Annotated in this window: 53 protein-coding genes and 1 tRNA gene (2 of these 54 running past the window's edge); 20 read left to right on the forward strand and 34 right to left on the reverse strand. The window is 62.3% G+C overall.

What is annotated here, in order from left to right; genetic code table 11:
- The 3 genes from mepA to EI983_RS17845 all read right to left on the reverse strand — a co-directional run.
- Positions 1–315, reverse strand: the 5' portion of a protein-coding gene (gene mepA / locus EI983_RS17835) for a penicillin-insensitive murein endopeptidase (RefSeq protein ID WP_425500908.1). Its footprint begins 492 nt before the window's first position; only the first 315 of its 807 coding nucleotides appear in the window; the start codon lies at positions 313–315; its stop codon lies beyond the left edge, outside the window.
- A 104-nt stretch (positions 316–419) separates the two neighbouring features.
- The gene (locus EI983_RS17840; RefSeq protein WP_157708693.1) at positions 420–1,814 is read right to left on the reverse strand and encodes an MFS transporter; all 1,395 of its coding nucleotides are present in this window, start codon (positions 1,812–1,814) and stop codon (positions 420–422) included.
- A gap of 51 nt (positions 1,815–1,865) precedes the next feature.
- Positions 1,866–2,402 carry an acyl-CoA thioesterase gene (locus EI983_RS17845; protein WP_157708694.1) on the reverse strand — a complete coding sequence of 179 codons (537 nt, stop codon included), beginning with the start codon at positions 2,400–2,402 and terminating at the stop codon, positions 1,866–1,868.
- A 129-nt stretch (positions 2,403–2,531) separates the two neighbouring features.
- Here EI983_RS17845 and EI983_RS17850 point away from each other — a divergent pair, with 129 nt between their 5' ends.
- From EI983_RS17850 to yaaA, 3 genes are all read left to right on the forward strand, one after another.
- Entirely contained in the window at positions 2,532–2,840 is a 309-nt protein-coding gene (locus EI983_RS17850; RefSeq protein ID WP_157708695.1) for a YggT family protein, read from the forward strand.
- Positions 2,841–2,934: 94 nt separating this feature from the next.
- Entirely contained in the window at positions 2,935–4,974 is a 2,040-nt protein-coding gene (gene recQ, locus EI983_RS17855) for a DNA helicase RecQ (protein ID WP_157708696.1), read from the forward strand.
- Positions 4,975–5,004: 30 nt separating this feature from the next.
- Positions 5,005–5,769, forward strand: coding sequence for a peroxide stress protein YaaA (gene yaaA / locus EI983_RS17860; RefSeq protein WP_157708697.1), 765 nt, complete (start codon positions 5,005–5,007; stop codon positions 5,767–5,769).
- Here yaaA and EI983_RS17865 read toward each other — a convergent pair.
- The gene (locus EI983_RS17865; protein WP_157708698.1) at positions 5,757–7,934 is read right to left on the reverse strand and encodes a response regulator; all 2,178 of its coding nucleotides are present in this window, start codon (positions 7,932–7,934) and stop codon (positions 5,757–5,759) included. The genes yaaA and EI983_RS17865 overlap by 13 nt on opposite strands.
- A 143-nt stretch (positions 7,935–8,077) precedes the next feature.
- Between EI983_RS17865 and EI983_RS17870 the strand changes: the two genes are divergently transcribed.
- The 3 genes from EI983_RS17870 to pbpC are packed head-to-tail and all read left to right on the forward strand — an operon-like array spanning position 8,078 to position 16,125.
- Entirely contained in the window at positions 8,078–13,516 is a 5,439-nt protein-coding gene (locus EI983_RS17870) for an alpha-2-macroglobulin family protein (protein ID WP_157708699.1), read from the forward strand.
- 4 nt (positions 13,517–13,520) lie between these two features.
- Positions 13,521–14,090 (forward strand): putative glycolipid-binding domain-containing protein, encoded by a 570-nt coding sequence (locus tag EI983_RS17875; protein WP_157708700.1) that lies wholly within the window; start codon positions 13,521–13,523, stop codon positions 14,088–14,090.
- The gene (gene pbpC / locus EI983_RS17880) at positions 14,080–16,125 is read left to right on the forward strand and encodes a penicillin-binding protein 1C (RefSeq protein ID WP_157708701.1); all 2,046 of its coding nucleotides are present in this window, start codon (positions 14,080–14,082) and stop codon (positions 16,123–16,125) included. Before EI983_RS17875 ends, pbpC begins: the two co-directional genes overlap by 11 nt.
- A 41-nt stretch (positions 16,126–16,166) precedes the next feature.
- Here pbpC and EI983_RS17885 read toward each other — a convergent pair whose 3' ends face one another.
- Both EI983_RS17885 and EI983_RS17890 read right to left on the reverse strand, forming a co-directional pair.
- Positions 16,167–17,342 (reverse strand): acetyl-CoA C-acyltransferase family protein, encoded by a 1,176-nt coding sequence (locus EI983_RS17885; protein ID WP_157708702.1) that lies wholly within the window; start codon positions 17,340–17,342, stop codon positions 16,167–16,169.
- 170 nt (positions 17,343–17,512) lie between these two features.
- Positions 17,513–18,247 (reverse strand): metallophosphoesterase family protein, encoded by a 735-nt coding sequence (locus EI983_RS17890; protein WP_157708703.1) that lies wholly within the window; start codon positions 18,245–18,247, stop codon positions 17,513–17,515.
- 95 nt (positions 18,248–18,342) lie between these two features.
- Between EI983_RS17890 and EI983_RS17895 the strand changes: the two genes are divergently transcribed.
- A complete protein-coding gene (locus EI983_RS17895) occupies positions 18,343–19,065 on the forward strand; it encodes an imm11 family protein (protein WP_157708704.1) in 723 nt (240 codons plus the stop codon).
- A gap of 55 nt (positions 19,066–19,120) precedes the next feature.
- A complete protein-coding gene (locus EI983_RS17900) occupies positions 19,121–19,525 on the forward strand; it encodes a hypothetical protein (RefSeq protein ID WP_157708705.1) in 405 nt (134 codons plus the stop codon).
- 144 nt (positions 19,526–19,669) lie between these two features.
- Here EI983_RS17900 and EI983_RS17905 read toward each other — a convergent pair.
- A tRNA-Pro gene (locus EI983_RS17905) sits at positions 19,670–19,746 on the reverse strand.
- 115 nt (positions 19,747–19,861) lie between these two features.
- On the opposite strand from EI983_RS17905, the gene EI983_RS17910 reads away from it, so the two are divergent.
- Positions 19,862–21,223 carry a glutamine synthetase family protein gene (locus EI983_RS17910; protein WP_157708706.1) on the forward strand — a complete coding sequence of 454 codons (1,362 nt, stop codon included), beginning with the start codon at positions 19,862–19,864 and terminating at the stop codon, positions 21,221–21,223.
- 3 nt (positions 21,224–21,226) lie between these two features.
- On the opposite strand, the gene EI983_RS17915 is transcribed toward EI983_RS17910, so the two are convergent.
- The 3 genes from EI983_RS17915 to EI983_RS17925 form a co-directional block, all read right to left on the reverse strand.
- Entirely contained in the window at positions 21,227–21,583 is a 357-nt protein-coding gene (locus EI983_RS17915) for a hypothetical protein (RefSeq protein WP_157708707.1), read from the reverse strand.
- Between the two features lie 102 nt (positions 21,584–21,685).
- Positions 21,686–22,792: a 3-isopropylmalate dehydrogenase gene (leuB, locus tag EI983_RS17920; protein WP_157708708.1), complete on the reverse strand. Its 1,107-nt coding sequence runs from the start codon at positions 22,790–22,792 to the stop codon at positions 21,686–21,688.
- Positions 22,793–22,852: 60 nt separating this feature from the next.
- Positions 22,853–23,749 carry a LysR family transcriptional regulator gene (locus EI983_RS17925; RefSeq protein ID WP_157708709.1) on the reverse strand — a complete coding sequence of 299 codons (897 nt, stop codon included), beginning with the start codon at positions 23,747–23,749 and terminating at the stop codon, positions 22,853–22,855.
- Positions 23,750–23,845: 96 nt separating this feature from the next.
- Here EI983_RS17925 and EI983_RS17930 point away from each other — a divergent pair, with 96 nt between their 5' ends.
- Both EI983_RS17930 and EI983_RS17935 read left to right on the forward strand, forming a co-directional pair.
- Positions 23,846–24,769, forward strand: coding sequence for a Rossmann-fold NAD(P)-binding domain-containing protein (locus EI983_RS17930; RefSeq protein ID WP_198389337.1), 924 nt, complete (start codon positions 23,846–23,848; stop codon positions 24,767–24,769).
- Positions 24,770–24,862: 93 nt separating this feature from the next.
- The gene (locus EI983_RS17935; protein WP_157708710.1) at positions 24,863–25,750 is read left to right on the forward strand and encodes a hypothetical protein; all 888 of its coding nucleotides are present in this window, start codon (positions 24,863–24,865) and stop codon (positions 25,748–25,750) included.
- 39 nt (positions 25,751–25,789) lie between these two features.
- Here the strand turns inward: EI983_RS17935 and EI983_RS17940 are convergent, their stop codons facing one another.
- From EI983_RS17940 to EI983_RS17975, 7 genes are all read right to left on the reverse strand, one after another.
- Positions 25,790–26,803, reverse strand: coding sequence for an endonuclease/exonuclease/phosphatase family protein (locus tag EI983_RS17940; protein ID WP_246162226.1), 1,014 nt, complete (start codon positions 26,801–26,803; stop codon positions 25,790–25,792).
- Positions 26,804–26,865: 62 nt separating this feature from the next.
- Positions 26,866–27,900: a hypothetical protein gene (locus tag EI983_RS17945; protein WP_343038615.1), complete on the reverse strand. Its 1,035-nt coding sequence runs from the start codon at positions 27,898–27,900 to the stop codon at positions 26,866–26,868.
- Positions 27,901–28,077: 177 nt separating this feature from the next.
- Positions 28,078–28,683, reverse strand: a complete 606-nt coding sequence (gene leuD / locus EI983_RS17950; protein WP_157708712.1) for a 3-isopropylmalate dehydratase small subunit — start codon at positions 28,681–28,683, stop codon at positions 28,078–28,080.
- The gene (gene leuC / locus EI983_RS17955; RefSeq protein WP_157708713.1) at positions 28,683–30,086 is read right to left on the reverse strand and encodes a 3-isopropylmalate dehydratase large subunit; all 1,404 of its coding nucleotides are present in this window, start codon (positions 30,084–30,086) and stop codon (positions 28,683–28,685) included. Before leuC ends, leuD begins: the two co-directional genes overlap by 1 nt.
- A gap of 178 nt (positions 30,087–30,264) precedes the next feature.
- Positions 30,265–30,777, reverse strand: a complete 513-nt coding sequence (locus EI983_RS17965; protein WP_157708714.1) for a hypothetical protein — start codon at positions 30,775–30,777, stop codon at positions 30,265–30,267.
- Between the two features lie 6 nt (positions 30,778–30,783).
- Positions 30,784–31,485: a response regulator gene (locus EI983_RS17970; protein ID WP_157708715.1), complete on the reverse strand. Its 702-nt coding sequence runs from the start codon at positions 31,483–31,485 to the stop codon at positions 30,784–30,786.
- The gene (locus tag EI983_RS17975; protein ID WP_157708716.1) at positions 31,482–31,979 is read right to left on the reverse strand and encodes a MarR family winged helix-turn-helix transcriptional regulator; all 498 of its coding nucleotides are present in this window, start codon (positions 31,977–31,979) and stop codon (positions 31,482–31,484) included. The genes EI983_RS17970 and EI983_RS17975 overlap by 4 nt, the downstream gene beginning before the upstream one ends.
- A 168-nt stretch (positions 31,980–32,147) precedes the next feature.
- Between EI983_RS17975 and EI983_RS17980 the strand changes: the two genes are divergently transcribed.
- Entirely contained in the window at positions 32,148–33,014 is an 867-nt protein-coding gene (locus tag EI983_RS17980) for a branched-chain amino acid aminotransferase (RefSeq protein ID WP_157708717.1), read from the forward strand.
- 2 nt (positions 33,015–33,016) lie between these two features.
- On the opposite strand, the gene EI983_RS17985 is transcribed toward EI983_RS17980, so the two are convergent.
- Entirely contained in the window at positions 33,017–33,604 is a 588-nt protein-coding gene (locus EI983_RS17985; protein WP_198389338.1) for a TetR/AcrR family transcriptional regulator, read from the reverse strand.
- Positions 33,605–33,703: 99 nt separating this feature from the next.
- Between EI983_RS17985 and EI983_RS17990 the strand changes: the two genes are divergently transcribed.
- Positions 33,704–34,072, forward strand: a complete 369-nt coding sequence (locus EI983_RS17990; RefSeq protein WP_157708719.1) for a hypothetical protein — start codon at positions 33,704–33,706, stop codon at positions 34,070–34,072.
- 63 nt (positions 34,073–34,135) lie between these two features.
- Here EI983_RS17990 and EI983_RS17995 read toward each other — a convergent pair whose 3' ends face one another.
- The 7 genes from EI983_RS17995 to EI983_RS18025 all read right to left on the reverse strand — a co-directional run bounded on the left by EI983_RS17995 (position 34,136) and on the right by EI983_RS18025 (position 41,940).
- Positions 34,136–35,359, reverse strand: a complete 1,224-nt coding sequence (locus EI983_RS17995) for an ABC transporter permease (RefSeq protein ID WP_157708720.1) — start codon at positions 35,357–35,359, stop codon at positions 34,136–34,138.
- A gap of 5 nt (positions 35,360–35,364) precedes the next feature.
- Positions 35,365–36,636 carry an ABC transporter permease gene (locus EI983_RS18000; protein WP_157708721.1) on the reverse strand — a complete coding sequence of 424 codons (1,272 nt, stop codon included), beginning with the start codon at positions 36,634–36,636 and terminating at the stop codon, positions 35,365–35,367.
- Between the two features lie 98 nt (positions 36,637–36,734).
- Positions 36,735–37,826, reverse strand: coding sequence for an extracellular solute-binding protein (locus EI983_RS18005; RefSeq protein WP_157708722.1), 1,092 nt, complete (start codon positions 37,824–37,826; stop codon positions 36,735–36,737).
- 116 nt (positions 37,827–37,942) lie between these two features.
- Positions 37,943–39,043: an ABC transporter ATP-binding protein gene (locus tag EI983_RS18010; protein ID WP_157708723.1), complete on the reverse strand. Its 1,101-nt coding sequence runs from the start codon at positions 39,041–39,043 to the stop codon at positions 37,943–37,945.
- A 179-nt stretch (positions 39,044–39,222) separates the two neighbouring features.
- The gene (locus EI983_RS18015; RefSeq protein WP_157708724.1) at positions 39,223–40,593 is read right to left on the reverse strand and encodes an aspartate aminotransferase family protein; all 1,371 of its coding nucleotides are present in this window, start codon (positions 40,591–40,593) and stop codon (positions 39,223–39,225) included.
- Positions 40,594–40,701: 108 nt separating this feature from the next.
- Positions 40,702–41,175 (reverse strand): Lrp/AsnC family transcriptional regulator, encoded by a 474-nt coding sequence (locus tag EI983_RS18020; RefSeq protein WP_157708725.1) that lies wholly within the window; start codon positions 41,173–41,175, stop codon positions 40,702–40,704.
- A gap of 3 nt (positions 41,176–41,178) precedes the next feature.
- On the reverse strand, positions 41,179–41,940 hold the full coding sequence (locus EI983_RS18025) for a carbon-nitrogen hydrolase family protein (RefSeq protein ID WP_157708726.1): 762 nt from the start codon (positions 41,938–41,940) through the stop codon (positions 41,179–41,181).
- A gap of 147 nt (positions 41,941–42,087) precedes the next feature.
- Between EI983_RS18025 and EI983_RS18030 the strand changes: the two genes are divergently transcribed.
- Positions 42,088–43,272, forward strand: coding sequence for a M24 family metallopeptidase (locus EI983_RS18030; RefSeq protein WP_157708727.1), 1,185 nt, complete (start codon positions 42,088–42,090; stop codon positions 43,270–43,272).
- 188 nt (positions 43,273–43,460) lie between these two features.
- Here EI983_RS18030 and EI983_RS18035 read toward each other — a convergent pair whose 3' ends face one another.
- On the reverse strand, positions 43,461–44,858 hold the full coding sequence (locus tag EI983_RS18035; protein ID WP_157708728.1) for an aspartate aminotransferase family protein: 1,398 nt from the start codon (positions 44,856–44,858) through the stop codon (positions 43,461–43,463).
- Positions 44,859–44,962: 104 nt separating this feature from the next.
- Positions 44,963–45,643, reverse strand: a complete 681-nt coding sequence (locus tag EI983_RS18040; protein WP_157708729.1) for a GntR family transcriptional regulator — start codon at positions 45,641–45,643, stop codon at positions 44,963–44,965.
- 149 nt (positions 45,644–45,792) lie between these two features.
- On the opposite strand from EI983_RS18040, the gene EI983_RS18045 reads away from it, so the two are divergent.
- From EI983_RS18045 to EI983_RS18065, 5 genes are all read left to right on the forward strand, one after another.
- Positions 45,793–46,878, forward strand: a complete 1,086-nt coding sequence (locus EI983_RS18045) for a polyamine ABC transporter substrate-binding protein (RefSeq protein ID WP_157708730.1) — start codon at positions 45,793–45,795, stop codon at positions 46,876–46,878.
- An 87-nt stretch (positions 46,879–46,965) separates the two neighbouring features.
- Positions 46,966–48,090, forward strand: coding sequence for an ABC transporter ATP-binding protein (locus tag EI983_RS18050; protein ID WP_157708731.1), 1,125 nt, complete (start codon positions 46,966–46,968; stop codon positions 48,088–48,090).
- Positions 48,091–48,093: 3 nt separating this feature from the next.
- The gene (locus tag EI983_RS18055) at positions 48,094–48,984 is read left to right on the forward strand and encodes an ABC transporter permease subunit (protein WP_157708732.1); all 891 of its coding nucleotides are present in this window, start codon (positions 48,094–48,096) and stop codon (positions 48,982–48,984) included.
- 79 nt (positions 48,985–49,063) lie between these two features.
- Positions 49,064–49,879, forward strand: coding sequence for an ABC transporter permease (locus tag EI983_RS18060; protein ID WP_157708733.1), 816 nt, complete (start codon positions 49,064–49,066; stop codon positions 49,877–49,879).
- Positions 49,876–51,201 (forward strand): NAD(P)/FAD-dependent oxidoreductase, encoded by a 1,326-nt coding sequence (locus EI983_RS18065; RefSeq protein WP_157708734.1) that lies wholly within the window; start codon positions 49,876–49,878, stop codon positions 51,199–51,201. The genes EI983_RS18060 and EI983_RS18065 overlap by 4 nt, the downstream gene beginning before the upstream one ends.
- Positions 51,202–51,233: 32 nt before the next feature.
- Here EI983_RS18065 and EI983_RS18070 read toward each other — a convergent pair whose 3' ends face one another.
- The 5 genes from EI983_RS18070 to msrB all read right to left on the reverse strand — a co-directional run bounded on the left by EI983_RS18070 (position 51,234) and on the right by msrB (position 55,040).
- Complete coding sequence (locus EI983_RS18070) at positions 51,234–52,100, reverse strand: DMT family transporter (RefSeq protein WP_157709150.1); 867 nt, start codon at positions 52,098–52,100, stop codon at positions 51,234–51,236.
- Between the two features lie 95 nt (positions 52,101–52,195).
- Positions 52,196–52,783: a (R)-1-hydroxy-2-trimethylaminoethylphosphonate oxygenase gene (gene tmpB / locus EI983_RS18075; protein ID WP_157708735.1), complete on the reverse strand. Its 588-nt coding sequence runs from the start codon at positions 52,781–52,783 to the stop codon at positions 52,196–52,198.
- A gap of 4 nt (positions 52,784–52,787) precedes the next feature.
- The gene (tmpA, locus tag EI983_RS18080; RefSeq protein ID WP_157708736.1) at positions 52,788–53,915 is read right to left on the reverse strand and encodes a 2-trimethylaminoethylphosphonate dioxygenase; all 1,128 of its coding nucleotides are present in this window, start codon (positions 53,913–53,915) and stop codon (positions 52,788–52,790) included.
- 172 nt (positions 53,916–54,087) lie between these two features.
- Complete coding sequence (gene msrA, locus EI983_RS18085) at positions 54,088–54,594, reverse strand: peptide-methionine (S)-S-oxide reductase MsrA (RefSeq protein ID WP_157708737.1); 507 nt, start codon at positions 54,592–54,594, stop codon at positions 54,088–54,090.
- The gene (gene msrB, locus EI983_RS18090) at positions 54,591–55,040 is read right to left on the reverse strand and encodes a peptide-methionine (R)-S-oxide reductase MsrB (protein ID WP_157708738.1); all 450 of its coding nucleotides are present in this window, start codon (positions 55,038–55,040) and stop codon (positions 54,591–54,593) included. The genes msrA and msrB overlap by 4 nt, the downstream gene beginning before the upstream one ends.
- 143 nt (positions 55,041–55,183) lie before the next feature.
- Here msrB and EI983_RS18095 point away from each other — a divergent pair, with 143 nt between their 5' ends.
- Positions 55,184–55,702: a glutathione peroxidase gene (locus tag EI983_RS18095; protein WP_246162227.1), complete on the forward strand. Its 519-nt coding sequence runs from the start codon at positions 55,184–55,186 to the stop codon at positions 55,700–55,702.
- Positions 55,703–55,733: 31 nt separating this feature from the next.
- Here EI983_RS18095 and EI983_RS18100 read toward each other — a convergent pair whose 3' ends face one another.
- The gene (locus tag EI983_RS18100) at positions 55,734–56,711 is read right to left on the reverse strand and encodes a GlxA family transcriptional regulator (protein WP_157708739.1); all 978 of its coding nucleotides are present in this window, start codon (positions 56,709–56,711) and stop codon (positions 55,734–55,736) included.
- A gap of 53 nt (positions 56,712–56,764) precedes the next feature.
- Positions 56,765–56,985, reverse strand: the 3' end of a protein-coding gene (locus EI983_RS18105; protein ID WP_157708740.1) for a GcvT family protein. The gene runs 2,245 nt beyond the window's last position; the window shows 221 of its 2,466 coding nt (coding positions 2,246–2,466); the start codon falls outside the window, past its right edge; its stop codon occupies positions 56,765–56,767.

A 56,985-nucleotide genomic window follows, 5' to 3' on the forward strand; every position in this document is an offset into this window, starting at 1 on the left:
CAGCCCGCTCTGATGGCTGCGATGCCCGGTCAGCATCGGCCCGCCGCGCGGCTGGCTCATATCGCCCACATAAAGCCCGGCCCAACCCGGCTGCGTCGCAGCGAAGGCCGAGAGTTTCTTGACATAATCGATGGTTGTCGGATGCGCCCAGTTGCGGTTCCGGCTCAGGCGCATGGCCTGCCAGGTGGGCCCGGTTTCGGGCAATTGTTCCGCACCGGCGATGCAGCCTTTGGAATACCCCCCAAAGGGCTCTGCACTTTGCGAGGATGCCGATGCCTTCGCCCCGAAAAGGGTCTTGGCCATAACACCCTGCATCGACGCGGGCACGCTCAGCGAAGAAATCACGGTCTTGGGGGCGGTGCTGACATTCTTCTTGCGCTCGGGGGTGGCGTCGCCACAGCTCGCCAGAGCAAGGACGGTCAGGATGAGTGCGAGCTTGCGGACCATGTCTCTTTATCTCCCTCTGCCTGAACCCAGCGTAGCAGGATCAGCCCAAGGAGGAAAAGCACAATTACCGGCGACACGCCCAGCCGGGCGCTTCCGGTTGCGGCCGTGACAATCCCGATCAGCGCGGGCGCGATAAACGCGGTGGCGCGGCCGGAAAGGCCATAAAGACCAAAGCTTTCCGTGGGGGCCTCGGGGTCCGTGTGCCGCACCATGAGCGAGCGGCTTGCCGCCTGAAGCACGCCGCCCAAGCCACCGATCAGCACGCCACAGCCGAAAAACACCTTGTCCGGCAGGGTCGAGCCTTCGGCCAGCGCAATGCCGAAGATCTGTTCGCGGTCCATGCCCACAATGGTGACACAGACCAGCATCAGCCCGAGGATCGACACGATGATCACCGGCTTCGGCCCGAACCGCCGGTCGAGCTTGCCCCCAACCCAGGAAAACACCGCCGCCGCAAGCCCGCCCATGATTCCGAATATCCCGATCGACACGATATCCCAGTTGAGCACGAGCCGTGCATATGTCCCACCAAAGCCATAAAGCCCGTTCAGCCCGTCGCGGTAGAACATCGAACTGCCCAGATAGGCCGACAGGCTGAGCCGGTTCTTGAGGTTCTTCACCGAGGTGCCCAGCAGGCGCAGCGCATCGCCCATGCCGCGCCCCTTGCGGGCAGGCCCGGTGTCACGCACCCAGAGGAAATAGGGGATCATGAACAATGCGAACCACGCGGCGGTGAACGGGCCGACAAAGCGGGTGCCTTCCATGGCCTCGGCATTCATCAGGCCGAACCCCGGATCAAGCCCGACCAGCGTCTTGCCCGAGGGTTGCTCGACAAACAGCGCCAGCATGATCGCCAGCGACAACAGCCCGCCGATATAGCCAAAGGCAAAACCCGAGCCGGAAATGGCACCGACCTCTTCCTGAGTGCCCAGCGTGGGCAGCTGTGAGTTGATGAAAATCAGCGCATATTCCGCCCCGATGAAACCGATGCCGAAAAACACCAGCGCCCACCACAGGTTGGACCCGTCCGGGTTGGTCCACCACAGCCCGGTGGCCCCGACAAGCACCAGCGCCGAAAAGGCCACGATCCACGGCATGCGCCGCCCGGCGGTATCGGCCAGCGCCCCCATGATCGGCGCGCCCAGGCCGATGGTCAGACCCGTGATCGTGAGGCAGAGCGACCACATGCTTTGCGCTCGCGCATCCGCTGCCTCTTCGCTGAGGCCCGAGGACATGAAGAACTCTGCCGCGATCCCGGCAAAGAACGGACCAAAGACAAACGTCACCAGCAGGGTGTGATAGGGCTGGCTCGCCCAATCGAAGAAATACCAGCCCCAGATGCGCTTGCGTGGTGAAATTTCCGCCATCATGTCCCCCTGTTCCGGGCGATATGACAAGGCTTTGCCGAAAGGAGCAAGCTATTCCTGCATCGGTGGCCAGGGCCGTGTCGCATCCGCCGCGATCCAGGCCGCGACCCATTTGGGCATCAGCGGGGGATCGGCACTCAGTCCAAGCTGCTTCAGCGCCTCGGTGGGCCGCACGATCCCGTTTTTGTCGGTGATGGCCGAGCGATAGAGCGCGTGATTGGCACAGTCTCCGTTCTTCTTCCACATCGACTGTTCCAGATACATGAACTTCTCATCCCAGCAGATCAGCCTGGAACGCATCTCGATCTTCTCGAACGCATGAATGCGGCGGCGATAGCGCACAGACACGCCCGCCATGGTCAGCCCCCAGCGATTGCGCCTGAGAAGCCCCACCAGCCCCGTCCGATGCGCCAGCGGAATGCGCCCCAGGTCATAGAGCGTCAGCGTGCGGCCGTTATTGAGCTCCATCCACAGGTCGATATCCCAGGGCAGGCAGTAATGTTGTGACACATGCGTGCCGGTGGGCGGTAAAGGCTCTGATTTGCGGTGCTTGTAGAGCTGCCACAGCATGCGAATGACCGGATACATCGGCGGTCTCCTTTCAGCGCCCAAGTTGACCTTTGCCGCACCCGCGTCAACCACGACCTCGCGTCAACGCTTGCGCTGGGACGGAGGGCAGACTACCTAGAGCACGCAACAGAAGCGGGAGCGCCAGACATGCAAGCGATTGCCGGGCCGATTGGCCTGATCCTCGACGTGATGTTCTTCGTGATGATAATCCATATCATCATGAGCTGGCTGATCAGCTTTCAGGTGCTCAACCTGCATCAGCAGTTCGTCGCACAGATCTGGTACGGGCTGAACCGCCTGCTGGAGCCGATCTATGCCCCGATCCGGCGCATCCTGCCCAACACGCATCCGCTGGACCTGGCCCCGCTGGTGGCCTTCATCGCCCTGATCAGCCTGCGGGATTACATCCTGCCGACGCTGCTGTGTGGTGGCGCGCCTCTGGGGTATTGCCGGTAAGCGCGAGGCGCGGGCCGAATTCAGCCCTTGTTCAGGATTCCTTCACCCTGCTAGACTACCTGTAAGAGCAGATAGATAAACTTTTACAGGTCCCATGACAGGCGCTGCCACGCTATTGAAAGACGTGTTCGGCTTCGACGCCTTCCGCCCCGGGCAGGAGGAGATCGTGAGTGCCGTCACCGCAGGCGAGAACGTGCTCGCCATCATGCCGACGGGTGGCGGTAAATCGCTGTGCTTCCAGCTTCCGGCATTGATGCGCGAAGGGGTCACTGTTGTCATCTCGCCGCTCATTGCCCTGATGCGCGACCAGGTGCGCGCACTCAAAGCGGCGGGCGTGGAGGCGGGCGCGCTGACTTCGGGCAATACCGAGGACGAGACCAATGCGGTCTGGCAGGCGCTGGACGACGGTCGGCTGAAGCTGCTCTATATCGCGCCCGAGCGGCTCGCCGCCGGATCGGCCCTCAATATGCTGCGACGCATCGGTGTCAGCCTGATTGCCGTGGACGAGGCGCATTGCGTCAGCCAGTGGGGCCATGATTTTCGCCCCGACTACCTGCGTATCGGCGAGCTGCGCCGTGCTCTCGATGTGCCGCTTGCCGCCTTCACTGCCACCGCCGATGCGGAGACGCGCGAAGAGATCGTCGCCAAGCTCTTTGACGGCCACGCCCCGCAAAGCTTCCTGCACGGGTTCGACCGCCCCAACCTGCACCTCGCCTTTGCCGCCAAGGACAGCCCGCGCAAGCAGATCCTCAGCTTTGCCGCCGCCCGCAAGGGGCAGTCGGGCATCGTCTATTGCGGCACCCGCGCCAAGACCGAAACCCTGGCCCAGGCTTTGCGCGAGACGGGCCATGTGGCCGCGGCCTATCATGGCGGGATGCTGCCCGAGGACCGGCGCGAGGTCGAGGCGCGGTTCAATGTCGAGGACGGGCTGATCGTGGTGGCGACGGTCGCCTTTGGCATGGGCGTGGACAAGCCCGATATCCGTTGGGTCGCCCATGCCGATCTGCCCAAATCCATCGAAGCCTATTACCAGGAGATCGGCCGCGCCGGACGCGATGGCGCCCCGGCCGAGACGCTCACATTGTTCGGCGCCGATGACATCCGCCTGCGCCGGGCCCAGATCGACGAGGGCCTCGCCCCGCCCGAACGCCGGATGGCCGATCATGCGCGGCTCAACGCCCTTCTCGGGCTTGCCGAAGCGCATGAATGCCGCCGCGCCAAGCTGCTGCAATACTTCGGCGAAGAGGCGGATGGTTGCGGCAATTGCGATCTGTGCGATACGCCGCCCGAGACCTTCGACGGCACCGAAGCGGTGCGCAAGGCGCTCTCGGCCATCCTGCGCACCGATGAATGGTTTGGTGCGGGCCACCTCATCGACATCCTGACCGGCACCCTGACCGACAAGATCCGCGCGCGCCGCCATGACGAGCTGCCGACCTTTGGCGTCGGACAGGATGTATCGCGACACGCCTGGCAAGGCATTTTCCGGCAGATGATGGGCCATGACCTGATCCGCCCCGACCCCGAACGCCACGGCGCCTTGCGCATGACCGAAGCCGCCCGCCCGATCCTGCGCGGGGAGGAAAGCATCATCCTGCGCCGCGACACGCTGATCACAAAAACCCGGCGCGCCGCGCCCAAGGCGCTCGTTTCTGATGAGGATGCGCCGCTTCTCTCCGCGCTCAAGGCCAAGCGCCGGGCATTGGCCGAGGCGGCCAAGGTGCCCGCCTATGTGGTGTTCAACGACCGGACGCTGATCGAGATGGCCGAGACGCGGCCGCAGACCCTGGACGAGATGGCCGGCATCACAGGCGTGGGCGCCAAGAAACTGGAACGCTATGGTGACGATTTCCTGAACGTGATCACTGGCGAAGCGGCCAGGCTGCACCCCTCCCGGCGCAAGCTTGCCGGGCGCATGGCAGGCTCGCTCTATGATCAACTTTTGCAGGTGCAGTCCGATCTGGTGCGGGGGCAGGACGGGCATGAAAAGCCGCTGAGCTGTTCGGCGTCGCTGCTGGCCAAGGTCGCCTCGCACCGCCCGTCCAGCGCCGAAGACCTCGCGCGTCTCCTGGGCGAGAAACGCGCCGAAAGATTTGGCCCAGCCTTTCTGGACGTTCTGGCCACGGCGGACTAGATCAGGGGAAATCCTGAGGGAGAGTACTGAATGCTGATCGTCGTTTCACCTGCCAAGAAGCTCGATATGGAGCCGGTCGAGGGCGTTGCGCCCACCGCGCCCGCCTTTCAGGAGGATGCCGAAACACTGGCACGCAAGGCCGCGCGGATGAGCGTCTCAGAACTGCAAAAGCTGATGCACATCTCCGAACCCCTGGCCAAGCTCAACGCCCAGCGGTTCAAGGACTTTGGCGGGATGGAGACGAAACCCGCCGCTCTCGCCTTTGCGGGCGATACGTACCAGGGTCTTGAGGCGGGCACGTTAGAGCCCGATGAAATGGCCTTTGCCCAAGAGCATCTGCGCATCCTGTCGGGGCTCTACGGGGTGTTGCGCCCACTGGATGCGATGCAGCCCTACCGGCTGGAAATGGGCAGTCGCCTTGCGACGCGGCGGGGCAAATCACTCTATGATTACTGGGGCGACCGGATCGCCAAGGCGCTCAACGACCAGGGCGAGGCCACGGGTAGCGACGTGCTGGTCAACTGTGCCAGCCAGGAATATTTCGGCGCGGTCGATCTCAAGGCGCTCAAGCTGCGGGTGATCACGCCCGTCTTCATGGAAGACAAGCCCGGCGGGCCAAAGATCGTCAGCTTTTTCGCCAAGAAGGCGCGCGGGGCGATGGCCCGCTACATCATCCAGCGCCGCCTGACCGACCCCGAGGCGCTTCTGGAATTCGACACCGGCGGTTATGCCTATCAGGCCGATATGTCCGAGCCTGACAAGCCCGTCTTCCTTCGCGCGGATCAGTCCGCCTGATCCTCCCCCAGCGGCGGGCGCATTCCGTCGCGACACGCCCCGAGGATATGTTCGATGACCGCCTTTCGGCGCAGCGGTTTGGTCAGGTAATAGTCGATCCCCGCCGCCAGAATCTCGGCGTCGTCCCCATCCATTGCATGCGCCGTCATCGCGATTACCGGAACATGCGCGCCGGTGCCCGCCTCCCTCTCGCGGATTTTGCGTGTGGCCTCCTTGCCGTCCACCTCGGGCATGGAAATGTCGGTGAAAACAATGTCAGGCGCGAAGCTGTCGAAAAGCTCCACCGCCTCGCGCCCGTTTTCGGCAAATTCCAACTCGATATCGAGCGATTTGAGCATCTTGGAAAAGACCAGGCGGTTGGTCTTGTTGTCCTCGGCCGCCAGGACACGCATCGCGCGCGGCGCGTCCACCTGCGGCACGGGCGGGGCGGCCTCCTTCCAGTCCTGCTGCAAAGAGGACAGCGCCCTGAAAAACGCCTGCCTGGGATAGGGTTTCTGCAAGACCGTATGCATATAGCGGCGGGCCGGATCCTGCTCGGCAGCCCCGATAGTGGTGGTGAGCAGGATGATCGGCACCTGATGACCCGCCTCCCGCAATGCCTGAGCCAGCTCCATCCCGTCCATGTCATGCATATTGTGATCGGTGATCACCACACCGGCATCGTCCGGCAGAGCGGCAAGCGCGTCACCGGCACTGGTGAAGCACACCGTTTCGATACCCATCGCACCAAGTTGTCGCTGCACAATCATCCGTGACGCCTCATGCGGCTCCACGATCACGGCCGAGCGCAGTGGCGGCGGCAACCGGAAGGCATCCGCCGTCAACTCCTCAGCCACGGGCAGGCGAAGCGAAAAGCCGAAACAGGAGCCATGACCCTCCTCCGAGGTGACCCAGATCTCGCCTTTCATCAGCCGGATCAATTTTTGGGAAATGGCGAGCCCCAGGCCGGTGCCCTCGTATTTGCGGTTATGTTCGTCATCGACCTGGTTGAACTCTCCAAAGATATGCTCAACCTTTTCCTTCGGAATGCCGATGCCGGTATCCTCGACGGTGACATGCAGCGTCGCATGCCCCTCTTCTTCGCGCGACATGCCAACCACCCGCACGGTGACCGAGCCTTGTTCGGTGAACTTCACCGCGTTGCCCATCAGATTGGTGATCACCTGCCGGATGCGCCCCCGGTCCCCGACAAAGAGCGTCGGCAGAAACATGTCATAATCGACCAGAAGCTCGATCCTCTTGTCACGGGCGTTGGGCTGCATCAGCATGATGATCTCATGAATGGTGCGCTCAAGATCAAACTCGTCCTCATGCAGGACAAGCTTCTGCGCCTCGATCTTGGAATAGTCGAGCACGTCGTTGATGATCACCAGAAGCGCGTCGCCCGAATTCTTGATCGTCTCGGCATATAGCTGCTGCTCGTCGGTCAGATCCGTATCCTGCAACAGCTCGGCCATGCCCACCACACCATTCATCGGCGTGCGGATCTCATGGCTCATATTGGCAAGAAAGGCGGCCTTGGCGCGCGCCGCCGTCTCGGCCTTGGCACGGGCCTCTTTCAAGCGCAGTTCATACCGGACCGTGTCGGTGATGTTCATGGCCAGCGACACGACGTCGCCGCCATAGCCGCGCTGGTCGATCACCTTGATATAGGCCCCGTTCCACAGGCGGATGATTTCCGGCTCGGGCGTCGCTGATTGCCAGCGGTCAAGCATCGCCTCACGCCACTCCGCCGGGTGCATCTCACCGATATCGACGATCCCCTCCTCGGTGGCGAATTGCAGCATCTCCACATAGCTCAGCCCCGGCTTGATCGCTTCCAGCCCGTCAAAGATGGAAATCCATGCCGCATTCGCCGCAATCAGCCGACTGTCGGAATTGAAAAAGGCGATACCGTCCTGAATCGTTTCGATCGAGTGCCACAACCGCCGCTCCAGCTGCTCGACCTTCACATTCGCAGCATGCAGGTCCGATTTGACACGCGCGTTTTCGTGGCGGAACGTCTCGACCTGTGCACGGGTCTCAACGATCTCGTCATTCAGTGCCTGCGCATGCTGGCCCAGTTTGCGGTTGGCGGCCTGAAGTTCCGCCTTTTTCTGCTCCAGAAGCCGCTCTGCCGCCAGCCGCGCGCGCCGCTCTTCCGAAAGTTTATTGGCAAGGCTCATTGAGGCCCTCCAGCCCGCCATCGACCCGATGCCGCCCAACATGCGCCAACATGGTGAAGATCGGCTTAAGACCCGCCCGGGGGAATCGTTGCCAACCCCGGGTCGGGCATGGCACGATATGCCCCATAGAAAGGGAGGGTTTCATGCTCCGTCATTTGATTTCCGTTTTGTTCATTGCCACCTTCGCTGCGCCCCTGGCCGCACAGTCCACCGCCGAAGCGCCCGTTCCCGACCGGCGCCAGATTGTGACCCAGGATGTGGATTTTTACGGCTCGGACCTGCAGGCCCTGTTCGACACCACAAGGCAAGCCTGTCGCACCGCCTGTTTTTCCAACCCCGCCTGCAAGGCGTATACGTTCAATACAAAATCAAATGCCTGCTTCCCCAAATCCGAAATCTCCGACCGGGTGCCGTTTGAAGGGGCCATTTCCGCCCAGATGATCGACACCGATGCCGGTGTACTTGCCCGCGCCTCACAGCGCCGGGAAGACCTGTCTTTCCTTTCCGGGCGCGATATCTCCCAGGCGCGGGCGCTTGCCAACGATATCGGATCGCGTCATCCCGGCGGGCAGTATGACGTGCCCTTCATGCTCAACGCCGCACAGGAGCGGATCGCGCAGAATGATTACCTCAATGCCATGCGCTGGACCGGGGCCGTTGTCGCCGCGACAGACGCGCCCGATCAATGGGCCGAATACGCCCGCCTTTCCAGCCTGATCCAGACCAACGACTCGAGCAAAAAGCGCCGGTATCAGGCGCAGGCTTTCGAAGGCGCGGTCAATGCGTATCTGCGCGCAAATGCCGATCCGATCCGCATCAACGCGCTGATGCTGATGGCGGACGCTTTGGAAGACAACCGGCGCGGCCGCGACATGATCCGCGCCCTGCGCCTGGCCGAGACGATCCAGCCGCGTCAGGACATCATTGCCGAACTCGACAGCGCCATCGCAAAGTATGGCTTCCGCATCACCGAACACCGCGCGGATAACGAAACCGCCAGCCCCCGTCTCTGCGCCGAGTTCTCCGAGCCGCTGGTGCGCAGCGGCGTCGATTACACACCTTTTGTGAAATTGCCCGATGCCGGGATGGTGGTGCAGGCGACCGGCAACCAGATCTGCGTCGATGGTGCGCAGCATGGCCAGCGCTACACGGTGACATTCCGCGAGGGGCTGCCCGCGGCCAGCGGTGAGGCGCTGATCAAAGATGTGGAGATCAGCCTTTATATCCGTGACCGCTCTCCCTCGGTGAATTTCCCCGGTCGGGCCTTCGTCCTGCCCAAGACGGACGATGCGGCCCTGCCGATCGAAACGGTCAATCTGGACGAGGTCGAACTGACCCTGCGCCGCGTCAGCGACCGCAACCTGTTGCGCGCCATCCAGGAGGATTACTTTGGCCGCCCCCTGGGCGAATACGACCTCTACGGCTTTCGCGACAACGTGGCCGAGGATGTCTGGACCGGTGTCGGCGAAGTGGGCAACGAACTGAACCAGACCATGACCACCCGCCTGCCCATGGGCGAGGCTCTGGCCGGGCAGGACCCGGGAATGTTTGCCCTGACCGCAAGCATCGATGGCGTACCGCTTTACGAAGATCCCGGCGCCACGCAGTGGTTCGTGCTGACCGATCTGGGGCTGACCTCTCTCAAGGGCAATGATGGCCTGCACATGATGGTACGCGGCCTGTCGGATGCCGCGGCCGAGGAGGGCGTGAAGCTGACCCTGCTCTCGCGCTCCAACCGCGAGCTGGGCGAGGCGATGACCGATGCCGAGGGTCATGCGCTCTTTGCTCCCGGCCTGACCCGTGGGAGCGGCGGGGCCGCGCCCGCACTGGTGATCGCCGAGGCGGCGAATGGCGACACGGCGTTCCTGAACCTCACCGACCCCGCTTTTGATCTGTCCGACCGGGGTGTCGAGGGCCGCGAGCCCGCGCCGCCGGTCGATGTGTTCCTGGCCACCGACCGGGGTGCCTATCGCGCGGGCGAGGTGATCCATGCCACCGTTCTGGCCCGCGACGAAGTAGCCGATGCCATCCCCGGCCTGCCGATGACCGCGATCCTCAAGCGCCCCGATGGGGTGGAATATTCGCGCATCGTATCGACGGAGGATGCTGCCGGCGGGCATGTCTTTACCCTGCCCATCGGGGCCACCGCCCCGCGCGGCACCTGGACGCTCGATATCAAGGCCGATGTGGACGCGCCCGCGCTGGCCACCCGGCAGCTTCTGGTCGAGGATTTCCTGCCCGAGCGCATCGACTTTGATCTCAGCCTGCCCGAGGGCCAGATCCGCCCCGGCGATGTGACCGACCTGACGATTTCCGCGCGCTATCTTTTCGGCGCGCCGGGAGCCGGGCTTAAGGCGGGCGGCACCGCCAAGCTCCGCGCCCTGCGCACGCTTGAGGCCTTCCCCGGCTACCGCTTCGGGCAGCACGATGTGCGCGCGCCCTCACCCACCGCCTATCTCGACAGCGGCGAGACCGATGCGACCGGCACACTGATCCTGCCGGTCGAACTGCCCCAGGCAGAGGTGGCCGACCGGCCCTATGAGGTGCGCATGACGATCAGCGTACAGGAAGGTTCCGGCCGCCCGGTGGAACGTAACCTGACACGCATGCTCGCCCCCGCCGGTCCGATGATCGGGATCAAACCCGGCTTTGACGATGTGGTGCCCGAAGGCGATGAGGCCACATTCCAGGTCATCGGGATCGGGCCAGACCTGTCGCCCGCGCCGATGCAGGTCCGCTGGACGCTCAACCGCGTCTCCACCCGCTACCAGTGGTATCAGCAATATGGCAGCTGGAACTGGGAGCCGATCACCACCCGCAAACAGATCGCGACCGGCGAAGGCGCGTTGGGGGATGGCCCGTTGTCGGTCACGGCCCCGGTCGAATGGGGGCAATACGAGCTTCTGGTCGAGCGCAGCGATGGCGTCTATGTGGCCGCCTCGTACAGCTTCTATGCCGGGTGGTATGCGCCGTCTGACGCCTCCAGCACCCCCGACACGCTGGAGCTTTCACTGGATCGGCCGGATTACACACAGGGCGATACCGCGACCCTGCGTATCGTGCCGCGCTATGACGGTGTGGCGATGGTCACGGTGATGTCCAACCGCGTGATCGCGCGGCAGGCGGTCGATGTCAGCGCGGGCGAAAACCTGATCCCGCTCTCGGTCACCGAAGATTGGGGCGCCGGGGCCTATGTCACGGCTCAGGTGATCCGGCCGATGGATGTCAGCGCGGGCCAGAACCCGGCGCGCGCGCTGGGGCTGGCCTATGCCAGGATCGATCCGGGCGAGAAACAGCTCAGCGTGCGCATTGACGCGCCGGAGCTGTCAAACCCCCGTGGCCCGTTGCCCGCCACCGTCACCGTCGAAGGCCTCGGCGCTGGTGACACCGGTTATGTTACCCTCGCCGCCGTGGATCTCGGCATTCTCAACCTCACCGGCTTTGAAAGCCCAGACCCTTCCGGTCATTACTTTGGTCAGCGCCGCCTTGGCGTCGAAATCCGTGATGTGTACGGTCGCCTGATCGATGGGCTGAACGGGGCGCAGGGACAGATCCGTTCGGGCGGCGATGCAGGCGGCGGTATGCAGCGCCAATCGCCCCCGCCCACCGAAGAGCTGGTCGCCTATTTCTCGGGCCCCGTGACCGTGGGCGCGGATGGCACGGCTGAGATCGCTTTCGACATTCCCGACTTCAATGGCACCGTGCGGCTGATGGCCGTGGCGTGGTCCGGCAAAGCCGTGGGCCAGGCCGAGCGCGACGTGATCGTGCGCGACCCAGTCGTTGTGACCGCCACGCTGCCGCGGTTCCTGGCACCGGGCGACACCAGCCAGCTTCTGCTGGAGATCATCCACGCGGACGGCCCCAGCGGACGCATGGGGCTGGATGTGTCCGCCAATGGGCTGACCCTGGTCGGCGGCGCCCCGTCGGGTATCGACATGACCGATGGTCAGAAGGTTGTCCTGAGACTGCCGGTAACGGCAGGCGAAGTCGGCGATCACAGTCTGCGCGTGGCGCTCACCACACCCGATGGCAAGCTGCTGACCAAGGGGCTGACCTTGGGCGTGCGCTCCAACGATCCCACCACCTCGATCACGCGGCGGCTATCGCTGGCGGCGGGCGATACGTTCACGCTGGATGACAACGTCTTTGCCGGGCTGCGCGGAGGCGAGGGCGTCGCTGTCGTCTCGGCCGGGCCGCTCAGCAAGCTCAATGCGCCGCGGCTGCTCTCTGCGCTGGACCGCTACCCCTATGGCTGCACCGAGCAGATCACCTCCCGCGCCATGCCGCTGCTGTATTTCAACCAGGTCGCGCAGGCACTTGGCCTTGGCGACGCGGACAAGGTCCAGGAACGGATCGACCAGGCAATCGCGCAGGTGCTCACCCGGCAATCCAGCAACGGGGCCTTCGGTCTCTGGCGGGCCTCCTCGGGCGACTTCTGGCTTGATGCCTATGTGGCGGATTTCCTCAGCCGGGCAAAATCCAAGGGCCATGACGTGCCACAGCTTGCCTTCTCGATGGCGATGGACAACCTGCGCAACCGGGTGAACTACGCGCCCGATTTCGACAAGGGGGGCGAGGATATCGCCTATGCGCTTCTGGTGCTGGCCCGTGAAGGCGCGGCCAGCATGGGTGACCTGCGCTACTATGCCGATGTGAAGGGCAGTGCCTTTGCCACGCCCATCGCCTCGGCCCAGCTTGGCGCGGCGCTGGCCGCCTACGGCGATCCCACCCGCGCGGACCGGATGTTTGCCCAGGCCATGCGCCAGATCGCGGTGATCCAGGGGGCCGAGCAACAGTTCTGGCGCGCCGATTACGGCACCCGCCTGCGCGACAGGGCCGCCGTTCTGGCACTCGCGGTCGAAGCAGGCAGCAACGCAATCAACGCCGATGCGCTTGCAGGCACGCTCACCAATACCGGCCCCTATATGTCGACCCAGGAAAGCGCATGGACCCTGATGGCCACCGCCGCGCTGATCGATAACCCGGCGATTGGCGGGCTGACGCTCAATGGTCAGACCGTCTCGGGGCCTTTCGTCCGCAAATTCGACGCGCAGGGCCTGAGCCCGCAGGCGATCACCAACACCGGCAGCGGCGCCACGGATATCACGCTGACCACTATCGGCGTGCCGGACGTGCCGGAGCCTGCGGGTGGCTACGGCTACGCGCTCAGCCGTGCCTATTATGACCTTGACGGCAATACGGTCAGCCTCGACAGCGTGGCCTCGGGCACGCGGCTGGTTGTGGTGCTGACCGTGTCGCCTTTCGAGTCCGGCGAGGCGCGGCTGATGGTGGACGATCCGTTGCCTGCGGGGCTTGAGATCGACAACCCGAACCTGTTGCGCACCGGCGATGTTCGGTCGCTTGACTGGCTCAAGCCCGCTACGCCCGAGCATCAGGAGTTCCGCTCGGATCGCTTCCTTGCGGCGGTCGACTGGCGCTCGGACAAGCCGTTCCAGCTGGCCTATATGGTCCGCGCCATTGCACCGGGCAGCTATCATCACCCGGCCGCCATCGTCGAGGACATGTATCGCCCGCAATACCGCGCCTGGACCGACACCGGCGCCATGCAGGTGACCGAGTAGGCCCATGCCGGGCCAGACCATCGCCACCGCCGACTGGCGCGCACTGGACAGGGTGGGCGAGGACAGTTGCCGCCTCGCCCGCACCTCCGGCGGCTGGATGCTGGTGGGGCACGCCCGGTTCCACGATGCCGACGGCTTTGCCGCGCTCGACTACGTAGTGCGCTGCGATGACGGCTGGCACACGCTCAGCGCCGACATCTCGGGCACCCATGAGGACAAGACCATCCACCTCGCCCTGCACCGCGAGGCCGGGGAATGGGTGTTGAACGATGAACCGCAACCCCAAGTCAGCGGGGCGTTGGATGTGGACCTTTCGTTCACTCCGGCCACCAACCTCATGCCCCTGCGCCGCCTGCAGGATGGGACCGAACACGATCTGCGCACCCGCGCCGCCTGGCTGCGCTATCCGGCCTGCGAATTGGCGCCGTTGGATCAGGTCTATACGTTCAAGGGCAGGCAGGTTTTGTATGCGGCCCGTCAAACCGGGTATGAAACCGAGTTGAGCGTGGATGACAGTGGCTTTGTCACGCTCTACCCCGGCCTGTGGGACGGGGAGGTGCGCCATGCGGGTTGAGCGGCTGATCCTGGGGCTGGCCCTGATCCTGGTGCTGGCGGCCTTCGGGCGCGACCGGCTGGATCAGTGGATTGACGCCACGGACCTGCCGCCGCTCTTTGCCGAGACCTCCGTCGAACTGCGGGACCGAAACGGGGCTCTTCTGCGGATCTATACCGTGGCTGACGGGCGCTGGCGGCTGGCGGTGACCCCCGAACAGGTGGACCGGCAGTTCATCGACATGCTCATCGCCTATGAGGATCGCCGGTTTTACACCCATTCCGGCGTCGATCTGCGCGCCATGCTGCGGGCGGTGGGGCAAGCGGTCTGGCACGGCGAGGTGGTCTCGGGCGGCTCGACCCTGACCATGCAGGTCGCGCGCCTGCTGGAGGAGAGCGGCACCGGGCGCTGGCGTGGCAAGCTGAGGCAAATGCGCGTGGCCTGGGCGCTTGAACGCAAGCTCGGCAAAGAGCAGATCCTGCAACTCTATCTCACCCACGCGCCCTATGGTGGCAATATCGAAGGGGTGCGCGCCGCCACGCTGAGCTGGTTCGGCAAGGAGCCCGCGCGCCTGACCCCGGCCGAAGCCGCGCTGCTGGTGGCGTTACCGCAATCCCCCGAAAGCCGCCGCCCTGACCGCAACCGCAAACAGGCCGAAGCCGCCCGCGACCGGGTGCTTGATCGCATGATCAGCCGCGATGCGCTTGATCCGGACACAGCCCGTGCTGCGCTGTCCGAGCCTGTTCCTGCCTCGCGGCGCCCCTTCCCGGCGCTGGCACCGCACATGGCAGACCTCGCAACACGGGACGCGCCCGAAGCGCTCCTGCATCGGCTGACGCTTGATGCCCCGCTTCAGCGTAGCCTTGAAGGGCTTGCCAAGGCGGCGCTGAACGGTCTGCCAGAGGACCTGTCGGTCGCGATTGTGCTGGCCGATCATCAAAGCGGTGAAATCCTCGCCTCGGTCGGGTCCGCCGGTTACGATACAGGCACGACACGGCAGGGCTTTGTCGATATGACCCGCGCCCGGCGCTCGCCCGGCTCGACGCTCAAGCCGCTGGTTTACGCCATGGGTTTTGACCGGGGACTGGCGCATCCGCAAACCCTGATCAATGACCGGCCCGTGTCCTTTGGCCGCTATGCGCCACAAAACTTCGACGGCGCGTTCCGCGGCGAACTGCCCGTGGCCGAAGCGCTGCGCCAATCGCTCAACATCCCCGTTGTGCTGCTCCTGGATCAGATCGGCCCGGCGCATCTGATGGACGTTATGCGCCGCGCCGGAACCCAGCCTAAACTACCCGGTGATCAGGCCGGGCTTGCCGTGGCTCTGGGGGGCGTGGGCCTCTCGCTGACCGAGCTGGTACAGCTTTACGCCATGCTGGGACAGGGCGGGATGGAGCGGCCTCTGCATTGGCGGCTGGGCGACGGCGCGCAGGGCGAGGACCGCATCCTCAGCCCCTCCGCAGCCTGGCAAGTGGGGGACATCCTTGCAGGCCTCGCCCCGCCTGCCAATGCCCCGGCACGCCGCATCGCCTACAAGACCGGCACGTCCTATGGCCACCGCGATGCCTGGGCGATCGGCTATGACGGACGGCATGTGGCGGGGGTGTGGATCGGGCGGCCCGACGGCACACCGGTGCCCGGCGCCTTTGGCGGCGATCTGGCGGCGCCTGTCCTTTTCGAAGCGTTCCAGCGGCTCAAGGCGGAGGCCGATCCGCTGCCGCCCCCGCCACCCGAAACGCTGCTTCTGGCCACCGCCGATCTGCCGCAACCCCTGCGCCGCTTCACCGGGCGCAACGCAGTGTTTCAGGCCGCCCCCGATGCGCCCAAGCTGATCTTTCCGCCCAGCGGCGCGGTGCTCGACGGGGCGAATGCCGATGTCCCGGTGAAAGTCCGCGACGGCACCCCGCCCTTCAGCTGGATGGCCAATGGCAAGCTGGTGCGCGCCGGCGTCTACCGGCGCGAAATAACCCTGCCCGGGATGGGGCAGGGCTTTTCTCATCTGTCGGTGATTGATGCCGAAGGCCGCGCGTCGCGGGTAACAGTCCGGATCGAATAGGCCGTAGGGTGCGTGATCTCACGCACCCCGGAGTCTTTGAATCAGAGCGCCTCGATCGCCAGGGCAATGCCCTGTCCGCCGCCGATGCACATGGTGATCAGGGCTTTCTTGCCGCCGATCCGCTCCAGCTCATAAAGCGCCTTCACGGTCAGGATCGCACCCGTGGCCCCCACCGGGTGACCCAGTGCAATGGCACCGCCATTCGGGTTCACCTTGGCCGGGTCCAGCCCGAGGCCCTTGTTCACCGCCAGCGCCTGCGCGGCAAAGGCCTCGTTCGATTCGATCACGTCGAAATCCTCGACCTTGAGCCCGGTTTTCTCCAACAGACGCGTCACGGCAGGCACCGGGCCGATGCCCATCACCTGCGGGCGCACCCCGGCCAGCGCATAGCCCAGAACCCGTGCACTCGGCTTGAGGCCCGCGGCCTCGGCGGCACTGGCCTGCGCCAGAACCACGGCAGCCGCGCCATCGTTGATCCCGCTGGCATTGCCCGCAGTCACCGAGCCGTCCTTCTGGAACACGGCGCGCAGACCGGCCAGCGCTTCCATGGTGGTCGGTTTGGGGTGTTCATCTGTGTCGAACGCAACCATGTCGCGCTTTACCTTCACCTCGATCGGGGCGATCTGCGATTTGAAATGACCGGCTTCGATGGCCGCCGCTGCGCGCTTCTGGCTCTCGACGGCGAAGGCGTCCTGCTGCTCGCGGGTGATGTCGTGCTCGGCGGCCACATTCTCGGCGGTGACGCCCATATGCCCGGTGCCGAACGGGCAGGTCAGCGCGCCTACCATCATATCGACGGTGCGGATGTCGCCCATCTTGGCGCCCCAGCGCTGATCAGGGTTGATGAAGGGCGAGCGGCTCATGCTCTCGGCCCCACCGGCCACGGCAAACTCGGCGTCGCCCAGTTGCAGCGACTGCACCGCCGAAACGATGGCCTGCGCGCCCGAGCCACAGAGCCGGTTCACGTTCATCGCAGGCGCCGCATCGGGGATACCTGCATCCATCGCCGCCACACGGCTGAGATACATGTCACGCGGCTCGGTGTTGATCACATGGCCAAAGACCACATTGCCAACCTGTCCGGGCTCCACACCAGCGCGTTCAAGCGCGGCCTTGGTCACATGCGCGCCCAGCGCTGTCGGAGGGGTCCCGGCGAGTGAACCGCCGAAAGTGCCAATTGCGGTGCGCGCACCGTCGAGAAGTACGATATCGGTCATGAGAGTCCTCTTACGATCCTGTGATTTGCCAGCGGCTTACCGAATCGTGGCCGTATCAGGCAAGGTGACGAAATCGCCCGGTCCTCAAAAACTTTGCAAATTTGCAGATTTGATATGACACTTTTCACAGTGTTATCTGAGCGTTACCCTCTGACCGAGGGCCCTCCGCGTCAGAGCGTCACATCCCGCGGCAGCAGCGCTTCCCGCCCATGAGTCGACAAAAGCCAGCAGTCGCGCCCCTCGAATACCGCCACATGCAGATCACGGCCCCATCCGGCCCCCCCATCCAGCGCCACGCGGTTGCCGTGATGCTCGGGCCATTGCACAGGAGAATGGCCATGCACGATCAGTTTCCCATGATCCCGCGGGTCCGACAGGAACGGCTCGCGAATCCACATCAGGTCTTCGGCCGTCTGCAAGCCCAGAGGCACCCCCGGCATGATCCCGGCATGGACCAGGATCAGGTCCTCCGTGTGCAATGTCAGCGGTAGTGACGCAAGAAAGGCGCGATGCGCATCCGGCACCGCCTGCCGCGCCGCGTTCCAGTTCGGGTCTGCTTCCGACACGGTGATCCCGTAAGAGGCCAGTGTTTCCTGTGCGCCCATGGTCTTGGAGATCCAGGTCAGGCTGTCGCGCAGCCTCGGCGATGTGATCTGTCCGCTGTCCAGAAACTCCAGGAAAAGCTGATCGTGATTGCCCCGGATCACCGTCCAGTCACGGCCCTCCGCGATCCCGTCGATCAGTGTCTGGATCACGCCCCGGCTGTCCGGCCCCCGGTCCACGAGATCGCCAAGGAACACCACCCGCGCCTGCACCCCGCCCTCCGCCTCGATCAGGCCAAGCGCTGCGTCAAGTTTGTCTTTGTAACCGTGGATATCGGGGATAACGTAAAGCGGTTCTTGCATGGGGCGCATCATCCGCAGGGCTTTGGCGAGGTCAAGACATCGAAATCGAAAAAGGCCCCGAGAAGGACCCTTGCCTCCCGAAGGCGAAAAGGCAGGTGTCTAGGAAACTAGGGGCATCTCAATGGTCGAGAAAGCAGCAGCGTCTTGCATCGCTGCAGTTTGGCGATGAGGCGTTTATGGCAAGGAAAAAACCGAAAGTCTGGGTGACCCGCGGGTTTCATTCGACAATGACCAAAGGGGGCTGGCTGGATCTGGAAACCTGGGCGGAAGAGCCGCGGGAATATGTCGAGATTCAGAACCATTACAACCAAAAAGAACTCATGCCAGACAAGTATTGGCCGACCGGCTTGTTCGTTAAATACAAGAAGGGTCAGGGCACTGTCATCAAGGCCATCAAGGATGTTTGCGTCACCCGACTTGGCATCATCGTGATATCAAAACGTTTCTACGACCTCCTGCAGCAGTTCAATCTTGGTCAGACAGCCTTCCGGGCGATGCCGGTCTATGGCTACGACCGGACCACCAGGTTTCCGGAAGACTATTACATGATGCAGATGCTGGAATTCCGTTCCTTCGCGCAGCCCGAGGAGATGGAAAATGCCAGACCTACAACTCTGGGGTTATTCAATTGGTATCCTGACAAACCGGCACATAAACCAATCTTGAAAGTTCCAGATGGTCACGATCTTGACCTATGGATGGACGAAAAACTGCGCAACTGGGTTTTCGTTTCAGACCGTCTGAAAGAAGCGATCAAATCTGAGCAGATAAAAGGCGCGCAGCTGGGTTTCCGGCCGTGCAAATTGCTTGACGATTGAATCCGACTATTTCTTCCCAAAATCAAATAGTTCCAGATTACCCAGGAGTTCCTGAATGTCCAATTTTACGTTTCACATTCATTACATTTTTCCAACATCGTCGCTCGAAATTTATGGGGATGCGCTAAATACACTTTTCGGCGGAGCTGAAAACAACCCGTTTGGAAAAGATTCCATTCTGAACAAAATTCCATTGCCAAGCGGCAGCGCCTTCGCGGATGCACTCTCGGCTCTTAATGCGGCGAACAATACCGTTTTTTCCGATCTGGGAATTGGGGCAAACTATCATGGGGGAGGACACCAATCTTATAACACGTTTGTTTCTGGAGTCCTCGAACAGATTTTCAATCAACCAGGCCTTGATACTTACCAGCAACAAGTCGCAGTGTTCGCTTTGCACAGCTTCCTCACTGATATGGCCGTATCGGGTGAACCTAGATTCTCTGAGATTTTCGGCTAAGTCTCGGTGAGGCGTACAGGATTGGAACCTGCTAACCACTGATTACGAGCTTTGAATCAAGGAAATTGAACCATTGTCTCGGTATTCCCGAGACAAAAACGAGACAACTCGGAAGATCGCATCACGCTAAGCAATTGTTTTAATTGGTCGGAGTGAGAGGATTCGAACCTCCGGCCCCTGCCTCCCGAAGACAGTGCTCTACCAGGCTGAGCTACACTCCGACTTGCCGTCGGCGGATATAGAAAGCCGCAGGGTTTTGCAAGCACTCTTGCAGCGGTGATTGACAGGGACATCCCTGCCTGCCTCAATCGGGACAAAACCGAAGGGAGCCCGCTGATGTATCTCACCGCCGACGACCTTACCGCCTTCCGCCAGGCGCATCCGCAGGCCGACACGCTCGATGCGATCGTGATCGACCTGTGTGGCAATGCCATTGGCAAGCGACTGCCGATCAGCCAGGCCGAGAGCATGATCAAGGGCGGCACGCCGATCTGTGCCGCGATGCAGCTTGTGGATGTGATGGGCAATACCGCCGACCCGATGGGCCACGGGTTTTCCAATGGCGACCCGGACGGCATGGCGCGCCCACTGGCGGGCACGCTGCAACCGGTGCCCTGGTCGGGTGGGAAGCGCGCGCAGGTGCTGTGCGAGCTCACCGATGCCGAGACCGGCGCGCCTTTCTGGTATGACCCCCGGCGCGTTCTGTCGAAGGTCTGCACGGAATTCGAGGCTCTGGGGGTGCGCCCTGTACTGGCGCTGGAACTGGAGTTCTACCTGATCGACAAGCACCGCGATGAGAATGGCAGGCCCATACCCTGCGCCGCCCCGACCCATGGCCGCCGCGAGACGCAAGGCCAGGTGTTGTCGCTGGCCAAGCTCGATGAATTCGAACACATCATTGAAGCCATGCAGGACACAGCGCGCGCCCAGGGCCTGCCCGTCACCACCGTGATCAGCGAATATGGCGCTGGCCAGTTCGAGATCAACCTCGAACATCAGGACGACCCGCTCATGGCCGCCGATCATGCCGCCCTGCTGCGCCGCGCAGTGCAGGCCACGGCGCGGGCGCAGGGTTATGACGCCACCTTCATGTCCAAGCCCTTTCCGGGCGAATCGGGGAACGGGCTGCATCTGCATCTGAGCCTTGTGGATGAGAACGGCCTGAATGTCTTCGACCCGGCCCGCGCCGATGGCGAGGCCCTGCTTGGTCATGCTGTCGCCGGGCTGCAGGCCACACTGCACGAGGCGATGGCGATCTTTGCGCCCAATCTCAACACCTACCGCCGTTTCCGCCCGGATGAGTTTACCCCGGTCACCCGCGACTGGGGCGAGAACAACCGCTCTGTCGCCATCAGGTTGCCCCCCTGCCACTCCGGGGCTGCACGGAGGCTGGAGCATCGCGCCTCAGGGGCCGAGGCTAACCCCTATCTGGTGACCGCCGCCGTGCTGGCAGGGGTGCATCACGGCCTTACGCAAAAGCTCGACCCGGGCGACAAACACACCGGCAACGCAGGCGCGGAGGTGGATGAAAGCCTGCCGCTCACGCTCTGGGCCGCGCTGGATGAGCTGACCCGCGCCGAGGTGTTACCGGCTTATCTGGGGGCGGACTATCTGGAGATGTACCACGCGGTGAAGTCCGCCGAATTCACCGATTTCATGGACGAGATTTCACCCCGCGAATACCGCTGGTACCTTTGACCCCTAAAGCGCCAGCGCGCCCTTGCCGAACAGGAATTGCCAGCGGCTGCCGTCGGACATGGTGACAAAGCCCGAGCCGCGGGTCGGTGTTTCGAAATAGGCCGTCCCCACCCCGCGCAGCCCGTTGTTGCACACCACCGGAAAGCTGACCGTGCTGATATCCTGCACCTTTGTGTAGGTGCCCGAACAGACCGCGCGGCCGTTGGTGGCGTGAAAACTGCCCCCTTCGAGGAACGTATCGGTGGCCGAACCGCGGAACATCATCCCGTTCTCGCCGATCACGGTGACCGGATAGGCCACATCGCAGGCGCTGAGCGCGAGAACACCGGCAAGCCCGGCAATGGACATCTTCAATGACATAAGAAAGGCCCTCCCAAAACATGAGCACTGCTCAAGACTTGGGAGGGCCGGTGTCTGCTTGCGAGTCAGGATAACCTGACTAGGTGATCTCTGAGTTTGCCGTTAAACGCTCTCGCCCAGGGCCGCCACGATCGCATCGCCCATCTCGGAGGTGCTGAGCGGTACGCCGCCCTCGGGGCCCATCAGGTCCGCCGTGCGCGCCCCATCGGCCAGCACTTTCTCGACCGCCTCTTCAAGGCGGGTGGCCTCGTCGCCCTGATCGAAGCTGTAGCGCAGCGCCATGGCAAAGCTGAGGATACAGGCGATCGGGTTGGCCTTGCCCTGCCCGGCAATATCCGGGGCCGAGCCGTGCACCGGCTCATACAGCGCCTTGGGCCGACCATTGGCCATCGGCGCGCCAAGGCTGGCGGAGGGCAGCATGCCAAGCGATCCGGTCAGCATCGCGGCACAATCCGACAGGATATCGCCAAAGAGGTTATCGGTCAGGATCACATCGAATTGCTTGGGCGCGCGCACAAGCTGCATCGCGCCATTGTCGGCATACATATGGCTCAGCTCGACATCCGGGTAATCCTCGTCATGCACCTTCTGCACGACCTCGCGCCACAGGATGCCGCTTTCCATCACATTGGCCTTCTCCATCGAGCAGACCTTGTTATTCCGCTTCCGGGCCAGCTCGAACGCCGCCCGTGCCGCACGGTCGATCTCGCTTTCGGTATAGCGCTGGGTATTGATGCCGACACGCTCATTACCTTCTTCGAAGATGCCGCGCGGTTCACCGAAATAGACGCCCGAAGTCAGTTCGCGTACGATCACGATATCCAGGCCCGCCACCACGTCTTTTTTCAGCGACGAGAAATCGGCCAGCGCGTCAAAGCATTGTGCCGGGCGCAGGTTGGCGAAAAGGTCCATCTCCTTGCGCAGGCGCAAGAGACCGCGCTCGGGCTTCACCGAGAAGTCCAGATTGTCGTATTTCGGCCCGCCCACGGCGCCCAGCAGAACCGCGTCCACCTCCTGCGCCTTGGCCATCGTGTCGTCATGCAGCGGGGTGCCGTGCTTGTCATAGGCCGCGCCGCCGACAAGGTCCTCGCTCACGTCGAACTCAAGCCCGCGATTGGCGCCGAACCAGTCGATGATCTTGCGCACTTCTACCATCACTTCGGCACCGATCCCGTCACCGGGCAGAATAAGAATGGAGGGGTTGGCCATGGCTCGCGTCCTTCGTGGTGAAACTCTGTTGCGCTGCCCTAGCGTGAGGGCGCGGGATGGTCAAGAAAGGTGCGGGGCCAGGCCCTCTTCCAGTGCGGCCCAGACGGCAGAAATACGCGGCGTATGGCGCAGGGATTGATGCGTCACCAGCCAGACCGGCAAGGTCGGCAGATCGAGCGGAATATCAAGATGCACGATGCTGTCATCCCCGTCCGCGTTACATGACAGCCCAAACCCGACCCCGCAGCCCGCGCGCACCAGTTCCCAGTTCACCGGGTTGCTGTCACAGCGCAGGGCAAACCACTCGCGCTTGGCGGGCAGGCCGCGTTCGATCATGCCCCTGAGGATCTCTTCGTTGCGGTCATAGCCGATAAGGGGATGCTTGAGCAGCTCCGCCACCGAGCCGGGCCATCCGGCCCGGTCGAGGTATTCCCGGCTGGCATAAAGCCCGAACCGGAATTCCCCCAGCTTCTTGGCCACCAGCTCCACCTGTTCGGGCCGATACATCCGCAGCGCAATATCAGCCTCGCGAAACAGCAGGTTCTCGGTGCTGTCGGTCGACACGATGTCGATCTGGATACTGGGCTGTTCCCGCCGCAGCTTCGCGAGAATCCCGGGCAGAATATAAAGCGAAACAGTTTCGCTTGCGGTGATCCGCACCGAGCCGCTCAACCCGGTCTGCAACCCGGCGGCTGTCAGCGTCACATCATGCATCGCCGCGCGCATCCGCTGTGCGGGTCCGATCAGCGCCGCCCCGTTCTCGGTCAGAACCAGGCCCTTCGGTTGCCGCTGAAACAGCACCTGCTGCAACCTGTCTTCAAGCTGCCTGATCTGACGGCCCAGCGTTGGCTGGCTCGCGCCAAGCTGCCGCGCCGCCGCCGAGAGAGAGCCCGTCTCGGCCACCGCCAGAAAACTGCGAATCAACGCCCAGTCGATATCTTCAAAGGTTTTTGCCATGCATTTTTGCATAACATATGCACCAAAATTGGCAATTCGCATTCCCAAAAGAATAGCTAATGTCAGGCCATCAGCAGATTTGAAAAGGGTTTTCTCATGCGTAAATCGGTATTGATCCTCGGCGCGTCCGGCCGCTTTGGCCGCCATGCCGCAGATGCGTTCTGGAACGCCGGATGGTCGATCAGGGCCTTCGATCGCCAACATGACGACCTGATGCAATCCGCTCGGAACGCGGATGTGATCATCGCGGCCTGGAACCCAGCCTACACCGACTGGGCCGAACAGCTCCTGCCGCTTCACCGCCGGATTATCGCCGCCGCCAAGGCCAGTGGCAGCACCGTGATCCTGCCCTGCAATGTCTATGTCTACGCGCCGGATGCCCCTTTGCCCTGGGGGCCGGATACCCCGCATGAGGCCCAAAACCCCATGGGCCGTTTGCGCATCGAGGTGGAAACGCTCTATCGTGAAAGCGGGGTGCGCACCGTTTTTCTACGCGCGGGCGATTTCATCGACACCGAGAGTACCGATAGCTGGCTCGACAAAGTTATTCTTCAGCCTCTGCACAAAGGACATATCTCCTATCCGGGCCGCCTTGATGCGCCGCATAGCTGGGCATGGCTGCCCGATATGGCACAGGTCGCCGTTCATCTTGCCGAGGCACGGGCCGATCTCGCGCCGATCGAAGAGGTCTGTTTCGAAGGCTACACCCTCACCGGGGCCGAGCTTGCCCAGGCGCTGAGCGCGGCCACCGGCCTGCCGGTCTGTACACGGTCGATGCCGTGGTGGCCGCTTCATCTGGCGCGCCCGCTCTGGCCGATGGCGCGGCACCTTATCGAAATGCGCTATCTGTGGGACACAGCGCACCGGCTCTCCGGTGACAAGCTGCGCGATCTCTGCCCGGCATATCGCGATACGCCGCTGGAGGACGCGCTCGTTCAGGTCGCGCAATATGTCCTTCGCGACAGGCTGAAACACAGCGGCAAACCTCCACTGCCCGGTGCCAGATTGCGACTGTCATGACAAACGCGGTCGGCACCGGAATTTAGGGGATTCATTCCTGCTTCAACCCCGATATACTGCTGAGAAAAAAGACCGAGCAGACAAGGTGGCAGGATGGAACGCTTCGCGGCGGTAACGATGGTATATCAGGATTACTGGTTCCTGAAGCTTTGGCTGGACTATTACAGCAAGCAATTCGGACGCGAGAACCTCTATGTGCTTGGGCATGGGTATGACGAACAGCACGAAGAGATGTGCGCGGGCGCCAACCTGATCCGGGTGCCGCGCAATGGCATGTTCCCCGATTTTGACGCGCAACGCTGGCGGATGCTGTCGGACTATACCGCGATGCTCAAGCGACATTATTCGGCCGTCATCTGCACCGACGTGGACGAGATCATCGTTGCGCACCGCAAACCCGGCGAGCTGGCGAATGTCATTTCCGATCACGGCCTGCCCGGCAGGGCCGGCGCCATCGGCTTCGAAGTGCTGGGCGGGGACGAATTCGACGAAACCAGACCCGTCCTTCAACAGACCCAGGGCTGCGTTTTCTCCTCACGCTATTCCAAACCCTGCGTGATCCGCACACCCGGTCAGTTTACCCCCGGCGCGCATGGCATGAATGAAGACTGGCAGCACAGTGACGAACTGGTGCTGTTCCACCTGCAATACGCCAACGGCACCCTGCGGACCCTCCGCAAACAGGCCCTGCGCGACGACATCCGCGAAGCAGCCCGCACGGCCGACAGACACCGCGCCGATCACAGGGTTGCCGGGCTAAAGGACTGGGTGCGCGGCAAGGAAGTCGCGTATCGGCGCACTCTCGGTATTCTTGAAGACGGAGAGCACCTGCCGTTCGAACAGGCCGTGGCGCGGTGTCATGATGTTCTGGAAAAGACCATGTTCCGCACCGAAGATGGCCCCGTCCGCGTGCGCCCGCGTCAGGCCCGGTTCTTCCGCACCAGCACCCATGTGCCCGAGCATCTCGCCACGGTGTTCTGACCTTCGGGGCAGGCCCGGTTCGGCGTCCGCGCTTCCGCCCTAATTGAGGCTCATATCCACCCAGACAAGCCGGTGTCGGCTGGCCGTTGCCGCCAGTTCCGCCGCCGGGTCGCCCTTGGGTGGCCAATAGACCCCCGCGCCCCGCACCACGATCTCTGCCGATGGCAGGACATAGCTCACCCGGCGGTGCCCGGGGTCAGGCGCAGGCCAGGCCACCGTGTCAAGCCGTGGATCACCTGCATGGCCGGGATGATCGGCCAGCGGCCCCCGCGGGCGCGCAGGCTCCGGGTCTTGCAGGCGCGGATCGGTAAGCAACGCGCGGATCGCCTCGCGCCGTCCGTCGCCATCTTCCGGGTCGAGATTGGCATTGCCGATCAGCACGAAAGGCGGCTCCGGCACGGCGCCGAACGCTCCGTCGAGAAGATGCCGCCAGAAGATGAGCTGATCGTGGTTGCGTCTGCCGTTGCGGTCCTCCACCCCGTCAAACACCGGCGGCGCCGCATGAAAGGCCATCAGCACGAGCGGACCTGACGGGGTTTCGACCGGCACCATCCAATGCGCAACCGAGGCGAGCCGCAAAACCGCCTGCGCCTCGGCCGACGGGAATGGCGCACCGTCACGCTGCGGTAGCAGCGCACCCGGCAGATCGGCCCAGAGAAGGCCGCTGAAATCCCGCGCCATGTCGGCACCGATCGGGTAACGCGACAAAAGCGCCATGCCGCCCTCACCATAGAAACGGCCAAAACCCTGATTGTCCTCAGGTTCCCCCAGACGGCCGTCACCATCCATGTCCAGCCCGGTGGGAACCCCGGCATTTGGCGGCAGAGAAAAGGCATAGGGGTACTCCACCCCGCCGTCCCGCAGCCAGCTTTGCAAGGCGGCCAGGGTCGCCTGACCATGATCGTAATCCACCCCCTGCACCAAAAGGATATCCGGCGAGGTTTCGGCCAGGACCGCCCGAAACGCAAGCAACTGCGGATCATCCCCCTTCAGGATGTCACGCAGCAACAGCCCGGGCCCGTCACGGGACAGCTCGGCATGATAGGTGGCCACGCGCAGACGCTCCGCCGATCCCGGCACCGGGGCCAAAAGCCCCACAATAAAGGCAAGAAAAGCTAAACTTGCTGGAAGCCAGCAACACCGGCATTGGCATAGGCGCGCCTGCGCTTGTCCTCGATCAGGCTGGCAAGGCGGCTCATCGCGATGCCGCGCATCAACATGCTTGCCGGAAGAAATGCCCATGCTGTCACCGTCCAGACCAGGGTTTGCGGATTGCCCATCGAAACCGGGTCGACGATGGCAGATGCGGCCTTGACCGCTGCCGGTATGATAAACGGCAGAAGCGCCCCAATTACAATGTTTAGCCCGGCATCGCGTTTCAGCCGCGCCAGAACGTCACCGCCCCCTGTAGGGTCGAACAGCGGCATGTTCATCCAGACATTGAACGCACCTGTGCGCGTGGGCCAGCCCAGAAGCCGGACAAAGGTCAGAAACAGGAACATCATGGTGAGCGATGCCATATAGGCAATGCCCGACGCCGTGCGCACCAGTTCCACAAGCTGAGGCGAGGCGTCCGGCGGCAGCATCAGCACCATCAGGCGCACCGGCGAGTAGGGAAAGTCGATCGCGGCCCCCAGATCACTGCCCAGCTTGCTCAGCAGAAACCCCATATCGCTCGGCGCGACATTCTGACGGCAAATCAGCGTGATCAGCAGAATAGAAATGGCAAGACCGCCGAATTTCAGCCGGTTATAAGGCGGGGCAAAGCGGAATTCGATGATGCTCGGAGACCGACCGTAATATTCCATAAAGGTCATTGAGGCGGCAATCAGGGCCAGGATCACCACAAACTGCTCGGAATCCGAACCGGGCGACGACAAAAGCAGCGATGGCGTCAACACCAGCAACGCGACAAAAAACGCACGCACCAGCGCGCCGGTCAGCTGTGAAAACACTGCTCTTTTCCCTTCAACCTGGTCTGACGCAGTACGATGCTGCATCATTGTCCCAACTTGATCCCGCACATTGTGGCGGTGTGCCTCATTCTTGCCCAATTTTTGCCCTCTTTCACCAAGCAGCTCAAGAACTTGGTTAAGAAGACTTAAAATTTGCGGCAAATTCATGGGGATAGTGGTGCGGGAATGCATCATTTCCGGCACAAGATTTTGACGGCCTTGTGTGTCAACACAAGATGTTGGGGTTCAAAGGGTACCCGCGTCAAAAATTTGGACAGGGCTGGAAAATGGTTTGTTTCCGATTTGCGGCTTGTCCTTTGCCACAATGGCACCGCGCGAGAGGGCCCGCGCGGTGCGTTGGCGAACCTTCGCTCAGACCCAGGGCCGCTCGGCGCTGGCCCGACTCTCGAAACTATCGATCGCCGCGGCTTTCTCCATCGTCAGGCCGATATCGTCAAGCCCTTCCATAAGGCAGCGTTTCTTGAACGCGTCCACCTCGAAGGAAAACACCTCGCCGTCCGATGTGGTGATCGTCTGCGCCTCAAGGTCCACGGTCATCCGCGCATTGGCGCCCTTCTCGGCGTCCTTCATCAGCACATCGACCTGCTCTTGCGGCAGTGCCACCGGCAGGATGCCGTTCTTGAAGCAGTTGTTGTAGAAGATATCGGCAAAGCTGGGCGCGATGACACAGCGGATGCCGAAATCCTTGATCGCCCAGGGCGCGTGCTCCCGGCTCGATCCACAGCCGAAATTGTCTCCGGCCACAAGGATCTCGGCCTCGCGATATTGCGGCTGGTTCAGCACGAAATCGGAGATCTCGTTGCCCTGCCGGTCATAGCGCATCTCGTCAAACAGGTTCACGCCCAGCCCCGAGCGCTTGATCGTCTTCAGGAACTGCTTGGGGATGATCATATCGGTGTCGATATTCACCAGCGGCATCGGTGCCGCGATCCCGGTGAGTGTTTCAAACTTGTCCATTACATCAACTCCCGCACATCGGTCAGTTTGCCCGTGATCGCCGCCGCCGCCGCCATTCCTGGGCTCACCAGATGGGTCCGGCCCTTATAGCCCTGACGCCCCTCGAAGTTGCGGTTTGAGGTTGAGGCGCACCGCTCCCCTTCAGAGAGCTGATCGGGGTTCATCGCCAGGCACATGGAGCAGCCGGCAAGCCGCCACTCAAAGCCCGCCTCGCGGAAGATATCGGCAAGCCCTTCTTCCTCGGCCTGCGCCCGCACAAGGCCCGAGCCGGGCACGACCATGGCGCGTTTCACCTTGATCTTCTTGCCCTTCAGGATCTCGGCCGCGGCGCGAAGGTCTTCGATCCGCCCGTTGGTGCAGGAGCCGATAAAGACCGTGTCGATCTCGATCTCGCTCAGCGGTGTGCCGGGGGTCAGGCCCATGTAATCGAGCGAGCGTTGCGCGGCACCCACTTTGCCGCCTTCGAAATCGTCGGGGCTGGGGACATTGGCGGTGATCGGCAGAACATCCTCGGGCGACGTGCCCCAGGTCACAACCGGGGCGATGTCTTCGCCCTTGATCGTGATCACCTTGTCCCAATGCGCGTCGTCATCGGAATAAAGCGTTTTCCACCAGGCCAAGGCCGCTTCCCATTGAGCGCCCTTCGGCGCATGCGGCCGACCCATCACATACTCGAATGTCTTCTCATCCGGGGCGATCAGCCCGGCGCGCGCACCGCCTTCGATCGCCATGTTGCAGACGGTCATACGGCCTTCCATGGACAGGTCGCGAATGGCCTCGCCGCAATATTCGATCACATAGCCGGTGCCGCCTGCCGTGCCGGTCTCGCCGATCACACTCAGGGTGATATCCTTCGCCGTCACGCCGGGGCGCAGCTTGCCGGTGATCTCCACCTTCATGTTCTTCGATTTCTTCTGGATCAGGGTCTGCGTGGCCAGCACATGCTCCACCTCGCTTGTCCCGATCCCGTGCGCCAGCGCGCCAAAGGCACCGTGCGTCGCGGTGTGGCTGTCGCCGCAAACCACGGTCATGCCCGGCAGGGTCCAGCCCTGTTCGGGGCCGACAATATGCACGATCCCCTGGCGCACATCGCTGACCGGGTAATAGTGAATGCCAAACTCCTTGGCATTCTTGTCGAGCGCGGCCACCTGAATGGCGCTGTCCTCGGTCATGTTCGCAGGATCCTCGCGGCCCGGCGTGGTGGGCACGTTGTGGTCCGGCACGGCGATGGTTTTCTCCGGTGCGCGCACCGTCCGGCCTGCCATGCGCAGCCCTTCAAAGGCCTGCGGGCTGGTCACCTCATGCACGAGGTGACGGTCGATATAAAGAAGGCAGGTGCCATCCTCGGCCTCATGAGCCAGATGCGCATCCCAGATCTTGTCATAGAGTGTCTTGGGGGACATGTGTCCTCTCCCATAGCTGATTGGAATAAACGTACGACAGAGAGTGCCACCCTATAGGTGGGCAAGTATCGTCTGCGCTGCGCCAAAAAACCGCCAGGGCAGGCGCGCGCGGTCATCCATGTCGAAAATCCGTGTCATGCGGATGATCTACGCCCGAGATAGACAGACTTCAAGGATTCTATGCGCGGAGCAACCGCCGCCGCGCCGCAGAGAGCAACTGGCGGGAATAGAATATGTGCGGCCAAAGCAATGACTCGAACCCGAGCCCAAGCCTTGCCTGCCCGGTTTTGCGGTCGATCACCGGCATCACAACACTGCCGAACATCAGCTTTGTCCCGATCCCCTGCGCGGTTGAACCGGGCACCAGCATGAACCAGGATGACGTCCGCCCCGCCCGCATCAGAAGCTGGTTCTCCCCCCGCTCGACCATATGCCAGAGGGCAAAACGGTCTGCCTCGCCCGTCCCGACCCGCCGCGCCTCTGCATCCGTCGATGGCGCCCCTGCAAAAAAGCGGAGGATCAGCCGCTCGCACCGGAAAAGCGGTGTCGTATAGAAGGCCGTGATATAGTCGGCAAAGCTCACATCCCCGGCAATTGCGGCCTCAAAGCAATCGGTATAGACCCCGTCGCCCTGGCCCACCCTGTCCAGAAAACTGCCCGCCGGGGGCGGCACCTGCGCGACCGTACTCATCACGGATCAATCCGGGGCCAGCATATACCCCTCACCGCGCACCGTTTGCAGGTAGCGCGGCTGTTTCGGGTCGGCCTCGATCTTGCGGCGCAGTCGGGTGATCTGCACATCCACCGCGCGTTCCTGCGCCTGGCCCTTGTCACGGCCCAGTTCCTCGACCAGCTTGCCCCGGCTGACGGGCTGGCGCAGATGCTCCGAAAAGATGCGCATAAGCTGCACCTCGGTCGCCGTCAGCCGCACCACCTGGTCGCCCATCAGCAACTCGGCACGCTCAATGTCATAGCGCACCGGCCCGAGGTTCAGCATCTTCGGCGTCACGCTTTCGGGCTCCGGCTCCGGCATCCGCCGCAGGATCGCGTTGATCCGCAGGAGAAGCTCCTTGGGTTCGAACGGCTTGGCCAGATAGTCATCCGCTCCCGCCTCCAGCCCTTCGATCCGGTCCTCCGTCTCGCCTTTCGCGGTCAGGAGCAGGATCGGCGTCTGAAGTGTCTCCCGCAGGGACCGGGTGAGCGACACCCCATCCTCGCCCGGCATCATCACATCCATGACAATCAGGTCGAACTCCAGCCCCGACAGGACCGACCGCGCATGCGCCGCATCCCGCGCCACCGATACAAGAAAACCGTTGCGCTGAAGGAACTTGCGCAAGAGGCCGCGAATACGCTCGTCGTCATCGACAATCAGCAGATGGGGGGCTGGGTCGCTCATGACTCACCTTCTTTCAACGCATGGTATTGCCGACGCATATCCGGGTCCATCATTGCCTCCAGCACCTTGCGAAAGCCCGCCACCGCCTCCGGCCCCGCCGTGCGGTAGGCCGCGCGCATCCGCGCCCTTTGTGCATCGCTGAGCTTGCGTTCCAGCGCCGCGCCTGCCTCGGTCAGGGTCAGGTGCCGTTCACGACGATCCGCCTTGCCCACCCGGCTTTCCACCAGCCCATCCTCAACCAGCGTGCGCAGGACGCGGTTGAGCGATTGCTTGGTCACACCGAGGATGTTCAGCAGATTGTTCACCGTCGTGCCGGGGCTACGCGAGATAAAGTGGATCGCACGGTGATGCGCCCGCCCATAGGCCATGGTCGCCAGAATACGGTCCGGGTCCGCCGTGAATCCGCGATAGGCAAAGAACATCGCCTCGCTGCCCTGACGCAGCTGCTCATCGGTCAGAAACAGGAGCGCCTCGCCCCCAGGCCCGTCTGACATGCCCCACCCCGTTCACTTTGCACCGCTTCATCTGTCATAATACGTCAGCTTTGTTGACATTCCAAGGTTCAACTGGTACCGAATCGCAGTTTTTGCGACATTTTATGTCCACATCGGGCATATTTTGCGCAACATATGAAAACCGCTAGGCCGAAAAGGAGGCTCGATATGGCTGGCTATGATGATCGCGACGGCACCATCTGGATGGACGGGAAGCTGATTAACTGGCGCGAGGCCAATGTACATATCCTGACCCATGCGATGCACTACGCTTCGTCAGTCTTCGAAGGGGAGCGGGCCTATAACGGCAAGATCTTCAAAAGCCGGGAACATTCCGAGCGTCTGCATTTCTCGGCCGGAGAACTGGATTTCATTATCCCCTTCTCGGTAGACGAGATCGAAGCGGCCAAAACGGCGGTGCTTGAGGCCAACGGCCTGACCGACGCCTATGTGCGTGCAGTCGCCTGGCGCGGCGCTGGCGAGGATATGGGCGTCGCCTCGGCGCGGAACCCGGTGCACCTGGCCATCGCGGCCTGGGAATGGGGCGCCTATTACGGCGATGCCAAGATGAAGGGCGCCAAGCTCGATATCTCCAAGTGGAAACGCCCCAGCCCGGAAACGATCCCGGTCCATGCAAAGGCCGCCGGGCTCTACATGATCTGCACCACCTCCAAACACGCGGCCGAGGCCAAGGGCTGCTCCGACGCGCTCTTCATGGATTACCGCGGCTATGTGGCCGAGGCGACGGGCGCCAATATCTTCTTCGTCAAGGATGGCGAAGTGCACACGCCCCTGCCTGATTGCTTCCTCAACGGCCTCACACGACAGACCGTGATCGGCATGCTGAAGGATCGTCAGATCAAGGTGCATGAGCGCCACATCATGCCTGAAGAGATGGAAGGGTTCGAGCAATGCTGGCTGACCGGCACCGCTGCGGAAGTGACCCCTGTGGGCCAGATCGGTGATTACACGTTCGAGGTGGGCGCGCTGACCCGGCAAATCGCCGAGGATTACGAGAAGCTGGTGCGCAGCTGATCCTACCGCTGATACAGCATCAAAAAATCCCTCACCGCGCGGTCCACCTGCGCGGTGATTTCTTTTTCGGAGGGCGGATTGGCCACGCCCAGTAACCGCTCCAGCTGCGCCTCTCCCTTTACCAGCACGACAAACCGCTCCGCCGCCTCAGTAGGGTTGTCCAGCTCCATATGCCGCGATAACCAGGCCGCCAGCTTGGGCAGGGACTTCGCCTTGCCCTCCCCGATCAGCGTCTTGCCCAGTGTCGCATCGCCCCCTGCATCGGCAATCGCCGCGCGGTTGATGGCCACCGAGGCGTCACCACAGACCAGTGTCAGAAGCTCCCGTCCAAAGGCATGCAGCCCCTCCTCCAGCGGCATGCTTGCAAAGTCCTCGGGCAAGGCCTTGTCCAGTGCCGTCGCATTTGCCCGAATCAAAGCGCCGAAAAATCCGGCCTTGTCCCCAAACCAGTTATAGAGCGTCTCCTTACTCGCGCTGGCCTTGCGGGCAATGGCGATCATCGACGCCCCGCGCCAGCCCTTTTCGATCAAGACACTGAGACCATGCGATAAAATCTCGCGCCTGCGGTCCTCCTGCTCGGTATCCTTCACGGCTGAACTCCTTTGCTGAAAAGGGTGGGTTGACTTTAGCGTACCCATCGGTACGGTACAAGGCGTACCATGTGGTACGGCAACCCAAGGATAAGACCTATGACCCAAGACACAGCTCAGGCCCAAAGTATCGGCGCCGCCTGTTTGATGCTGATCACCGTGCAGGGCATCATGCTCGCCTCGCTCTATTTCGACGTCGCCCCGCACCCGCCACGTGTGATCCCGCTTTTCGCGATGCCGCCTTTCCTCGCGGTCTCGATCGGCACGGCCCTTTGCGCCATGCGCCTCACCGGCACCCGCATGGGCAACATCCTGGCCGGTCTCGCTGCGCTTTTCGCCCTGCTCAGCTTTGGCCCGCAGAAATACTTTGACCCGGCTTTCCCTGAAATCTGGATCGCCGTCATCGCCAGTCAGCTTTCCGTGCTCGCCATTCTCTACGCGCTTGTCGCGCAAAGAGAGCCGTCATGACCCTTGCCACAAAAAAGGCCGGGCAATTGCGGCCCGGCCAACTGATATCTCTGATCTCCCGGCTTATCCGGGCGACATTCCCCGCAGCCGTTCTGACCGGCGACGCAGCAGCTCGACCGTGGTCAGCAGCAGGATCGACATCACCACGAGGATCGTGGCAACCGCCAGAATGGTGGGTGAAATCTGCTCGCGCAGCCCGGTGAACATCTGCCACGGCAGCGTCTTCTGCGACGCGGAGCCGACAAATAGCACCACGACCACCTCGTCAAACGACGTGATGAACGCAAACAAGCCCCCCGAGATCACCCCCGGCAGGATCAGCGGCATCTGCACCCGGAAGAAGGTGGTCACGGGGTCCGCCCCCATATTCGCCGCCGCCCGCGTCAGGGACCGGTCAAAGCCCACCAGCGTGGCCGTCACAGTGATAATCACAAACGGAATGCCCAGCACCGCATGCGCCAGGATCACCTTGATATAGCCCACAAGGTTCTTGCCCAGGCCCACCGAGTTTTCCAGGAAATTCCCGATATCCGAGTAGAAGAAGAACATGCCCGTGGCCGAGATGATCAGCGGCACGATCATGGGCGAGATCAGCACCGCCATGATCGCGCGGCGCCCCGGCACATGGCTCTGACTGAGGCCAATGGCCGCCAGCGTGCCCAGGCTCACCGAGATGATCGTCGCAATGGGCGCGATGATCAGCGAGTTCTTGAAGCTGCGCTGCCATTCATTGTTGGTGAAGAAGTCGCGGTAATGCTTGAGGCTGTAACCCTCGGGATCGAACCGCAACATCTCGGGCGTGAAGGTAAAGAAGTCCTGCGCGTTGAAGCTGAGCGGCAGAACCACCAGGATCGGCGTGATCAGGAAGGTAAAGATCGCGCCACAGATTACGCGGAACGAATAATGCCAGAGCACCTGACCGGGTGTCAGATACGGCACCAGCTTGGCGCGATACCGGCCCTCGCCGATCCAGTAGATGAACCAGCTGAAGAACCAGCCGGAAAGCAGACCCAGCACCAGCCCAGGCAGCCCGCCAAAGGTCGCGCCCAGCACGCCAAACAGCGCGATGATCGCCCAGCGGGCCAGCTTTTCCTGCTCGGCGCTCAGCACCTGCATGCACAGGAACCCGAGCCCCACCAGAAGCGCCGCTCCGATCAGCAGCCCCAGAAGGCTGGCACCCTGCGCCGTCCCGACGAAGAACCCGGCGATGCCCCCCGCCGCCGCCAGCACCGGCAGGGTGAAGGACAGGGGTTTTTTCTCGACATGTGTCAGTTTGAAGGTTGCCATATGCCCTACCCCAGCTTCACGTTGTCGATGCCGACAATCTTGTCATAGGCCCAATAAAGGATGAGAACCGCCGCCAGCAGGATCGTCCCAAGCGCGGCCGCCAGCCCCCAGTTGAGCGAGGATGAGATGTGATAGGCGATCCGGTTCGAGATAAAGACACCCTTTGTGCCGCCCACGATCTCGGGTGTGATGTAATACCCGATGGCCAGGATGAAGACGAGGATCGACCCCGCGCCGATCCCCGGCACCGATTGCGGGAAATAGACCCGCCAGAAGGCCGTCCAGTTGGTTGCGCCCAAGGACTTGGCGGCGCGCAGGTAACTCGGCGGTATGGTCTGCATCACCGAATACATCGGCAGGATCATGAAAGGCAGCAGGATATGCGTCATCGCCACGATCGTGCCGAACTGGTTGTTGATCATCACCAGCCGGTTCTCGTCCGCCACCATGCCGAGCCAGACCAGCACATCGTTGATCACGCCCTGCTGTTGCAGCATCACCTTCCAGGCGCTCGTTCGGACAAGAAGGGATGTCCAGAATGGTAAGAGTACCAGAATCATAAGCACGTTCGCGGTGCGCATCGGCAAGTTGGCAAGGATCCACGCAATCGGATAGCCCAGCAGGATGCACGACCCGGTGATGATCAGCGACATGATCAGCGTGCGCACGAAAAGTTTTACGAGGATCTGCTTGTCCTCGGGCTGTGACTGAATGCCTTCGGGCGTGCGCCGCATATCCACGGCGTTCAGGAAATACCCGTTGGTAATGGTCACCGAATGGGTCTTGATCGTGCGCCAGGTCTGAAGCTCGCCCCAGTCCTTGTCGATCTCGATAAGCTTGTCCTTGAAGGGCGCATCCGCAACCGGGTCGAGCTTTTTCATCTTCCGGCCCGATTTGCGGAAGAGCGACGACATGCCGGTTTGTTCATAGTTGAGCCGCGTGCCAAGCCGCGTATGTTCCTTGGCCTCGATGGCCGCCACCATATCGGTGACAAAGGCGGTAAAGACAGGCTCATCGGGCAACTCACCACTATCAGCGTCCCAGTCCTGAAGCGCCTCGACCGTCAGCGGCAATGTATCGGCAACGATATTGTTCTCGACCGAGCGGAACAGCATCGACGCAATCGGCACGATGAAGGAAATCAGCACGAAGATCAGCAGCGGTGCAATCAGCATCAACGCGCGCATCTTCTGGTTTCGCAAGGAACGCGCGAGGCTTTGCTTCAGCGGCGTACCATCGGCGGCCAGCATCGGGCCGGATTGAGCTGCGTCACTCATGATGTCCCCATCGGTTTGTTTTTGGTGGGAAGGGGCCATAACAGCCCCTTCCGGAAATCAGAGGTAGGGTGCGTGATGTCACGCACCCCTTGATCGGCTTATTGCGCCAGCCACGCCTGGAATTTGGCGTCGATGTCGTCGCGGTAGTCGGCCCAGAACTCGTAGTTATAGAGGAAGGTCCGCTTCGCGTTTTCCGGATCGGTCGGCATATGCGGCGCCATGTCGATGCCCAGATCGGCATGCTGACCAACCAGCGGCGCCGAAGAGGCACGGGCCGGACCGTACGAGATGTACTTGGCCTGATCCGCCAGACGCTGGGTATCGGTGGCAAAGTAGATGTAGTCCAGCGCGCGCTGGGTACGCTCTTCGCTCAGGCCGGTCGGGATGATCCAGCCGTCAAGGTCGAACACCTGCGCGTCCCACAGCATGGCGACGGGCTGTTTCTGCTCTTCGATCACGCTGAACAGACGGCCGTTATAGGTCGAGCCCATAACAACTTCGCCATCGGCCAGAAGCTGCGGCGTGTCCGCACCGGCGTTCCACCAGATCACGTCACCCTTGATGGTGTCGAGCTTGGCCAGCGCCTGGTTTTGGCCTTCTTCGGTGGCCAGAACGTCATAGACATCCTCGAACGCCACGCCGTCACAGATCAGAGCCCATTCCATGTTATTGATCGGGCGCTTCTCAAGGCTGCGCTTGCCGGGATAGGTCTCGGTGTCGAACACGGCGCAGACATCGGTCGGCGGCGTGTCGCCCACCATGTCGGTGCGATAGCCGAAGGTGGTCGAGTACACGATCTGCGGAATGAAGCAGTCGGAAACCAGCAGGTCACCGAAATCTTCCGACGCAGGGGTGCCATCGGGCGCCGGGGCCAGCTGCGTATCCGCGTCGATTTCCATCGCCAGGCCTTCGTCGCACAGACGGATGGCGTCGGCGGCCACCACGTCAACCACATCCCAGGTGATGTTGCCGGCTTCGTTCATGGCGCGCAGTTTGGCCACGGCTTCGGCCGAGCTGTCATCGTTGATGATGGTCACACCGGTCTTTTCCGAATACGGATCATGATAGGCCAGCTTTTGCGACTTCGAATAGGCACCACCCCATGACACGATGGTCATTTCCTGGGCAGCCACCGCACCTGCGGCAACGGTCAGCGCCGTTGTGGCAAGCAGTGTTTTGGTGAGTTTCATTTCTCATCTCCCTAAGTTTACCCGTTACTCATAATCGGGGTCCCTGCCACGGGCTTCAGCCTCGGGACCCGCTGTTCATCGCACCTGATCAGGCAGGCGCGATATCTCGAAAATCTTTATGCATCCAGCGCCCGGCAGTCTTCCGGCTGCCAGCCGATCTCAAGCTGCGTGCCGGGTTCCAGCCGCACCTGATTGGGCGCGTTCCGGGTCTTGACGATAAACTCGTCATTGCCCGCCACCCTCAGCCGCGTCCGGAAAATGTCGCCCATATAGATGAACTCCAGCACCTCGGCCTTGACCGTGTGCGAGCCTTCCTTGAGCCGCGACTTGTCAAACTCCACGCGCTCGGGACGGATCGACACCTTGGTGCGCTCACCTGCTGCGGTGACATTGACCGGCGTACAGTCGATCAACTCGCCATCGTCAAGCTGCACAAGTGCAATACCATCCTTGATCTCTTTCACCGTGCCTTCCAGGGTGTTGTTTTCACCGATGAACTGCGCGACGAAACTGTTCTGCGGGTTCTCATACAGGACGTCGGGCGGGTCGATCTGCTGAATGCGGCCATCGTCAAACACCGCAACGCGGTCCGACATGGTCAGCGCCTCGGTCTGGTCGTGGGTCACATACACCGTCGTGATGCCCAGGCTATGCGCCAGATGGGTGATCTCGAACTGCATCTTCTCGCGCAGCTGCTTGTCGAGCGCGCCCAGCGGTTCGTCCATCAGCACCAGCTCCGGCTCGAACACCAGCGCCCGCGCCAGGGCGACCCGCTGTTGCTGACCGCCCGAAAGCTGCGCCGGGCGGCGCCCGCCAAAAGAGCCCATCTCCACCATGTCCAGCGCGCGCTTCACTTTGGCTTCGCGTTCGGATTTGCCGATCTTGCGCACTTCCAGAGGGAAGCTCAGGTTCTCGGCAATCGTCATATGCGGGAACAAGGCGTAGTTCTGGAACACCATGCCGATCCCGCGCTTATGCGGCGGGATGTTGTTGATGCTCACACCGTCGAGAAGGATCTTGCCGTGTGTGGCTGTCTCGAACCCCGCGAGCATCATCAGGCAGGTGGTCTTGCCCGAACCCGACGGGCCCAACATGGTCAGAAATTCGCCCTTCGGCATCGACAGGTTCAGGTCTTTGACGACCAGCGTTTCCCCGTCATAACTTTTCTGCACGCGCTCAAATTCAACGAATGCATCGTTGCTCAACGTATCCGGCAAATTAGACTCCCTGGTCTTTGTCGCGGGTTAGTCCCGCGTTCGCATGAGAATAAAGCGCCAAATTCAGCCGGATGCAAGCAGAGTGCGGCGTTTTCAGCTAAACTTGCGCCATTATCGGGCACATGAGCGGCAAGTGCTCTCGAATGCTCTCCAAATGGATAGGATTGATTCGTCACACCCTACCCCAACACGGCTGTTACGGCCTTGGCGGTCTTCGCAACGACCTCATCGGCCTCTTCGCGACTCAGGCAGAACGGTGGCGCAAAACCCAGGATATCCCCCTGCGGCATTGCCCGCGCGATCACCCCTTCACCGGCCAGCGCCGCAGCAATCCGCGGCCCCACCTTGTCGCCCGCATCAAAGAAGCTCCGGCTCTCCTTGTCCTTCACGAACTCCACGGCACACAGCATCCCCTCGCCGCGCACCTCGCCCACATGCGGATGCGCCTCCAGCGCCGCGCCCATCTGCGTGTTGAGATAGGCGCCCACCTCGCCCGCGTTCTGGATCAGGTTCAGCTCATCCAGCAGCTTGAGGTTGGCCACGCCTGCCGCCGCGCCTACGGGATGCGCCGAATAGGTCCAGCCATGGCCAATCGGGCCATTCTCATCGGTGCCCTGCTCCAGCACGCTCCACATCTTCTCGCTCACGATCGACCCGGACAGCGGCGCATAGGCCGAGGTCAGCCCCTTGGCGATGGTGATCAGGTCAGGCTTCAGCCCGTAATGCTCCGAGCCGAACATCGTGCCAAGGCGGCCAAACCCGGTGACCACCTCATCGGCGACGAGCAGGATATCGTGACGCTCCAGCACCTCCTGAATCGCCGCCCAGTATCCTTCCGGCGGCGGCACGATCCCGCCCGTGCCCAGCACCGGCTCACCGATGAAAGCGGCAATCGTATCCGCTCCCTCGCGTGCGATCAGCGCCTCCAGCTCGGCCACGCAATGCGCCACGAACTGCGCTTCGCTCTGCCCCAAATCGGCACGGCGGAAGTAATACGGGGCCTCGGTATGGATCACCTGGCTCAGCGGCAGATCGAATTTCTTGTGAAACAGCTCCAGCCCGGTCAGCGATCCGGTCATCAGCCCCGAGCCGTGATAGCCCCGCCAGCGGCTGATGATCTTCTTCTTCTCGGGCCGTCCGAGGATGTTGTTGTAATACCAGATCAGCTTGATGTTGGTCTCGTTCGCATCCGACCCGGAAAGACCGAAATAGACCTTGCTCATATGCCCCGGCGCGCGGTCGAGGATCATCTTGGCCAGCGTGATGGAGGCCTCGGTTCCGTGCCCGACATAGGCGTGGTAATAGGCCAGCTCCTTCGCCTGCTCGGCCATCGCCTCGGCAATGTCCTGACGGCCATAGCCCACATTCACACAATACAGCCCGGCAAAGGCATCGAGCATCCGGTTGCCGTCGCGGTCCTCGATATGACAGCCCGTGCCGCCGGTGATCACCCTTTGCGCCAGTTCACCCCGCGCGAATTCCGCCAGATGCGTGGAGGGATGAAAGAAATTATCACGGTCCCATTGCTCCAACTGGTCATTTCTCAGCATCTGCCTGCCCCTTTTCATCATCTGGTGAGTCGTCCGCGCGACCATGCCCCGAAGCGCGCAGCCTGTGGTTCTGAATTTGCACAGCTTGGCAGAAGATTCTTCTGTTCTTTATCCGATCAAAACCTCAAAGGGCGGCCCGCCGGGCCCTTTCACAGGCTTGGTCACCACATAGGTGAAATACCGCGCCAGCCCCACATCGGCATCCAGCAGCGTATCCATCAGCACCTGATAGGCATCAATATCGCGGGTGATCACCTGCATGAGATAGTCAAACCCGCCGCCCAGCGCCCAACAGGCCGTGACCTCCGGCACGCGTTCAATATGCCGCTCGAACACCCGAAAGGCCTGCGCCGTGTGGTCGGTCAGTTCCACCGTCACGAAAACGGTGATCGCGGGCCCGAGCTTTTTCAGCGCGATCCGCGCGCCGTAGCCTTCGATCAGCCCCGCGCGCTCCAGCCTCCGCACCCGTTCCCAGCAGGGGCTGGCTGACAAGCCCACCTTCGCCGCCAGATCGGCATTCGTGATCCGCCCGTCCCCGGACAGGACCTTGAGAATGGCGATATCCCGTGCATCCAGCTTCATGGACTAGAGCTTGGCACAATCCTGGAGGAAGGGCAGCCGCTTTTGCATCCGCGCCACCTCATCCAGCGCGATGTCGGCCAGGATCACGCCTTCCTCGTCGCCCATCGCCGCGATGTCCCGGCCATCCGGCCCCACGATGCGGCTGCCGCCAAAATAGCGCGCTCCGTTTTCCTCTCCGGCGTGATCGGCATAGGCCAGGTAAATCCCGTTCTCATAGGCCCGCGCGCCCACGACCCGCTCGGCCACCATGCCCCAATCCGCGCCCAGCGCCGTCGGCACCAGCAAAAGCTGTGCACCGCCCTGTGCCGCCTGTCGGCCGCTTTCGGGAAACTCAACCTCGTAACAGATCACCATCGCCACGCGCCACGCGCCCAACTCGGCAAAAGTGACCGCTTCGCCGGTCCCAAAAGCCTCCACTTCAAAACTTCCCGGCGACGGCAACCGCTTGCGATGATTGGCCAGAAGCCGCCCCTGCGCATCATACAGCACCGCCGCGTTATAGATCACATCCTCCGCCCGCTCCGGATAGCCAAAGGCAATGGCACAGCCCTGCCGTCGCGCCAGCGCCGCCACCGCCTGTCCGAACGGCCCGTCCGGCGCCTCCGCCAGCCGCTCCAGATCGGCGCCGACATTGTAACCGCTGGCAAACAGCTCCGGACACACCAGCAGATCCAGCGCCCGGCCCTCCAACTCCTGCTCAAGCCGGTCCAGCCGCTCCGCCCGGCTCCGCCCGGCCGCACGGCATTGATAGATGCCCAGTTTCATGCCCGTCCTTCTCCCGTTCGCGGCTGCCGCGCCAATCTGCGCCCTCCGCACGCTTCGCGATGTCCCAAATGCGACGTGACACGCCGGATTTGAGGAGGCGCCGCGCCTACAAACACCTTTTGATAGGTCAAAACACCGGAGCACTCCATGAGCACCAAAGACCTGCCCTTCTCACAGGGAGAATTCGACCGGCGCATCGCCAAGACCCGCGCGGCCATGGCCGAAGCGGGGCTCGATTGCATTTTCGTCACCGACCCGTCCAACCAGGCCTGGCTGACCGCCTATGACGGCTGGTCCTTCTACGTGCATCAGGGTGTGATCCTCGGGCTTGACGGCCCGCCCGTCTGGTGGGGCCGCTACATGGACATGATCGGCGGGCGGCGCACCTGCTGGATGTCCGACGATCATATCCTCGGCTATGGCGACCACTACGTACAGTCGATCGAGCGCCACCCGATGCAGGACCTTGCCGCCCACCTGCGCGATCGCGGCTTTGCCAAGGCCCGGATCGGCGTCGAGATGGAAAACTATTACTATTCGGCCAAGGCCCACGCCGTCCTGAGCGACGAGCTGCCTGACGCCACGCTTGTCGATGCCACGGCGCTGGTCAACTGGCAGCGCCTGATCAAATCGGACGAAGAAATCGCCTTCATCCGCAAGGCCGCGCGCATCTCCGAGAAGGTCATCCAGACCGCCATCGACCGCGCCGAGGTGGGTCTGCGCAAAAACGACCTCGTCGCCGATATCTATCACGCCGGGATCACCGGGGTGGATGACATCTGGGGCGACTATCCGGCCATCGCGCCACTCACCCCCTCCGGCATTGACGCCACCGCCGCGCACCTGACATGGAACGGCGATCCGATGCGCCCGAACGAGGCCACCTTCTTTGAGCTGTCCGGCGTCTATCGCCGCTATCACGCACCGCTCTGCCGCACGGTTTACCTCGGCACCCCGCCCGACGATATGCGGCGCGCCGAAGAGGCCCAGATCGAAGGCATCGACGCCGGGCTCAACGCCGCCCGCGCCGGCAACCGCACCTGCGACATCGCCCGGGCCTTCATGGACGTGCTGGCCAAACATGGCATCAAACGCGAGGGGCGCATGGGCTATCCCATCGGCCTCAGCTACCCCCCCGACTGGGGCGAGCGCACCGCCTCGATCCGGCTCGAAGACACCACCGTGCTCGAACCCGGCATGGTCTTTCACTTCATGCCCGCCCTCTGGATGGACAGCTGGGGGCTGGAGACCACCGAGACCATCCTGATCACCGAAGACGGCCCCGCTCAGGCGCTCGCCGACATGCCGCGCAAACTCTTCGTCAAGGACTAGGCACACGCCCCTCTCCCCCCTTCATTGTTCCGCAAATACTCCAGGGAGTTTGAGGGACAGCGTCCCTCATCGGGGGTTTGGGGGCCTCGCCCCCAAGAGTGAATGCGTGGCGAAAGCCACCCCATGAAAAAACGGAGGCCGCAACCAACGCTGCGACCTCCGCTCATTCGCGTTCCGGTCTGGCAGAGTCAGCTCGCCGCTTTCATCAGCCCTTCATCCGTCAGCCGCTTATGAGCCACATCGAGCGCCGTCCAGGCGCGCTCGATCAGCGTGTCCACCTCGTCCTTGGTGATCACCAGCGGCGGCGAGATCACCATCCGGTCGCCCACATGGCGCATGACCAGCCCGTTGCCAAAACAGGCCTCGCGACAGATCAGACCGGCAGTGCCCGCCTCAGCGGCGAACTTGGCGCGGCTTTCCTTATGCGGGGTCAGCGCGATGGAACCCATCAGCCCCGCGATGCGCGCCTCGCCCACCAGGGGATGATCGGTCAGCGTCTCCCATTTTTCCTTGAGGTAAGGCGCCGTTTCCGTACCGGCACGCTCGACAATCCCTTCCTCATCCAGAATGCGCAGGTTCTCCAGCGCCACGGCACAGGCCACCGGATGGCCCGAATAGGTATAGCCATGGGCAAACTCGCACTCGTCCATGACGCGCGCCACCTCATCCGAAACCACCGAGCCACCAATCGGCTGATAGCCCGAGCTCAGCCCCTTCGCGATCGTCATGATGTCGGGACGGATATCCAGTGTCTGCGACCCAAACCATTTGCCTGTCCGGCCGAACCCACAGATCACCTCATCCGCGATCAGCAGGATCTCATGCGCGTCGCAAATCCGCTGGATCTCGGGCCAATAGGTTTCCGGCGGGATGATCACCCCGCCCGCGCCCTGAATCGGCTCGGCGATGAAGGCGGCCACATTGTCTTCGCCCAGATCGTGAATCGCCTGTTCCAGCTGCCGTGCGCGCTCCAACCCAAACTCCTCCGGGCTCATATCGCCGCCTTCGGCATACCAGTGCGGCTGCTCGATATGGTGGACATCCGGGATCGGCAGACCGCCCTGCGCATGCATCGCGGACATACCGCCCAGAGACGCGCTGCCCATGGACGACCCGTGATAGGCGTTCTTGCGGCTGATGATGATCTTCTTCGACGGCTTGCCCTTCTGTTCCCAATAGGTGCGGACAAGGCGCATATTGGTGTCATTCGCCTCCGACCCGGAACTGGCGAAAAAGACATGGTTCAGATCGCCCGGGGTCAGCTCGGCAATGCGGGCCGACAGCGCGATGGCCGGCACATGGGTCGTCTGAAAGAACGTATTGTAATAGGGCAACTCCTTCATCTGGCGCGCCGCGGCTTCGGCCAGTTCCGGGCGCCCATAACCCAGGTTCACGCACCACAGCCCCGCCATTGCATCCAGAAATTCGTTGCCCTCACTATCGGTCAGCGTGCTGCCCGAGGCCCGCGTGATCACGCGCACGCCCTTCTTGGCCAGGTCGGACCCGTGGGTGAACGGATGCAGATGATGCGCCGCATCCAGTGCCTGCAATTCAGCCGTCGGCATGTGGTTTGTGATCGAAGTCATGGGGCACCCTTTCTGTCATGAGCCTGCCCGCGTCGCGCGCGCGGGCGTTGCAGGACAGAATATGATCAAATTTTTTGCTGTCAATCGAATCAGCAATCCCACGTTCAGAGCTGTAACGCGTGGCGAACCTGCTCCATTCCCTGGATCACATCTTCGCGAATGGCGCGCGCCGCGGATTCCGCATCGCGGGCATGCATCGCATCCAGCATGTCCTTGTGCTTGTCCGGCAGGTTCTGCGTTCCCAGCCGCCCGCACACCACCCGAAGCGACGGACCGAAGCGCAGCCAAAGCCCCTCCGCCAGATCGGCCAGAATAGGCGCATTGGCGATCTGGTAAATCTGGTGATGAAAGAGATAGTTCAGCTCCAGGTAATTGCGCAAATCCCCCCCCGCAATCGCCTCGTCCAGAACCCCATCGAGCCGCGTCAGCTCGGCCAGGTCATCCAACGTCGCGCGCTCTGTGGCGCGTAGGGTCAGATGCGGATCAAGCCATTGCCTTGCAAGAATAATCTCGCTGATATTTCCCGCCGTCAGCACCGGCACACTGACCCGCCGGTTGCCCTGAAACTCCAGCGCCCCCTCCGAGATCAGCCGCCGGATCGCCTCGCGCACCGGGGTCATGCCCGCGCCCAGCCGCTCGGTCAGCCCCTGGATGGTCACCGCCTGACCCGGCGCCAGATCGCCGAACAGCACCAGCTTGCGCAGCTCGCGATAAATCAGCTCATGCGCCGGCAACCGCGCCGGGGCGGTATCGGTCTGCGATGGTTGCAACGCGCTCTGCGGCATGGGGTCTCCTGTTCAGCTCAAGCCAGCCATCATTCGTCTTGCGAGTGTAACGACTGCGTGAAACCATTACCATATTGCCAGATGCGGAAAAATTTGATCAAATCCGCGCACACGGCATCAAAAAGACTGCCGACCAGTGGGAGACCAACATGAAAAAACTGATTCTGACCACCACCGCCACCCTGGCGCTGGGCGCGTTTGCCGCCACAGCCGAAGAGGTGCGCGTTTATAACTGGTCCGATTACATCGACGAAGCGCTCTTGGAGAAATTCGAGCAGGAAACCGGGCTTGAGCTGATCTATGACGTGTTTGACAGCAACGAAGTGCTGGAAACCAAGATGCTCGCCGGTGGCTCGGGCTATGACGTGGTGGTGCCCTCGGGGACCTTCCTGCAGCGCCAGATCTCGGCAGGGGCCTTTCAGAAGCTCGACCTGTCGAAACTGCCCAACCACGCGAACATGTGGGACGCCATTGAAGAGCGCACCGCCAAATACGACCCCGGCAATGAATACTCGATCAACTACATGTGGGGCACCACGGGCCTCGGCGTGAATGTCGGCAAGGTCAAGGAAGTCCTGGGCGAGGATGCCCCGATCGACAGCATGAAACTGGTGCTCGATCCTGCGAATATGGAAAAGCTTGCCTCCTGTGGCGTGCATTTCCTCGATGCTCCGACCGAGATCATCCCGATGACCCTGCAATATCTGGGTGAAGACCCCGACAGCCATGACCCCGACGTCATCGCCAAGGCCGAGGATGTGCTCGTGGCCATCGCGCCCTACGTGCAGAAGTTCCACAGTTCGGAATACATCAACGCGCTGGCCAATGGTGATATCTGCGTGGCGATCGGCTGGTCCGGTGACGTGCTTCAGGCCCGCGACCGCGCCGCCGAGGCCGACAATGGCGTCGAGATCGCCTATAACGCCTTCGCCGAAGGGTCGCTGATGTGGTTCGACCAGATGGCGATCCCGGCGGATGCCCCGAACCCCGACGGCGCGCACAAGTTCCTGAACTTCATCATGGACGCGCAGAACATGGCGGATGCCTCGAACTACGTCTACTACGCCAACGGCAACGAGGCGTCCAAGCCCCTGCTCGAAGAGGACGTGATCAACGATCCGGCGATCTATCCGACCGAGGAAACGATCAAGAACCTCTACACCACCACGCCCTATCCGGCGAAGGTGCAGCGGGTCGTCACCCGCCTCTGGACCAAGATCAAGTCGGGCACCTGATCGCCTGACCTGACAAGACTGGCCTGCGCGGGGCGCCCCTCGCGCAGGCTCACCAAACAAAAAAACACAAAATGACAGGGACATGTGATGGGCGAGAAGGTTTTTGAGCCGTGGAACGACCCGAATGAGTCACCACTCATTCAGTTCAAGAACGTCACCAAGCGCTTCGGCGACTTCACCGCCATCGACAACCAATCCTTCGATATTTACGCGAAAGAGTTCTTTGCCCTGCTCGGCCCCTCCGGCTGTGGCAAGACCACGCTGATGCGCATGCTTGCCGGGTTCGAGACACCGACCGAAGGCACGATCCTTCTGGGCGGACAGGACATCGCGCCGATCCCGCCCAACAAGCGCGCGGTGAACATGATGTTCCAGTCCTACGCGCTGTTTCCGCATCTCTCGGTCTGGGAAAATATCGCCTTCGGCCTCAAACGGGATGGCAAGCCCAAGCCCGAGATCGATGCCCGCGTCGATGAGATGCTCAAACTCACCCGGCTGGAGAAATTCGCCAAGCGCAAGCCGCACCAGATTTCCGGCGGCCAGCGACAGCGCGTCGCCCTTGCCCGCTCCCTCGCCAAGGCGCCCAAGCTTCTCCTGCTCGACGAACCGCTGGGCGCGCTCGACGCCAAGCTGCGTCAGGACACCCAGTTCGAGCTGATGGATATTCAGGAAAAGACCGGCACCACCTTTGTCATCGTCACCCACGATCAGGAAGAGGCGATGACCGTCGCCTCCCGCGTGGCCGTGATGGACCATGGCAAGATCATTCAGGCCGACACGCCGCCGCGCATCTACGAGATGCCGAACTCGGTCTATGTGGCCGACTTCATCGGCGATGTGACCATCATCACCGGCACCGCCACGCCGCAGGGCGACGGCTATGACATCACCTTCGGTGAAGGCCAGCCGACGCTGCGTGCCAAATCCGACCGCAGCTTTACCAGGGATCAGATCTGTCACCTGGCCATCCGGCCCGAAAAGGTCGCCATCAGCGCCGACAAACCCGAGGGTGCTGCCAACGCGGTGCAGGGCAAGATCCTCGATATCGCCTATCTCGGCAACCTCTCCACCTATCACGTGGAGCTTTCGAACGGTCAGATCGTCAAGGCGCAGGCCGCCAACACCCGCCGCCTTTCGGCCCGGCCCTTCACGTGGGAGGATGACGTCTGGCTCAGCTGGACCGAAACCGCCGGCGTGCTGCTGGAGAGCTGAGAGATGCGCCGCGCCACCCTCATCCTCGTCCCCTATCTCTGGCTGCTGGCACTGTTCCTGGTGCCTTTCCTGATCGTCCTCAAGATCAGCCTGAGCGACACTGAACTGGCGATCCCCCCCTATACGCCAACGCTGGATTTCAGCACCGGCTGGCAAGGGATCAAAGAATTCTTATCGGCCCTCGATTTTGAAAACTTCACCTGGCTCGCTTCTGACGACCTCTATTGGAAGGCCTATCTCTCCTCCCTCCAGATCGCCGTTATCGCCACCTTTCTGACGCTGCTGGTCGGCTACCCCATCGCCTATGGCATGGCCAACGCGCCCGAACATTGGCGGCCCACGCTGATGATGCTCGTGATCCTGCCCTTCTGGACCAGCTTCCTGATCCGGGTCTATTCCTGGATGGGCATCCTGTCGAGCGAGGGCTATCTCAACCAGCTTCTGCTGGGCATGGGCCTGATCTCGGAGCCGCTCACGATCCTTAACACGAATACCGCGGTCTATATCGGCATCGTCTACACCTACCTGCCCTTCATGATCCTGCCGATCTACTCGGCACTGGAACGGCTCGACGGCTCTTTGCTGGAGGCCGCCGAAGACCTCGGCTGCTCCCGGCTCAGCGCCTTCTGGCTGGTCACCATCCCGCTTTCCAAGAACGGCATCATCGCGGGCTGTTTTCTGGTCTTCATCCCCACCATTGGCGAGTTCGTGATCCCCTCGCTTCTGGGCGGGTCGCAAACGCTGATGATCGGCAAGGTGCTTTGGGAGGAATTCTTCAACAACCGCGACTGGCCCGTGGCCTCCGCCGTGGCGGTGATCCTGCTTCTCATCCTGATCATCCCGATCATCCTGTTCCAGCGCAACGAACAGAAAGCGCGGGAGGCAGACCAATGAGCGCAACAAGAAAATGCACATTTTCTTGCCAAATTTCTGTGCAGAAATTTGCGCCTGCGGCCAGCGGAGGTGCTGACAAATGAGACGCCTCACCTGGTTCAACACCACCTCACTCACCCTGGGCTTTGCCTTTCTCTACCTGCCCATGGTCATTCTCGTGGTCTACAGCTTCAACGAGTCGAAACTCGTCACCGTCTGGGCCGGCTTCTCGACCAAATGGTATGGCGAATTGTTTCGCAACGAGGCGTTTCTCGATGCCGCCTGGGTCACGGTCAAGGTCGCCGTCGCTTCCTCCACTCTGGCCACCATCCTTGGCACCATGGCAGCCTATGTGCTGGTCCGCGCAGGCCGCTTCAAAGGCCGCACGCTTTTCTCCGGCATGATCTACGCCCCGCTCGTGATGCCCGAGGTGATCACCGGCCTGTCACTCCTGCTGCTCTTCATCGGCATCGGGCTGGACCGGGGCGTGTTCACCATCGTTCTCGCGCATACCACCTTCTCCATGTGCTACGTCTCGGTCGTCGTCTCTTCGCGCCTTGTCAGCTTCGACCGCTCGCTGGAAGAAGCCGCGCTTGATCTTGGCTGCTCGCCCATGTCAGCCTTCCGCCTGGTCACCCTGCCGATCATCGCGCCTGCGGTCATCTCGGGCTGGCTTCTGGCCTTCACGCTCAGCCTTGATGACCTGGTGATCGCCTCCTTCACCTCCGGCCCCTCGGCCACCACCCTGCCGATCAAGATCTTCTCGGCGGTGCGCCTTGGCGTCTCCCCTGAGATCAACGCGCTCTCGACCATCATGATCTCTATCGTCGCCGTGGGGGTGATCACCGCGTCGCTGATCACCAAACGCGCGGCCCTGCGCCAACAGGCGGAGGAACGCGCGGCGGTCAAGGCATGAGCCGCATCTTCCCCGCCCATGCCTATTCCGAGGCCCCACGCGCACGCTGCTACTGGCCCTCCACAGCCAGCCCGCCCGACTTTCCCACCGCCACCGGAGAGGTCACGGCAGACATTGCCATTATCGGGGCGGGCTTTACCGGTCTGAACGCCGCGCTGCACCTGGCTGAGGCCGGGCGCGATGTGGTCGTGATCGAGGCCAAAACGCCGGGCTGGGGTGCCTCGGGGCGCAATGGCGGCTTCTGTTGCATGGGCGGGGCGGCGGCCCCGGACAAGGTCATGACCCTGCGCTATGGCGACGCCGCGCGCGCCGAGTTTCGCCGCGCCGAGAAAGAGGCGACCGACTACGTGCAGGCCCTGCTCGCCGAACGCGGGATCGACGCCGATCTGCATTCCGAAGGCGAAACCCTCATGGCACATTCCCGTGCCGCCATCGCCAATCTTGAATCCCAGGCCGAAAAGGTCGAGCGCGATCTTGGCATCACACCCACCTTCATCCCCGAGGCCGAGCTTGGCGCGCATGGCATGTCCGGCCCGTTTTATGCGGCGCTGACCACCCCCGTGGGTATTGCCCTCAACCCGATGAAATACGTGGCGGGCCTTGCGCGTGCCGCGGCGAAGGCCGGGGCGCGTATCTTCACCCACTCGCCCGTTTCGGCCATCGACCGGAGTGATGCCTTCACGCTCACAACTCCACAGGCCAGGATCCGGGCCAAGCGGCTCATCGTCGCCACCAACGGCTATTCTTCCGAGACTTTGCCGCGCTGGCTCGCGGGCCGCTACCTGCCGACGCAGTCAAACGTGATCGTCACCCGCGAACTCACGGATGACGAGATCGCCGCGCAAGGATGGTCCACCCATCAGATGTGCTATGATGAACGCTTCCTGACGCATTACTTTCGCCTGATGCCCAACAAGCGGATGCTTTTCGGCATGCGTGGCGGGCTGTTCAGCTCCCGCGCGTCGGATGCGCGGATGCACAGCACCATCCGCAGACATTTCCAGGAGACCTTCCCCGCCTGGGCAGATGTGGAAAGCCCCTATAGCTGGCACGGGCTCTTGGCCATCTCGCGCGATCTCACGCCGTTCACCGGGCCGATCCCCGGTATGCCGGGGGCCTTCACCTCGCTCTGCTATCACGGCAACGGGGTGGCCATGGGCTCTTATGCCGGTGCTCTGCTTGCCGATCTGGTGCAGGACAAACGCCCCTCCCGGCTCTATCCCGCGATCATGCAGCGGCCGCATTCGCGCTACTTGCTGGGCCGCCTCCGGCGCGCGACACTCTGGCCGATCTTCGCACTCTATGCCCTGCGCGGCGAGTAACCGTAGGGTGCGTGATGTCACGCACCTTCTGCTCACCCCTGCGGCGTCTTCAGCGCCCGCGCCTGCCCGCGCTTCAGCCCCAGCTGCCGTTCCCGCCATATGATGATGATCCCCGCCAGGATCACCAACGCCGCCCCGAAAAGCATGGTTCCCGTCGGCACCTCGTCAAACACCACATAACCGATCGCCAGCGCAAACAGCATGGACGCATAATCAAACGGCGCAACCACACTGGCATCCGCATAGCGATAGGCCGAGGTCAGGAAAATCTGCGCGGTTCCTCCGATCAGCCCCGCCAGCACCAGACAGACGATCACCCACAGATCCGGCAGGACCCAGCCGAAGGGAATCGTTAGCAGCGACAGCGAGGTTGAACTTAGCGAGAAATAGAACACGATGGCGCTCGTCTCCTCGGTCTTCACCAGCTTGCGGATATAGATCTGCGCCAGCGCCGCGCACATGGCCCCCATAAGCACCAGGATCGCGCCCAGCGCCTGGGCGGTATCCACCGCTTCCCCACTCAGCGCCGTCAACCGGGGCGACAGAACGATCAACACCCCGGCAAAACCAAGACCCACGGCGCTGATCCGGAAAACACCCACCTTCTCCCCCAGAAACATCGCCGCAAAAACCACCGTCAGCAGCGGCGCGGCATAGCCCAGTGCGGTGACCTCCGGCAGCGGCAACAGGCCAAGCCCGGCAAAGCCCAGCCCCATCGCCACCGATCCCACAAACCCGCGTAGGAAATGCCCCATCGGCGAACGGATCTTGAGCCCGGTGCGCAGATCGCCCCGCCAGATCAGCCAGCCCAGGATCACCGGAATGGCAAAGAACGACCGGAAAAACACCGCCTGTCCGGGCGGCACCTGCTCCGACGCCGCCTTGATCAGCGCGGACATGATGATGAACAGCACCACCGCGCAAATCTTGAGCGCAATACCCTTGATCGGTTGATGGCCTGTATCGGTCACGCGTTGACGGTCCTCCAAAGACCTTACTGCGCGCCTCCGCAATGCGCGTCAACAACCCGCTGCACCATCGGCGCGAAATGCGCAAAACGCGGCGTCTCCATATCCGGATGCTTGCCCGCATCATCCAGATACCGCACCGCCACGATCTTCTCCAGGTTCGGGTTCTGCTCGAACTCAGCCACTTCCTCGTCACTCATCGGCCCGCCCTGCAGGTTCAGCGAATGCACCGACGCCTCGCTCAGCCGATTGAAATACTCCGGTCGCGTCGCGCAGAGGTATCGCTTCGCCGCCACATGATAGCGCACGCAATCCGTCACCACCGAGGGAAAGAACCGCTCCAGCACCTGCGCGCCCGCTTCCTCATGATACCGGTCCTCGGTATCCTCCATCGAAAACGTCCCGAACTCCGATGTGAAATGCCCGATATCGTGCAACAACGCGGCGACGATGATCTCTTCGCTCTGCCCGTTTTGCTCGGCAATGGTCGCTCCCTGCAGCATATGCTCGGCCATGGTCACCGGCTCGCCCAGATACTCCTCGCCACCGCGCCGCTCAAAGATATCTTCGAGAAACGCAACGATATTAGCCTGTGTCAGGGTCTCATCCGTCATCCTGTCACTCCGCCGCCAAACCCAGCTCTTGCACCAATGCGGCATGGGTCGAGCGCACCCCGTCCATATCCGCGTAACACCCCTGCAGCCACCGGCTCCCTGTGCCGGAATAGCCCTTGCGCGCATGCAGCACTCGCGTGTTGTTCACGACAAAGCACTCACCCGGGGACAGTTTGAAGCTCACCTCCATCGCCGGGTCGTCGATGATCTCACCCAGCCGCCGGTAGGCTGCATAATACGCCTCCATATCCGCATACGGCACATCCGTGATCGCCGCCGCCGACCGGTTGTTGAACCGAATGCCGATCATCTCGCCATCCGGGGCAAGCTCTATCATCGGCCGGCGCGATCGCAGGCACACACCGCCCGACCCCGCATATTCAAACCGCGCACAATAGCGGCTCAGAAGGTCAAACCCCCGCGGGTTCTCTTCGCGCAACCTCTCGGCGCAGGCAAACCCGTCGACCACCATATTCTCCCCGCCCTCGGCGGAATTCTCCAGACAGTAAAGAATCTGCACCGTCGGCACCGGATCGCGGTAAGGGTTGTCGGTATGCGCCTGCAACCCCAGCCCGGTATAGGCCAGGTTCGTCGGGTTCACTTCCGTGCGCACCTCAAAAAGCCTGCCGTAATTCGTCTCGCGCACATAACCAAAAAGTGCCGCCACCTTCAGCAGCGCGCCCTCTTCCACCGGCCCGCCGGTCAGCTTGCCAAACCCGAACCGCGCCAAACCGCCCAGCCAGCCCGCCAGCGCCGCGCGATCCCTCGCCACATCGTCGAACGCCGCATTCGGGATACGCGTCATCAGCCCGGCATCCCAGGTCTCGATCCCCTCTCCGGTCCAGCCCGGCCCGCGCGTATCGACCCGATCATAGGCATGCGCCATCAGCCAGCCGGTATCATACGTCACCGTCTTACCCTCCGGCTCAAACCGCAGATGCAGCGCCGCATCATCCAGCCGTGCCTCGCTGACCACCGTGCCTTCGGGGATATCCCTCAGCGCAATCAGCCGCTGGCCGTTTCCCGGATCCCGCGTCTCTGCATCCGCTGCATTATCCCGCAACCAGATCGCGTGAAAACGGCATCCTCCCAGATCAATCGCGCGCCCTTCGTCAATGATCGCAACCTGCATGATATCCTCCCGCTCACTGCCTCCAGATTGCATGCAAAAAGGGCCGCACCACCCTCCGGTATGCGACCCTCTACTATGCCTGAAAACGACATTTCGGCATGGACGCCCGTCAGTCCCGCGCACCCATGGCTTTCATTGTTCCAAAAATACTCACTCTCCGACAGGTGTCGCCCTATTCAGCCGCCTGCCGTTTTGGAAGCACCCAGTCGGCCCGCGGGAAATGACAGGTATAGCCATTCGGAAACCGCTCCAGATAATCCTGATGCTCCGGCTCCGCTTCCCAGAAATCGCCCACCGGCTCCACCTCGGTCACCACCTTACCGGGCCACAAACCGCTGGCATTCACATCGGCAATCGTCTCCTCGGCACAGGCCTTCTGCGCCTCGTCAACGTAATAGATCGCCGAGCGATAGCTCATTCCGACATCATTGCCCTGCCGGTTCAGCGTCGTCGGATCGTGGATCTGGAAAAACACCTCCAGCAACCGCCGATAACTGATCTTCTCGGGGTCGAACATGATCTCGATCCCCTCCGCGTGGGTGCCGTGATGGCGATAGGTGGCATGGGGCACATCCCCGCCGGTATACCCCACCCGGGTCGAGATCACGCCAGGCAGCTTGCGGATCAGGTCCTGCATCCCCCAGAAGCAGCCCCCGGCCAGAACAGCGCGTTCACTCATGTCACATCCTCCACTTGGTTCAGGTAATCGCCATAGCCTTGCGCCTCCATCTCGTCGCGATGGACAAAGCGCAGGCTGGCGGAATTGATGCAATAGCGCAGGCCGCCCCGGTCCTGTGGCCCATCCGGGAACACATGGCCCAGGTGGCTGTCACCATGGGCCGAGCGCACCTCGGTTCGGATCATCCCGTGGCTGGTATCGCGCAGCTCGTTGATATGCGCAGGCTCGATCGGTTTGGTAAAGCTCGGCCAGCCGCACCCGCTCTCATACTTGTCCGATGAGGCAAAAAGCGGCTCGCCCGAGACGATATCCACGTAAATCCCCGGCTCCTTGTTGCCCAGAAGCGCCCCGGTGCCCGGCCGCTCCGTGCCACTCTCCTGTGTGACATAGTATTCCTCCGGGCTGAGGCGGGCGATGGCATCAGGGTCTTTGGTATAGCTCGGCATGTCACGACTCCTTGGCTCGGGAAAACTCTAGCATGAAATGGGGCTTCACAACGAAAATCAAAGCATTGTTACATGCCGTTGACCTTTGGGTGATCCGGGGGCGCATATCCCGCGTATCACCCCCATATGTAAAGGAGGCCCGCATGCGCGCACTCTTCGCCACCCTCTTGTCGTTTCTCGCCACACCGCTGATGGCGCTGAACCTCACCGCCCCGTTCGAAAACATCGACGGCGGCACGCTCACGCTGTCGCAATGGGCGGGTCAGCCGATCCTCGTGGTCAACACCGCCTCGCAATGCGGCTTCACCAATCAATATGCCGGGTTGCAGGCTCTCTATGACGCCTATCGCGACAAGGGGCTTGTCGTGCTTGCCGTGCCCTCGGACGATTTCAACCAGGAACTTGCCAGCAACGCCGAGGTCAAGGAATTCTGCGAGCTGCAATATGGCATCGACCTGCCCATGACCGGGATCACCCCCGTAAAGGGCGCCGGCGCGCATCCGTTCTTTGCCTCCGTGCGCCGCGAAGCCGGTTTTGAACCCGCCTGGAACTTCAACAAGATCCTGATCAGCCCCGACGGAACAATCGCCGCCACGTTCGGCTCTTCGGTCAAACCGCAATCCGCCAGGATCACCTCCCGGATCGACGCTCTTTTGAACTGATCCGTAGGGTGCGTGATTTCACGCACCAATCCTACCGCTGCTGGCTCAACAGGGTTGAACCACCCGTGTCCCGGCTGGGCGAGACCCCAAAGGCCTTGCGATACGTCTTGGAAAAATGCGAAGGCGCTCGAAACCCGCAGAGCACGCAAATCTCGGTCAGCGTCATATCGGTCTGCGCCAGCAAATACCGTGCCTTCTCCAGCCGCAGCCCCAGATAATACTTCTTGGGCGAGGTCCCGAGGTATTTTGAAAACAGCCGCTCCAACTGCCGCACCGACAGGCCCACGACCCGAGCCACCTCACCGGGCGGCAGCGGGTCTTCTATGTTGTTGCGCATGATATCGACCGCCAGCATCAGCTTGGAATTACGCAGCCCCATGCGCCCCGCGACCGGCATACGCTGCGCATGGCTGTCGGCGCGCGGTGTGCCATAGACCATCTGATCCGCCACCCACCGTGCCAGCTCATCGCCATAATCGCGCCCGATCCGGTCCAGCATCAGGTCCATCGAGCTGGCCGAACCCGCACAGGTGAACACCCGCCCATCGACCGCATAGATCACATCCTGCACGTCGATATCCGGAAACAGCTCGCGCATGGCACCGGCATATTCCCAATGGGTGGTCACCCGCTTGCCGCCCAGAAGCCCGGCCATGGCCAGGATAAACGCGCCGCTGCTCAACCCGCCCAGGTCGATCCCCCGCCGCGCCTCGCGCCGAAGCCAGCTCAGCACCCGCTTGCTGGCTCCTGCCTTCGCGTCGACCCCCGCGCAGACAATCAGCGTATCATCGCGGCGCAGGTCGATCAGCCCGCTCTCCACCCCGATCTTCACGCCGTTCCAGCTTTCCACCGGCTGGCCATCTTCGCTGATCAGCAACCAGTCGTAATACCGCTTGTCCCGGGTAAACCGGTTGGCCAACGCCAGCGCCTCCTGCGCGCAGGTCATCCCCAGCGGCGAAAAGCCGGGGATCAGCAGGAAAACATAACGCTTTGGCGTCTCGTCACTCATCAGGTTCCACCCGCCCCGGGCCTGACCCGGGGCCTTGAGGTCAGGCCGCGGGGTTAGCTGCGCATATTGGCCCCGTTGGCGTCATACAGCGGCGCGCCCTGCACTTCCGCATCATACATCTCGCCCAGGATCTCCACCTGAAGCACCGTGCCCGGCGCGGCTTTCTCGGTAGCGACATAGCCCATCGCCATGGATTTCCCGACCCGGTGCGCATAGCCCCCCGAACTGACATAACCCACCGCATCGCCACCGCTCAGGATCGCCTCATCGCCGG

The organism is Roseovarius faecimaris (genome assembly GCF_009762325.1).
GTDB classification, from domain to species: domain Bacteria; phylum Pseudomonadota; class Alphaproteobacteria; order Rhodobacterales; family Rhodobacteraceae; genus Roseovarius; species Roseovarius faecimaris.

Coding starts and splice junctions, on each gene's coding strand:
- EI983_RS17840 (WP_157708693.1), bottom strand. CDS start 1,814: ATGGCGGAAATTTCACCACGCAAGCGCATCTGGGGCTGGTATTTCTTC.
- EI983_RS17845 (WP_157708694.1), bottom strand. CDS start 2,402: ATGTATCCGGTCATTCGCATGCTGTGGCAGCTCTACAAGCACCGCAAA.
- EI983_RS17850 (WP_157708695.1), top strand. CDS start 2,532: ATGCAAGCGATTGCCGGGCCGATTGGCCTGATCCTCGACGTGATGTTC.
- recQ (WP_157708696.1), top strand. CDS start 2,935: ATGACAGGCGCTGCCACGCTATTGAAAGACGTGTTCGGCTTCGACGCC.
- yaaA (WP_157708697.1), top strand. CDS start 5,005: ATGCTGATCGTCGTTTCACCTGCCAAGAAGCTCGATATGGAGCCGGTC.
- EI983_RS17865 (WP_157708698.1), bottom strand. CDS start 7,934: ATGAGCCTTGCCAATAAACTTTCGGAAGAGCGGCGCGCGCGGCTGGCG.
- EI983_RS17870 (WP_157708699.1), top strand. CDS start 8,078: ATGCTCCGTCATTTGATTTCCGTTTTGTTCATTGCCACCTTCGCTGCG.
- EI983_RS17875 (WP_157708700.1), top strand. CDS start 13,521: ATGCCGGGCCAGACCATCGCCACCGCCGACTGGCGCGCACTGGACAGG.
- pbpC (WP_157708701.1), top strand. CDS start 14,080: ATGCGGGTTGAGCGGCTGATCCTGGGGCTGGCCCTGATCCTGGTGCTG.
- EI983_RS17885 (WP_157708702.1), bottom strand. CDS start 17,342: ATGACCGATATCGTACTTCTCGACGGTGCGCGCACCGCAATTGGCACT.
- EI983_RS17890 (WP_157708703.1), bottom strand. CDS start 18,247: ATGCAAGAACCGCTTTACGTTATCCCCGATATCCACGGTTACAAAGAC.
- EI983_RS17900 (WP_157708705.1), top strand. CDS start 19,121: ATGTCCAATTTTACGTTTCACATTCATTACATTTTTCCAACATCGTCG.
- EI983_RS17910 (WP_157708706.1), top strand. CDS start 19,862: ATGTATCTCACCGCCGACGACCTTACCGCCTTCCGCCAGGCGCATCCG.
- EI983_RS17915 (WP_157708707.1), bottom strand. CDS start 21,583: ATGTCATTGAAGATGTCCATTGCCGGGCTTGCCGGTGTTCTCGCGCTC.
- leuB (WP_157708708.1), bottom strand. CDS start 22,792: ATGGCCAACCCCTCCATTCTTATTCTGCCCGGTGACGGGATCGGTGCC.
- EI983_RS17925 (WP_157708709.1), bottom strand. CDS start 23,749: ATGGCAAAAACCTTTGAAGATATCGACTGGGCGTTGATTCGCAGTTTT.
- EI983_RS17930 (WP_198389337.1), top strand. CDS start 23,846: ATGCGTAAATCGGTATTGATCCTCGGCGCGTCCGGCCGCTTTGGCCGC.
- EI983_RS17935 (WP_157708710.1), top strand. CDS start 24,863: ATGGAACGCTTCGCGGCGGTAACGATGGTATATCAGGATTACTGGTTC.
- EI983_RS17945 (WP_343038615.1), bottom strand. CDS start 27,900: ATGATGCATTCCCGCACCACTATCCCCATGAATTTGCCGCAAATTTTA.
- leuD (WP_157708712.1), bottom strand. CDS start 28,683: ATGGACAAGTTTGAAACACTCACCGGGATCGCGGCACCGATGCCGCTG.
- leuC (WP_157708713.1), bottom strand. CDS start 30,086: ATGTCCCCCAAGACACTCTATGACAAGATCTGGGATGCGCATCTGGCT.
- EI983_RS17965 (WP_157708714.1), bottom strand. CDS start 30,777: ATGAGTACGGTCGCGCAGGTGCCGCCCCCGGCGGGCAGTTTTCTGGAC.
- EI983_RS17970 (WP_157708715.1), bottom strand. CDS start 31,485: ATGAGCGACCCAGCCCCCCATCTGCTGATTGTCGATGACGACGAGCGT.
- EI983_RS17975 (WP_157708716.1), bottom strand. CDS start 31,979: ATGTCAGACGGGCCTGGGGGCGAGGCGCTCCTGTTTCTGACCGATGAG.
- EI983_RS17980 (WP_157708717.1), top strand. CDS start 32,148: ATGGCTGGCTATGATGATCGCGACGGCACCATCTGGATGGACGGGAAG.
- EI983_RS17990 (WP_157708719.1), top strand. CDS start 33,704: ATGACCCAAGACACAGCTCAGGCCCAAAGTATCGGCGCCGCCTGTTTG.
- EI983_RS17995 (WP_157708720.1), bottom strand. CDS start 35,359: ATGGCAACCTTCAAACTGACACATGTCGAGAAAAAACCCCTGTCCTTC.
- EI983_RS18000 (WP_157708721.1), bottom strand. CDS start 36,636: ATGAGTGACGCAGCTCAATCCGGCCCGATGCTGGCCGCCGATGGTACG.
- EI983_RS18005 (WP_157708722.1), bottom strand. CDS start 37,826: ATGAAACTCACCAAAACACTGCTTGCCACAACGGCGCTGACCGTTGCC.
- EI983_RS18015 (WP_157708724.1), bottom strand. CDS start 40,593: ATGCTGAGAAATGACCAGTTGGAGCAATGGGACCGTGATAATTTCTTT.
- EI983_RS18020 (WP_157708725.1), bottom strand. CDS start 41,175: ATGAAGCTGGATGCACGGGATATCGCCATTCTCAAGGTCCTGTCCGGG.
- EI983_RS18025 (WP_157708726.1), bottom strand. CDS start 41,940: ATGAAACTGGGCATCTATCAATGCCGTGCGGCCGGGCGGAGCCGGGCG.
- EI983_RS18030 (WP_157708727.1), top strand. CDS start 42,088: ATGAGCACCAAAGACCTGCCCTTCTCACAGGGAGAATTCGACCGGCGC.
- EI983_RS18035 (WP_157708728.1), bottom strand. CDS start 44,858: ATGACTTCGATCACAAACCACATGCCGACGGCTGAATTGCAGGCACTG.
- EI983_RS18040 (WP_157708729.1), bottom strand. CDS start 45,643: ATGCCGCAGAGCGCGTTGCAACCATCGCAGACCGATACCGCCCCGGCG.
- EI983_RS18045 (WP_157708730.1), top strand. CDS start 45,793: ATGAAAAAACTGATTCTGACCACCACCGCCACCCTGGCGCTGGGCGCG.
- EI983_RS18050 (WP_157708731.1), top strand. CDS start 46,966: ATGGGCGAGAAGGTTTTTGAGCCGTGGAACGACCCGAATGAGTCACCA.
- EI983_RS18055 (WP_157708732.1), top strand. CDS start 48,094: ATGCGCCGCGCCACCCTCATCCTCGTCCCCTATCTCTGGCTGCTGGCA.
- EI983_RS18060 (WP_157708733.1), top strand. CDS start 49,064: ATGAGACGCCTCACCTGGTTCAACACCACCTCACTCACCCTGGGCTTT.
- EI983_RS18065 (WP_157708734.1), top strand. CDS start 49,876: ATGAGCCGCATCTTCCCCGCCCATGCCTATTCCGAGGCCCCACGCGCA.
- EI983_RS18070 (WP_157709150.1), bottom strand. CDS start 52,100: ATGTCCGCGCTGATCAAGGCGGCGTCGGAGCAGGTGCCGCCCGGACAG.
- tmpB (WP_157708735.1), bottom strand. CDS start 52,783: ATGACGGATGAGACCCTGACACAGGCTAATATCGTTGCGTTTCTCGAA.
- tmpA (WP_157708736.1), bottom strand. CDS start 53,915: ATGCAGGTTGCGATCATTGACGAAGGGCGCGCGATTGATCTGGGAGGA.
- msrA (WP_157708737.1), bottom strand. CDS start 54,594: ATGAGTGAACGCGCTGTTCTGGCCGGGGGCTGCTTCTGGGGGATGCAG.
- msrB (WP_157708738.1), bottom strand. CDS start 55,040: ATGCCGAGCTATACCAAAGACCCTGATGCCATCGCCCGCCTCAGCCCG.
- EI983_RS18095 (WP_246162227.1), top strand. CDS start 55,184: ATGCGCGCACTCTTCGCCACCCTCTTGTCGTTTCTCGCCACACCGCTG.
- EI983_RS18100 (WP_157708739.1), bottom strand. CDS start 56,711: ATGAGTGACGAGACGCCAAAGCGTTATGTTTTCCTGCTGATCCCCGGC.